Consider the following 57,671-nt stretch of genomic DNA (forward strand, 5'->3'; position numbering starts at 1 on the left):
GACACTCATCTAGCGTTGCTTTTTCAGAGCCTACTAAAGGGTGACCTTTACGAGCAAAAATAACAGGCTTTACCGTGCCGATAAACATGGCGTTAAACCTTGGAGGAATATCTTTAGCAACGTGTATTGCAAAATCCAAGGTGCCAGCTTCGAGGAGTTCAAACGGGTTCGATTTTGCCGTACTTTCTGTCAATTGCACATTTGGTGCTTCTTTGTGTAATAAGTTAAATAAAGGCAAAATAACGTTATGACTAAGCATTGATGGAATAGATATAGAAAAACTTTGTTCACAGGTTGACGGCTCAAACTCTTCACTAGAAAGAATATTGTTCAAGCTCTCTAATGTTTCGGGCAAAATACGTTCAAGTTCTAATGCTTTCGCTGTTGGGCTAATACCTACAGAGGTTCGATAAAATAATTGATCGTCAAATAAATCTCTTAAGCGCTGTAATGTTCTGCTCATTGCAGGTTGGGTTATAAAGAGAATTTCAGCTGCCCTACCAACATGTCGCTCTTTCAACAGCACACTTAACGACACTAATAAGTTTAAATCTATGCGTGATAATTTTTGTTCTAATATTTTCATCTTATGCACCAAAATTATATTACTCATTAACTATACTTCATCATTTTGTATAACGCATGATTTTATTTAGATCAAAATGTAACCTTCCTCTTCGATTTAATCGACAATTCACCCGAAAGGATGAGTGCTTTCAAATATCAATTTCTTTAGCCTGTCTAATCAACATATAAAAATAACAAAATAATTTTAACAACGACAACAGCAAGAGATAAAGAAATGAGCCAATTTGAAAACAAAACAGTAATTATTACCGGGGCTTCTGCCGGTATTGGTAGAGCAACAGCATTAGAGTTTGCAAAACAAGGCGCAAATGTAGCGCTTGCCGATATTAACATGCCTGGCATTGAAGAGACTGCAAAGTTAATTACCGAAAATGGTGGCACAGCCATAGTAATCAATACCAACGTTGCTAGTATGGAAGATTGTCAAAACATGGTTGATAAAACGGTTGCTGAATTTGGTCAACTTGACGTGATTTTCAATAATGCAGGTATTGCCGGTGAGCGTGCAATGGTTGAAGATACCTCAACAGAGATGTGGCAAAAAGTTATCGACATTAACCTGAACGGTGTGTTCTTTTGTACAAAAGCAGCAATTCCAGCCATGCTAGAAAATGGTAGCGGCGTAATTATTAACACCGCTTCAGTAGACGGTTTAGTTGGTATGAGCACAATTTCGCCATATGTTGCTGCCAAGCACGGCGTTGTTGGCTTAACAAAAGCAACGGCTTTAGAGTACAGCAGAAAAGGCATTCGCTCTTTAGCAGTATGTCCAGGTTATGTTGTAACTGAAATGACTGAAGTAGGCTTTGCTCAAGAAGAGCAAGATGCATTCGGTGCCATGACACCATTAGGTCGGGGTGCTACTCCTCAAGAAATAGCTAATTTTGTTACCTTCTTAGCCTCTGATAAAGCGTCATTTTTAAATGGCTCTGCACATCAAATTGATGGCGGCTTATTAGCTGGTATGGGAATTATTGATTAATAACTTCAAAGTAACAAAAAAGTAACTCTTTAAACATAAAAGCTAAGCTGCTGTGCAGTTTAGCTTTTTTGTTTTCAAATCTCACCTCATTCAAAGCTAAAAACTTTAGAGCTACCCATCCAGATATACATATAACCAATTGTTAATAAAGGATTTTAATTAGAGTAATTGCACTCAATTAAAATTCACCCGTTAGGGTGATATTGTCAAAAAAGCTTACGTATTACTGTCAATGCATAGAAAAAAGCACGATAGATGGAATAAATAATATGTTTGAATTTGATGAAGTACCATTACCGAAATTAGGTCTTACTGGCCTAGAAGGTGTAATGAGCGAAGAAGAGTTGGCCATTCAAGGCATGGCTCATCGCTTTGCTGCTGAAGTAATGCGTCCAATCGCTGAAAAGCTGGATAAAATGGACCATGAAGCTGCTGTTGCTGAAGATTCACCTATTTGGGAATTTTTAGAAAAAATTGAAGAGTCTGGGTTATTAGATTTAGCCGCTATTGCTGGCATGAGCAATGAAGAAAAAGCGCGCATTATTCCTATTATATTTGAAGAGCTAGCTTGGGGTGACTCAGGTTTAGCTATGGGTTATTTGGTAAGTAAATTTCCTGCCTTTGCTGCCTACAACACTGGTGATGCTGAAATAATTGAACGTTTTGGCCATTTACGTGGCTGTTGGGCTGCCACACAACCTGACCGTGGTTGCGATCTAGTTGATATTGAAGCAAGCGAATGCCATCCAGGTGAAAGACAAGGTCGAGGAAATTTAGTTGCTCGCATTGAAGGCGATGAAGTTGTTATCAACGGCCAAACCTCGGCGTGGGTTTCAGGCGCTCCAATAGCTCAATCAGCGTTACTATACAGTCAATTCGATGATGGCGACGGTATCTACAACGAAGATGGAAGCCATAAATACGTTGGTATTTTAGTACCTTTTGATATTCCTGGAGTTACTAAAGGTAAGCCGCTCGATAAAATGGGCATGCGTGCTTTATGTCAAGGTGAAATATACTTTGATAATGCTCGTGTACCACTTAAATACATGATTGCAGATGCCGATCAAGGTTACTCATCATTTTTTGGCGCATTAACCTTTGCCAACATGGAAATGGGTATTTCGTTCACAGGAGTTGCCCGTGCTGCGCTTGATCATGCGCTTGCTTATGTTCATGAACGTAAACAAGGCGGTACTGAAATAATCAACCATCAAACTGTACGTGCCCGCTTATTTAAAATGCATCAAAAGGTTGAAGCTTGCCGTGCGATGGCAAAACGTGTGTTTGACTACAACTACGGCCCTAATGGTCCGCATTTGTTAGCATCAGCTACCTCGAAAACTTATGTTACCGATACGTGTGTTGAAGTGTGCTCTGAAGCAATTCAATTATTCGGTGGTAATGGTTTAACCCGTGAATATCCGCTAGAAAAATTATTCCGTGATGCACGTGCCTCGCAAATTGCCGATGGTGAAAACAACATGTTGGGTCTAAAAGCCGCAACTTGGTTAAGCAAAGCTTATAAAGATAAAAACGGTTTATAAATCTAAATAAAGTCACCGTTTTAGTAAACATAGAAACAAAGAATTTAAGGAAACAAAAATGAACAAGAAACCAGTAATCGTATATGGTGCAAGTGGCTATACAGGTCGTTTAATCTGCGAATTTTTACGCGAATATCAAATTCCATTTATTGCGGCGGGTCGTAATAAAGAAAAACTTGAAGATGCCATGGCAAAAGTACCAGGCATTGAAACAGCGAACTATGAAATTGCTGTAGTAGACCACACTGTTGAAGCGTTAACTGAATTCTTTAAAGGCGCTAAAGTTGTATGTAATACAGTTGGTCCATTCGCTCGTTTTGGTACAGCCGTTGTTGAAGCATGTTTAAATGCAGAATGTCATTATCTTGATACTACTGGTGAACAACAGTGGATGATTGATATGCGTGATACATTCTCAGAAGCATACGCTGAGAAAGGTTTATTATTAGCACCATCAGTTGCTTACATGCATGCCGTAGGTAATATTGCCGCAGAGTTCTGTTTAGAAGACTCAACTATCGACTCAATCAACGCAGCCTGTATCCCTACAGGTGTTCCAACAGTTGGTTCGACTCAAACAGTAATGGATATGGCTCGTAATAAGCAATATTGGTTAGAAAACAATGAGCTTGTTGAAATTGTAGAGCCAATGAAGCACGGCCATGAAGTTGTTGTTCCAGGTCACAATGCCACAGTTATGGCCTTACCATGGGGCGGCGGTAGCATCCCTTTATGGTATGCAAATGACGTTCGTGTAAATCACGCGCAATCATTAACAGGTTTTACTAACCGTCCATTAATGCAAGGCGTTATGGCAATGGCAGCTCACTACGAAGATAACTTAAAAGATCTTCCTGTTGCAGAGCAAGAAGCACAATTAGATGCTATGGCTGCAGGTATTACTCCAGGTATGCCTCCTCGTGAAAACCGTACTATTCACCGCTTAGTTGACCGCGTATATGGCGTCGGCCCTAAATCACAAGTGTGTTGTACGATCGTTGGTCACAGCGCTTATATCCAAACAGGTCTAGTACAAGCATTTATTGCCAAGCAACTTATTGCTAATGGTCCAAATAATGTCGGCTTCCAATCTCCTTGTAAAGCTGTAGGTCATCATGAACTGTACGGCGCGTTAGAAGGTTTTGGTTTCTGTGACATGAAATTAGAAAAATTTTAAGCATTAAAATGTAGCTGTTTAATCGTTAGGTTAAACAGCTCTTTACTCGAGGAAAATTACATGCGTGTAATTGATTTTTTTGACCAGGGCGCGGCGTTATATCCAAATAACGTTGCGTTTCATGATCTAGCTGACAGTAGTGAGTCAACATACAGCCAAGCCAGTGCTGTTTCTCATAAAGTTGCCTCGGCACTGCATAAGCGTGGTTATGTTAAAGGCAGTAAAGTTGGCATTTTAGCGCCTAACTCAAACATTGCCTTTGAAGTACTATTAGGTGCGTTTCGAGCAGAATCGGTTTGGCTACCGATCAACCCTAGAAATCCTGTTGATATCAATATCGACCTTTTATCTCGTTTTGATGGTGATTTATTACTTTACCATTCAAATTACGAAAAAGAAGCTCGTGCAATTGCAGCCGGCACACCAAATTTAAAAGAAATTGTTTGCATTAATAACACTGATGTTGAAGGTGAAAATCTTGAGTCGTGGTTGAATGATGCTGAAGATTTTCATCAAATGGGCGATGAGCTAAACGATGATGTTGCCGCCATATTCCCTACGGGTGGTACCACAGGTAAATCAAAAGGTGTGATCATGTCACACAAAGCGATTGAAGCTATGTTCGCTAACTTTTATAGCCACTTCAATTACTACGACAACACTTGTCATTTAGTTGTTGCGCCAATGACTCACTCTGCAGGCCTTATTGGTGCACTGCATTTTGCTCGTGGTGGTAAAAACGTAATGATGGCTGCTGCCGATCCTGAAGGTATTTTAAAAACCATTGAACAGCACAAAATTACTCACTTCTTCTTGCCGCCAACAGTAATGTACATGATGTTAGCCCATGAAAATGTTGGTAAATATGACTACTCATCACTGCAACACTTTTTGGTAGGTGCAGCCCCTACTTCGCTCACTAAGTTAAAAGAAGCAATTAATGTGTTTGGCCCAGTAATGACCGAAGCTTTTGGTCAGTCTGAAGCACCAGCTGCAATTTGCGCGAAAGCACCATGGGATTACATGGATAGCGACGGCAACATCAATGATGCGCGTTTAGCCTCTGTTGGCCGTCCTTGTGTAATGAACCAAGTAGCTATTATGGATGACGACGGTAATAAATTAGCCAAAGGTGAAGCAGGTGAAATTTGCGTTAAAGGTAATTTAGTAAACCCAGGTTACTACAAAAACGAAGAAGCCACTAATGAAGCTCAAATTGATGGTTGGTTACACACAGGTGATGTAGGTGTGATGGACGATGATGGTTATATCACTATCGTTGACCGTAAAAAGGACATGATCATTACCGGTGGTTTTAACGTATTCCCTAATGAAATTGAACAAGTAATTTCTTCGCAACCAGCAGTTCAAGATTGTGCCGTTATTGGTATTCCTGACGAAAAATGGGGCGAAGCGGTTAAAGCTGTAGTGCAATTAAAGCCTGGTCATGAATTAACTGACGTTGAATTAGCCGGCATTGTTAAGCAAGAGCTAGGCAGTGTTAAAACGCCTAAATCAATTGACTTTGTTGCTGATTTACCACGCAGCCCTGTTGGCAAAGTACTTAAAGCCGATATTCGTAAACAATATTGGGGCGATAAAGCCCGCGCAGTTAACTAGGACTAAATGATGACTAGAACAGTAGTAATTTGCGGTGTTGGCATGGTGCCATTTAAAAAACCAGGACAAAGTGACGGTTATGAAGTTATGGGTCGTGATGCTGCGTTTGCCGCCTTACAAGACTCAACTCTGACCTATAACGATATTGACCAAGCATTTGCTTCTTATGTATATGGAGACAGCTGTGCCGGTCAAGCGGCTTTATATGGCGTAGGTATCACCGGGATTCCAATTACTAACGTTAATAATAACTGTGCCAGTGGCTCAACTGCATTCTCTCTTGCAGCGCAAGCCATTAAATACGGTATTAGTGAATGTGTAATGGCACTTGGTTTTGAGCAAATGACACCTGGTGCTATCGAAATGGCTTTCCCGGATAGAACCAGCCCACTGCAGCGCCATACTGATGCATTAGCTGATTTGGTAGGCGCTACTGCAGAAGAACGCCAGATGCCGCCAGCAGTAATGATGTTTGGTTGTCAGGCTGAAATTGTGATGAACGAGTATGGTATTAGCGAAGAAGCAATGGCACAAATTGCCATTAAGTCTCGTGTACATGCCGAGCACAATCCAAATGCAATCTATAGAACACCACTGACTACAGCAGAAATATTAGAGAAGCCACCAATTTATCGTGGTTTACGCAAGCTGTTTGCATGCCCACCAAGTTGTGGCGCAGCGTCAGTAATTGTTTGTAGTGAAGAGTTTGCTAAAAAGCATAATTTAGACATTAAAGTAGTGTTAAAAGGTAGCGGTAATTGCAGTGATAAAGCAGATTATTTTACTTCGCATCCATTAGACATCACGTTTAGAGCATTAAGTAAACAAGCTGCAGATTTAGCTTATGCTGATGCAGGCGTAGGGCCAGAAGATATCGATATTATCGAACTTCATGACTGCTTTACCAGTAACGAAATTCTTACCTATTCTGCCCTCGGTTTGTGCCAGGACGCTGACATAGAGAAGTTTATCATGGACGGTCAAAACACTTATGGCGGCAAATATGTTGTTGGTCCATCAGGTGGTTTATTAGCAAAAGGACATCCATTAGGCGCAACAGGTCTAGCCCAAATAACCGAGTTGGTACAACAACTGCGCGGTCAATCTGGTAATAGACAAGTTGATGGTGCTCGCATCGCTTTGCAACATAACGGTGGTTTAGGTAGTGCAGGATTCGTGAATATTTTCGAACGCCTGTAACGCTAAACCTCAAGGACGTTTTTATTCATTTAAGAACGTCCATTTTTTTACCCTAACGCAGTTACAAATTGAAACAAACGCAACACTTTAAACACATTTTGGCTTTTCGATTAACGTCGCAAAGTAAAAATATTTTTATTTTAAATTAAAACTATAACAACAATAAAAACAACATGTTATTAGTATCTTAGGAGCGCTAAAAATGAAAGTAACTAACACAACACGAATGAACAAAAGTAAATTAGCCATGGCAATTGGTGCATCAATGATGTTATCTGGATATGCAATGGCTGAAGAGCAAGAAACAGACGCACAAGCAGGTAAACTTGAAGTTATTCAAGTTACTGCAACCAAGCGTACAGAAAGTATCCAAGACGTACCTATGTCTATCACTGCGATTAACGGTGATAAAATAGAAAAAGCCGGCATTGAAGATTTATCTGAAATGTCTAATTACATTCCTAATTTAACCATAGCTACTGGTGCAATCAATACTAACGTTTATATGCGTGGTGTTGGCTCTGGTATCAACCGCTCATTTGAACAATCAGTCGGTATGTTCATTGACGGTATATACATGGGTCGTGGTAAGCAATTTCGCGCACCTTTCATGGATCTTGAACGTGCAGAAGTATTACGTGGACCACAAGGTATTTTATTTGGTAAAAATACTATTGCAGGAACGATTAACTTAACAACGGCAAAAGCCGAAGCTGGTGGCGACTTTGAAGGTAAAGTAACCCTAGACGCAGAGCCTGAGTATGGTTCACAAGGCGTAACAGCGGTACTTGCAAGTGGTTTAACAGACGAGCTAGGTGTTCGTTTAGCGGTTAAAAGCTCTAGCACTGATGGCTACATGGAAAACACTAATTTAGACCGTGATGAAATGGAAACTAAAGAGCAAGTTGTTCGCTTATCATTAAATTGGCAACCAAGCGCAGAGTTAGATGTAAATTTAAAACTAGAACAATCAAACTTTGAGTCTACAGGTGGCACAGGACAAATCACTGGATTTGAACCAATTGGTGGTTTAGCTCAATATGTAGCCTTAGGAGTAGTACCTGCCCTTGACCCAGACTTTGATGCCGATGGTAACTTAACAAACTCATACGATATTACATTAGCACCTGAAAGCCGTGATATTGATAATACTAATATTGCCTTAAACATCGATTACAGCTTAGGTGATGGCACCTTAACATTTGTTACGGGCTTATCAGAATATGATTCTGAAGAACATCAAGATGTTGATTTTTTACCTATGCCATTTATCAACACCAGTGACGAGCATGACTTCTCACAAGTAAGCCAAGAAATACGCTATGCCACTTCTGGTAACAATACCTTTGATTTTATCACCGGTGTTTACTATCAAAACTCTGAATTAGAATTCGACGTTTACTCACAAGTTGATGTTACTTACATTGCACCAGTATTAAACATGGCATTTGCAGCGCCTGGCTCTGCTGCACCACTTGGTTTTCCTGATAATTCATTAGCGGACTTAGGCATTGCTCCTGATGGCTTTACTCGCTCTACTAATTACACACAAGATACTGAAACATTTTCTGCGTTCTTCCAAGGTACTTATAATGTATCTAACGATTTTCGCATCATTGCCGGTGGTCGTTACACCGATGAAACCAAAGATGTTATGCGTCAAAGCTTAATTCAAGAGCAAGGTAAATCTTATTATAACCCTGCAGATATGGCTGGTTTAAATGCTTTAGTGACTGCATCAGCATTAAAAGTTGCTGTTGTTTTACCTGAGCATGAAGACAGTCGTTCAGAAGGTCACTTTACTCCTTCAGTTAAATTCCAATACGATGTAAATGATAACTTCATGGTTTACGGTACAGCCGAGCAAGGTTTTAAATCTGGTGGATTCAATTCCAGTGCTGATGCAACCGTTGCTAACCAAGAGTTTGAAGAAGAGTCTGCTGTTGGCGTAGAGCTTGGTTTTAAATCAGATTTGCTAGACGGAGCAGCTCGACTAAATATGGCCGTATTTAGAACTGAATTTGATGATTTACAAGTTACTACTTGGAATGGTTTTGGATTTGAGGTTGGTAACGCTGCAGAATCAGTTACTCAAGGTATCGAGTTAGATGGTGTTGTAATGCTAAATGATAATTGGACCTTAAGCGGTTCAGCATCTTACTTAGATTCTTACTACTCAGATTACGCAACCGGTCCATGTACGGCTGAGCAAATTGCTACAGGTATGGTTGTATGTGATTTAACTGACGAAACCACACCATTTGCACCTGAAGTGTCTGCGTCAATTTTCTTAGATTATATTACCGAAATTGGTGAATCTATGGAGTTTTTCGCACAACTTAACGTTAACTTCAAAGATGACTTTTTCTACGATACAGATTTAGATCCTAACTTAATGCAAGAAGCACACACAAAAGTAAATGCCCGCATTGCGCTAGCATCTATTGAAGAAACATGGGAGTTAGCATTAATTGGTAAAAACTTAACTGACGAAACTACTTTTGCTGCTGGTCTTGATGTACCTCTTGTAGCTGGTGGTTACATGGGTTATACCGACGCACCTCGTACAGTATCAGTACAAGGTACATACCGCTTCTAATGTAAGCATCTAATATAAACCTCTAAAAGGTAAGTTCTAGGAAACTAGACCTTACCTTTTTTTTCAGAATTAAATCATTAAATATATTGTTATAGGCGTTTATACCTTCGAGTTGTAAGAATTCACTTTTTAACAGTTGATTAATTTTCATACTTTTGGGTGATTTTACCAAAATTTAGTCTGTGGATAATTAATGCATACCAAGCAGCAGAGTTAGAAATTCTACAACGCTTTTACCAATCTTATTTAGTTAGTACTGAATATCTACCTCAGGAAGTAATATGTTTAATCAAAAATTTTCACAAAAGCGAGCATTTGTTACTGGTGCTGCAAGTGGCCTAGGTTTAGAAATTTGTCAACAACTCGCCAAACAAAACTGGCGCTTGGCAATTGCCGACATCAATAGCGAACGTTTAGCCACAACAAAACTAGAACTTGAAAGCCTTGGTGCTGCTCAAGTTATCGATATAGAACTGGATGTAACCGACATTGAGGCAATGTTTTCTGCTGCCGAAACGATAGAGAAAGCATGGCAAGGTGTAGACTTACTGTTTAATAACGCTGGCATTGCTGGCGCAGGAAAGATGGAAGAAATAACGGGTACTGACTGGGAACGTGTTATCGACATCGACTTATGGAGTGTTATCTATGGTTGTCGTGCCTTCATTCCTATGATGAAAAAGCGAAAAAGTGGTCACATAATTAACACTGCATCAAGCGCAGGTACACTGTCAGCTGCAGAAATGGCTAATTACAATGTAGCCAAAGCCGGTGTTGTATCGTTATCTGAAACCTTAAAAGTAGAGTTATCACCAAATAATATTGGTGTAACTGTGCTGTGCCCTACCGTATTTAAAACTAACTTAGGTGAATCAGTTAGTGGTAAAACTGCATTTGAGCGAAACCTACAACAACAACTTAAAGAATCTAAAATTACTAGTGCAGATATAGTTCGCAGAACATTTGCGGCGATTAAATCAAATAAACTTTATGTAATGCCGCAAAGTGATGCAACCTGGGGCTGGCGTATTAAACGATTAATGCCAGAAACTTATGCCAAACTAATGGCTTACATGTATAGAAATCGCATTTGGATCTACAAACATTTGGATTGATCAATAAGCTGAAGGCCTAAGATAAAAACCCAGAAAATTTCTGGGTTTTGCAATTTTATAGAGAGTTAAAGTTATTTTAATGTTTATAAGTTTTCAACAATGTTCTGCACATTTTTATACCACCTAGAAATCTCTATGCAATGGCTTGGAACTTGCTCTTTTACCCAGTTTACAAAGTTACATATTACAAACAAATCAATATCTGCCTGACTAAGTTGCTCCCCAACTAAAAATGTCTTGTTTTCCAAAGCTCGGTTCATATCATCCCAAAATGCAGCTAAACGAAGTTTTCCTCTTGGAATTAACTGACTAATTTGTGGAATATTCACTCGCCCAGGAATAGCCCTGTCTTTAAAGGTTTCACCTTGATTACGCAATATTTCTGCGATTGGCATCACCCCTTCAGTATACAATTTATGCATTAACCCTATCACTTGCGCTGTTTCCAAGGCATCGTTTCCAAATAATGGTTTATTTGGATATTGGCGGTCTAAGTAATAACAAATGGCGATGGTATCGGTAAGTACTGTTCCATCTTCTAATGATAATACCGGTAAAGTGCAAGCAGGGTTAAGCGTCTTAAAATCATCAGCAAAGTGCTCTCCCTTAAGGATATCAACTTCAGTAGTTTCAAGAGTAATCCCTTTTAACTTTAATAAAATGGCTACTCGTTGTGGGTTAGGAGCTATTGAACAAGTATAAAAATGCATTGTTATTCCTTTGTTTTAATTATTTAATTACTATATCTAACTATAGGTTCTTTGGCTCGTAATTATGCATAAATTGAGTAGAACATTTAAAAAGCCGCCCTAAAATAGGCGGCCTCCTTACTTAATAATATCCGATAAACAGTAATGTTTAGGGCGCATGAGTTTTATTCTCACTTACCAAAGATACTGCGTGCAATTACTAGGCGTTGTACCTCGTTAGCACCCTCATATATTTCACCAATTTTACAATCTCGGTAGATGGCTTCTAATGGAAATTGTTGACCAGTTGCCGCTAACTCTTTAACAAAACCATAACCACCGCAAACCTGAATTGCATCGCGCACTAAATCGCCTGGTAAAGCACTACCAATAAGTTTAGCCATGGCGCACATTTGTTGCACTCCTGGACGCTTTTTATCTTCTACCATTGCAGCTTTTACATATAAGTTACGGGCATTTTCTAATTGTGTAGCGTACTCTGCAAACTTAAACTGCCAGTATTGAAATTGGCTGATCGGCTTACCAAAAATCTCACGCTTTTTCATATAATCAACGGCAAAATCGAATGCAGATTGCGCCATTCCCACACCACAGGCACCAATACCAACTCGGCCAAGGGTGAGAGAAGTCAGCGCGGATTTTAAACCTTTCCCTTCGATACCAACCAAGTTTTCGCTGGGTACAAACACATCATCAAAATACACATCGGCAGTTAATTGACAATGGTTACCCATTTTCTTATCAGGCTCTCCAACACTTGCCCCATCACTATTCATGTCGATTAAAAACATACTCATAGAGTCGTCCATTTTACACAGTACGAACATTTGCTGGGCTACCGGCGAGTTGGTGATCCAACGCTTACGGCCGGTTATTCGATAACCGCCATCAACCTTGGTTGCGATAGTTTGTAATGCTCTAACGCTTAAGTCGGTACTTGCAGCCGGCTCGCTGGTGGCAAACGCGCCAACAAGTTCACCACTGATAAGTTTTGGGAACAAACGTTGTTGAACCGCTGGTTTAGCATGTTTTAAGGTATGGCCAAATAAAATAAGTGGCACATCAATAATTGCTGCAGCAATGCCTGAACTTACATAGGCTATTTCTTCTAATAACACCATCGTTGCTAATGTTGGGTACTCCAGCCCTGCTCCACCATGTTCTTTCGCAAAAGGAATGGCCAGTAACCCTTCATCGCCCATTTGCTTTACCAGCTGCCAAGGAAACTTGTTTACATCTTCCGTTGTAGTGTTAATGTCATGAGCAATTGGTCGAATTACTCGATCGGCAAATTCACGCACCTTTTGGCGCACGGCAACGGTTTCTTCAGGTAACCAAATGTCGTCAAACATTTGCTCGCTTATTCTTACAGGATAATCACTCATATGAGCCTCTTTACTTCTGATTAATTGAGTTGATGCCACAAATAGCAGTTTGGTATTCTTGTTTTAACTGAGCTGCCAAGTCGCTAATTGAAAGTATGTTGTTAATAGCTGAAACACCTTGTCCAGCAGACCAAATATCCTTCCACGGTTTTTTCTGTGCAGGGTCTTTAACAGCTTCAGCCATTTCTGTGCCTATATCGAACCCTTCAGGTTTAGGTAAGTTATTTAAATCAAATCCAGCAGCTGTAACGCTTTGCTTAATAAAGTTGGCCGGAATTCCCGAAATGGCATTGGTATAAATAATGTCATCGGCTTTAGAATTTACAACTAGTTGTTTGTAAGACTCACTCACCTGACACTCTTTCGTAGCCAAAAATCGTGTGCCCATATAAGCAAGATCTACACCTAAACAACGAGCTGCTGCGACTTCCGCCCCCGTTGAAATACTGCCCGAAAGCAATAATGTTTTATCAAAAAATGTGCGTAGTTCTTGCACTAAAGCAAATGGGTGTAAACTGCCAGCATGACCACCTGCGCCCGTCGTAACAGCGATTAAACCGTCTACGCCTGCACCTTTAGCTTTGCGTCCATGACGAGCATTAACAACATCATGAAACACCACACCACCATAGGAATGAATCGCATCAACAACTGTGCTTATAGCGCCAAGCGAGGTAATAACCAACGGAACTTTATGCTTTACTAGCATGGCTAAGTCTTGTTCCATGCGCGCATTTGATTTATGAACAATTAAATTCACCCCAAATGGCGCAGCCTTTTTACCTGTGGTTTGTTCGAAATCGGCTAATGCTTGTTTGATTTGAACAATCCATTGTTCTAAGCCTTCAATAGTTCTTTGATTTGCAGCAGGAAAAGTACCGATGATCCCCTCGATACAATTAGCGATAACCATTTTAGGGGTTGACGCTAAAAACATTGGTGCACTAACAACTGGCAAAGATAATCTGCCAACAAATGATTCAGGTAACGGCATTACAAACTCTCATTTAAAAATAATGAGGTCATTGTAAATTCCCTCATCTAAAGTTAATATCACTACAAATGACAACTTTGTGGGGATAATAGACAAATGAGAGCGATTAAATGATTAAATTTGCCATTATTGCCTTAGATGGATGCTATGGCTCCAGCCTTCATGGCCTGGTAGATGTTTTAGTTGTTGCTAATGCCCACATTGCAAAAGAATCTGGCGATGACACGCCTTTTTTTAGCTGGCAATTTTTTACCAGTGCTCAGCAGAAAATTAGCACCAGTAACGGTTTAGAAATGAACGAGCCGTTAGTTGAACATTCAGAGCAAGTATTTGATGTGATCTTTATTCCCGGTATTTATTATCAAGGGGTTAAAGCGTTTTCTGAAAAGCTTAAAAGTTATCAAGATCTATATCAATGGCTACAAACACAGCATGAACAAGGGGCAGTAATTTGTGCTAATTGCACCTCTACATTTCTGTTAGCTCAATCCGGTCTATTAAAAGGTAAGCAGTGTACAACGATATGGTGGCTGGAACATTTATTTAAGCAGCGCTATAGCGACACATTACTGAACTTTGATGAACTAATTATTGAGGACTCTAACGTACTAACGGCAGGAGCAGCAACGTCTCACTTTCAGTTAGGTTTACGCTTGTTAAAACGTTTTACCTCAGAGTTAATCGTGCAACAAACGGCGAAAGCGATGTTAATTGATACTCGTACGGTGCATGTATCGCCGGAGCAATTACTTAACCTTGCCCGAGAACACAACAACCCTTTGGTCCAAAAAGCTCAGGAATGGATTAATGATCATTTACATGAACCGTTCACGGTAAAAGAGTTAGCAACACATATTGCCTGTACGGAGCGAACATTGACCCGACAGTTTAAGGACGTTTTAGCGGTGACGCCGGTAAAATATATACAAAACTTGAGAATAAACAGAGCTAAATACTTATTAGAAAATAGCGAGTTTAGCCTAGAGAAAATTATCGATAAAGTAGGCTATAAAGACCGTAGTACTTTTTCAAAGTTATTTAGCAGTCAAACGGGGCTGCCACCGATGAGTTATCGACGACAGTTTTCCAAAGCAGGTATGTCTTAACACATTATCAGCCATTAAAATTGATTCGAGTAAATAGTTTTGTCGCTTGAATTCGATTACTTACACCCAGCTTTTTATAAGCAACTTTTAAGTGTGATTTCACTGTATTTATTGATAAGAATAATTCATCGGCAATTTGCTGATTAGAAAAACCCTGACCCAATAATTCCATGACACTTTGTTCTTTTTTGGTTAGCTGTTCAAAACTGTTAGCATCAAAACTTTGCTCAACGCCCTGCCCTTCAAAAGACTCACAGACTTTAATAATAAATGCTTTTCGAATCACTGACAGTTCATTGTTTGACCAATCTTGTAAATAGCCAATCGCAATACTGTTAATTCGTGCAAAAGGTTGCAATAACTGCTTACTGGCAGCAATAGCGATGGCTTTCTTCAAATTAGCTTTCGCTGCAGCGGTATTTTCACTTAGGACATTCAGGTTAACTAAAGACAACAAACACTTAAGCTGAGGCAACACTCGCCCCGCATCCTCATAATATTTGCATTGTTCGGTAATGACTTGTTTCGCTTGTTCATATTCCCCTGCATCGGTTAATACCAAAGAATCTACAAGCGCTTCATTAACGATAGTGTGACCGGTTTGGTGTTGGTTTTTTATCATGTCTTGTTTGAAGTTTTGATAGAGGTTCAGTGCATCATCTCGGTTTCCATAAGAAAAATAATGCTCGATAACTTCATAAACCAAAGGCACTTTCGATAACGTTAATTGTCGTGGTCTTACCAATTCTCGAAATTGCTCAATCAATATTTCTTTTTGCTCTTGTTCACCTAAATCAGTAAGTAGTTGCAAATGAGCAGCATAATACCAAGACAAAAAGCTAGGCTCAGAAAGGTAGCTTACAATCGCTCCTGATTTACTAAACGCGGCTTTACTGCTTTGTAAATTCCCCTGATAATACGCGATGATACCTCGTAACACGGTTATAATATTATCAACCAAATAGTGGCCATCTTGATTAGCAATAAAATCATCAAGATAATCACACACTTGCAAGGCTTTATCTAAGTTACCAAACGATAACTCCATTACAGTTTGAGAAACACGTATCACTACTGTGCTATAAAACAATTGCCCACCACGGGCAAAAAACTCAGAATCATTAATTAAACTGTTTACTAATTCAAAATCATTGTTATGCATCGCCAGCAAGCAATATTCAGCACGTATTGAGTTTTCTGCATATGGCAGAGGTAATGGGCTTTTGGCCATTTCTGCTTTAAATATTTCTTCGTGTACAAAAACGGTATCATTGAACAACCCCATAGCACCGCTTATTGCAATTAAAGGGCTATGGTAACTTGCAGCAAGCTCTGGGTTGTCTTCAACAATTTTCTTCATTGATAAGACAACATTATGAGCGTTTTTGTTTTGATAATTCAGTGCATAAATCCAACCAAGCAATACCAAAATAAACGGGTTAGTGTTTAATACCGACATTGGGATTTTCTTGATCAATTTTTTAAATCCCGGAAAATTACCGCTGGCAATTATTTCAAGCCCTCTATCTTCAATTATATTCACTGCCGCTTCAAACAGTTCAGCTTTAATGAACTGTTCAGCGGCCTCAACATGAAGGTTTTGCTTTAACATCCAATGAGCTGCATTTTGATGCAGCTTAAAGCTGTTAATTTGAGGACTTTCTTTTAATTGTTTGTTTAAAAATTCCCGCATCAACGGATGAATAGAGAAAGACTGCATATGAGCAGGCAAAGATGGATCATTAAACTGGGTAATGGGAATCACATTTATAATGCGCTTACTAAAATTTTCTCTCCCAATCAGCGCCTTAATTAAATCATCCGACAAGTACTCTGTAATCGATAACGAAATAAGATCTTGCTGCTCTTGTTCACTCAACGCCGATAAAATATCCTGATAAAAATATTCAGCTAGCGTGGTATTGGTATTGGAGAATTCTTTAACCCAATTACGCGACTTAACATGCCAATCGTCACTGTAAATACTCGGCCCAACAATTGCTGGCCAACCATCAGTTCGATTTACAACTAACTCGATTTCATGATCAGTTAAGGTATTGAGTGAGGATAACTCGGATATATGCTTAATTTCATCACTGGAAAATGATAAATCTTGCTGATTTATTTTAATAATTTTTTCAGAAATCACCCCTTTTGCTGTTGCAAAAGGTGGCTCTATGCGACTAGCCACAATCACCTGAATATTTCTTGGTGACTGCAAGCAAAGCTCACTAATAAAATCAATGACACATGGTTCATTGATTAAATGCAGATCATCAAAGAAAAAACAGATGTCTCGCTCTGATGCTTCTAATTGTTCAAACAATCGATGGCTAAAACGCACAAATGATATGTTTTCATCATAAACAAGTGTGTCATCAATAAGCTTTTGCGATCTCAGTTCATTTAAAAAGTATACCGCAAAGTAATCAAAAATATTATCGTCTGCGTTACAACTAAGCCATACAACCGCTTTGTCGCTCTTTTCAAAAAGATGAGCAAACTCAGTCATTAAGTACGTCTTTCCATAACCACCAGGCGCTTTAATAAATACTGATTTAGTATTATTTTCCAGCTTATTGGTAATTTTATTTATTAAGCACTTACGGCTTACTAAATTGCTCGGTTTTATTGGAACTAAATATTTCTGCATCTATAAAATTTAGCATAGATAAATGCATATGTAATTGAAATAAAAGCTATTAGAAACAAATAACAATAAATGTACTTGCATTGAGTAGCTTTTTTTAAATCTTGATTAAAATTAGCTCAGTATGCCTATGCAGTATTCCCATATATTTTTCAGATTAAGCTTTCTTTTAAATAGTTTACTAAAATAAACAACCTAAACGACGATAAATAACAACTATTTTTCTACGTAAAAATCAATTTCTGCATGTGCTTTTTCTAATTCATCAATGCCAAAAGCTCTTACTGCTCCGATAACGCCATACTCATTGATTTCGCCTGCTTTTATTTTACTCGCCATCCAAGCCATGATTTCACCGGTGTAGTAATACATATTATGGCCTTTAAGATTGTATTCTTGTATTAACGCTCCATCTTTATCATAAGCTTGGGCAATAACCAGAGAAGGATCTTCATCCTTTGCGGTAATTTTAGGGCATGTTCTTTGCGGCACTTTAATGGCAGATAGCAATTTTTTTGTAAACTTCAAATAAGTCCTGCTTTTCAATAGTTTATGTTGGAGTTTATTGAAACCTGCGATCATACCGCCAAATTTTCCAAACCAACCAAGATAAACGTTAACATTAGATAAATGCGGGTAAAGAGTCGGTAGTTCATAACCTTCTGTACCAGCTACAGAGATACCTTTAACAATTTTTCCATCAGTCTTTATGGTATGTGATTTTGCACCTAAAAAGTGCTGATAATGCTTGTTATCGTTATAAAACACACCTTTTTCTGTAAGAGCACCGAATAAAGATGAAATGGTGCCTGTTGTCAGATTCGCAAATCTTCCCTGTTGATTGGTATAGAAAATATTGACTGTTGATACTTTTTCATCGAGATCATTGGCTAACTTAGCACCAAGAAACTGGCCTGGTACATAATCAAATCCACTACTCGTCAAAATCAAAGACTGACTATTTTTTAACTGATCTTTATATTCATCATATACATGAGTAATAAAAGTTGGTTCACCATTAGAATCAATATAATGAGCACCCTTTTCAATGGCAACTTTCACAGGTATTCTTCCTAACTCATTAAAAGGTCCAACCGTAGAAATAAGCAGATCCCCTTCATTAACTACCTCCGCTAAATCATCAAAATTTTGTGCGTCAGCGATATGTATAGGTAAACTATCATACTGACTCGAAAGAACAGTAAGCTTTTCCTTACTTCGACCAACGAGTATTGGTTTTATATTTTTTTTCGTTAACTGCTCTAATACAAGCTTTCCCGTTGTGCCAGTTGCACCTAGTAATATAATGTTCATGATTTTCTCATATAAGATTAAGATTGATTTGAGTAGCGCTTATCAATGAATGACGTAATTAAGTTATGAACGTTAACCTTTTACATAACGAACATATTCTAAAAATAATAAAGAATAAACAAGATCTAAAAATACCAAACCTGCCAATCCCATTGGCAATTGGTCTGCGAAAGCAAAGGTACTGAACACACCGAAAAATACCAATTTACCAATTAGGCTCACTGTTGATAGAGCTCTGCTATATTCTGTTTGAATATTTTGGCTGATATACAAATAAACGAAACCAAAAAGCAACACCAATAAAGCCACTAATATTCTAAATGCATCAAACAAAGCAGATGGTTGGATATTTTCACCGCCGATGAATACATAGAACTCAGAAAACATAAACAACAGCGTAGAACCCGCAAAAAAGTTAAATATCGCAGCGGATAGAAACATGTTTCGATAATAATTCAATCGATGACTAGACATAAAGTCTCTTAGCCTGAAAATACAAAAGGATTAACAAATTTAATTAATTTGTCACAAATGAAATACTACCCTTTTGGGTGAATATTTAATAACCAGGTGGGTTTACTTAATTTAAAATTATAGATAAAAATGCCAGTCTAAATAGATTGGCATTCTCATCATTGGGCTTGTTTTAACCTTACGGTATTTACACCTAAAACCAATTGGCCATAACATTTTCGACCACAGGAGAAATTCTAAACGTAAGCATCCAATCTGGCCCAAAGTCTTCACTCTTTTCAACATAATAATCAAGTTCAACACTTAGTTTCCAAGGTCGTTCATTCCACTGTACCGTTCTACCTACATTGAAATTCAATGGCACAGTCCATTGATCATCTTCCCAATCATAGGTAAAAGTTGGTTGAGTGCCATAATTCCAACCACCTCCTGGTAAAGCAACAAGAAATATTTGCGACGTTGACTGACTGACATCAACATCGCCAGCGACATCCCAATGATGAAACGCTAACAGACCTACTGCACTTGTCGGGTTCATTTTTACGTAGTAATACTCTGGCCCTAAAGTGGTTGTTTCACCTTGGCCTATCTTTTCATCTCCAGTAGGTAATGTCATATATGTACCAAATGCGTGGGAGACGCCATCGACAGCTTTTGGTGAATACATTAAATCAATACTCGAATCACCAATGCCACTTTCATCGCTAAAGTCTGTGCCAGTAAACACCGGAGTGTCCAAATAAAAAGGGATAGCCGGTCTAAAAAGTATTTTTGCGCCGTTATCTAAGGGGAAAGGCATAGACGGTTGAAATAAAATTGAATTACTTTGCTGCCCATTAGCGTTTGGTAAGTTACCTTCATACGTACGGGTTTGAAATTTAAAATGTAAGCTCGCTAGCGCCGACGTTGGGTTAGCCAGCTCTTTTGCAACTTCATCGGTAGATTGTTCGTTAGCGGCGAATACGTTCAAGCTCAGCGCACTTAACATTAATGCAAATATTACTTTGGACATTTTATTTATTCCTTTAGCAAATGGCAGGCATACCAAATTTAATTGATATGCCTGACCACATTGTAGTTAACCTAAGCGAAATACTGCTACTTTACTAGGGTAAAATCACTTGGCGCCCAAGTTTTATCAAACCATGGTTGTAATGGCCCGTATAAACGTAACATGGCAAACCATGCCTTACCTGGTGTCGTTTCAGTGAAGTTCGCTGCTGGTTTTCCTTTTGGCAACTGAGGGCCAAAGTATAACGTTACTGAGCCATCTTGGTTATACACTAAATCATCGCGCTTATTGTTCTTACTTGGATACTTAGAGCCTCCAGGTACTTGCAATTCTGAACGTGTTTGTGGGTCATATGCTACCATTGACCAAAAATCTTTTGCCGGTGCATCTGCTGGCAGCGTCACTTGATAGGTTTTTTCACCGTATAAAATTTCACCGTTTTGATCGCCAGTAGTCAAAGCATAATTAGAGCCTACTCCAGGGATTTGTAATGCCATTGCAGGTGTATTTACCGTCGCTAAATAGAAAAACAATGTGCGTGCGTCCATATTACGACCGCCTTCCCCACCATCTTTTAACCATCGATAATCACGACCGATAAAGCCAGTAAACCACTGCTTGCCTTCAAATAAATAAGCTGATTGTTCACGTGTTTTAAAGGCAATACTACGTGCAGTTGCATTACCCACCTCAACCGCATCTTCTAATATCGCTTTCATGCGAGCATCAGGGTTAAAAGGCTTACCTTTTTGTAATCCAATAGCTGCGGCTTGCCCACGTAACTCTGGCTCTAAAAATGAAACAGGTTCTTTTTGCAGTACATGCCATAGCTCTTCATAAAACTTATAGTCATTGGCATGAACAGTATTAAAGAACTTGCCAGAGCCGTTAGTAAATTTCATCTCTTTAGGGTTCTTAGCATCTTTTAGAGGGTATATTTTTAAGCCTGTACGCCACATGTTTGATGCATGGTCAGGTTTACCGTCTTTTAAGAAACCACGTAAGATCAACCAGTTATTGTAACTGGTTGATTGTGCCACCCATACTTTAGTTTCTTTACCACCAACCATCACAGTTGCGCGGGTATCCGTACCTCGATGTTCCATGCCGTTTAAAGTTGGTGTTAAATCGCCTTTATAATCAGGTGGCAAAATTATGTATGTTCCACCTTTCTTCGCGTCAGGACCTGGTGCTCCCATATCTACAACAAAACGGAAAAATGCATCATTAACAGTACCAGGGCCAGCACCTGCTGGTATTTCAACGACAGTAGCGCCATCTCTCTCTAAATCCAGCATTGCCGCAGCATAAACAGTATCGGTATTGCCGGTTAAAAATAATGGTGTCGAGTCCATTAAATCATCAAAAACGAGTACTTCGTTAGAGTCATCAACGCCAACACTTTTCATACCTATACGAATACCTTCAACAGAGGTTGCCGGAATAAAGTTTAAAAACACATCAACACCACGAATAAAATCTAAGTTGTCATAGACTTTTTGTAGTGTTTCGTCGGTAGGAATACCATCATAAAACTTTAAATCACCTATGCGTGTTTCCACCGTGCCAGGCGTCATAATTTCAGTCGGTATAATTTCGTTAAAGCCTTTCGTTGGTTGCTCTTTTGCCATTGATTGAGCAGGTATAAGAAATGATGCAACCAACGCAATTGTAACAGCCAGTGTAGTCAATTTTTTAGAAAATTTAGCCATTTGAGTTTCCTTGATTAAGTAATTGCGATAAATGATATACCTACAATTGCTGTTTGAATAATTGTTTGTTTTCATCAAGAATTATGCATAAAGGTTATAAAATAAAAAGACAAAGATGCAACATATGCATTTTACTAATCATCACTTAATAAACGCCAAAGATGCTTAATATCAGGCTTTAGGTTTATGCAATGTGGGTTAATGCTTAATTTTCTTACGAAACTGTGCAGGTGATATTTGATAGATTTTACTAAATTGAGTAGTGAGATGGCTTTGACTACTAAACCCAAGATTTGTCGCTACCTGACTTATGCTGAAGCTACTATGAATTAACAGCTCCCTCGCCCTATTTAATCGTGTGGTTAAAATAAACTGATGCACAGTTTGGCCCATAACATCATTGAATATTTTACGAAAATAAGATTCACTCACCGATAACTCATTGGCGAGCAATGACACACTTAACCGTTCACTTAAGTGTGAATGTATGTATTCAACACTTTTTCGAACACGGTTTAATTGCAACGAATGAGATTTAAATCTATGGGTGTTTTGTTTTAAAAGTATCCGTTTAGTATGCAATAAAATTGTTTTATAAATGGCATCAATGTACTGCTGTTCTGCTTTACTTTGTTGTTGAGCAATCACTAGCAGCTGCCTAATTAACGCATCAAGGACCGGATCGCCGATCATCACAACTGAAACAAGCATAGTGGCCATTTGGTATAACTGCATTGCTAAAGGACTGGTACTTGGATCAATGACTAACAAAGCAAAATCTACATCGCCTAACATGGCAAAAGCGGTTTCAACACCTGCAGGAAAAATGGTTATGGCACTTGTTGTTGATAAATCTTGCTTACCTTCTGTTGTAAAGGTTTTAATATGAGCACCAGAAAACTGTACGCCAAGAACAAAACTTTGTAGGGGGGGCACGTGACCTTTAACTTCACTGCAAACATATCTTTCTACACCAAAACTCTGATCTTTCCCCATGATAAAACTGGCAACTGGTACAGTTGATAATAACTTTTGTATTGTTTGTTTGGTTCGTTTGATGTTTGAATTTTGCAATTTTTGCCCTTAACCAAATAAAGCGTTTTTTATAAAATACAGCAACTTTTTATAAAAGACCATCATTTATATCTACGTTATTCTGTTGTTAACGACTAGATAATAATATTTTAAGGGATATAAATGGCTTCACATCAGGTTAAATTTCATTTTAGCGACAGTCAGCAAACTGAATTCATTATTAATGAGCAAGAGAATTTATTAGAAAAAGCAGAACAACATGGGGTGTATTTAGCCAACGACTGTCGTGAGGGGTTGTGCGGGGTTTGTGCAGGTAATTGCATTAAGGGTAAATATCATCTCACTGAAGATACCGCTCTTAGCCAACATGAAAAAGACAATGGCATGGTACTACCTTGTACTATGCATGTTAATAGCGATACAGAGCTACATTTTGATTACCCCAAAAGCCTTTGCAAGCCGGGTATTGACATTACCATAACTGCTATCGTTATTGCATATGAAGAAATCTCACAAAACACGGCAAAGCTCGTTCTTAAAGCTGCGACTCCAATTAACCAACTTAATTATCAGCCTGGTCAATTTGTTTCGATGAATATACCTGGCAGTGAAGACTGGCGCAGTTACTCCTTTGCCAATGTCAGCAATAGTGAAAACCAGTGGGAGTTTATCATTCGTTTATTACCCCATGGTGTGATGAGTGATTACTTGCGCGATACCATTAAGGTTGGTGATAACATTGAGTTAAAACAACCTAATGGCAGTTTTTACTTAAGAAAGATAACTCGCCCAACATTATTTTTTGCCGGCGGTACGGGGATTTCTGCCATTATCGTCATGCTAAAACAACTCGCCCAGCAAGCAAACTCCACGAGTCAGCCGATCTCTTTATATTACGGTGTTAACCAAGTGGCTGAGTTTTGCTGTAGTGATGAACTAGCCATATTACAAGCAGCATTACCCAACCTTTCAATTTATTTGATTCCTGTAGAGCCAACAGAAAATTGGCAAGGTCCAACAGGCTTTGTCACCGACATTTTATCAAAAGATGACTGTTTCAATGGGGACGCTGATTGCTATATGTGTGGTCCTCCACCAATGCTAAACGCTATTGAATCATGGTTTAAAGAGCATGAACTAATTAATACCAAGTTTTATTCTGAAAAGTTTGTCGCCACGCAAGCAACCGCGAAATCAAAAGTACCTGCCGAGCAAACGGTGATTAACAAACCTGACTTAGGTAAACAGTATCAACGAGCGGTTGTTATTGGCGGTAGTATCGCCGGCATGGTTGCAGCCAGAGTTTTAAGCGAAACATTTCAACAAGTAATTGTATTAGAGCGCGACAAACATCACCATATTGATGAAGTTAGACATAGCACACCACAGGCACATCATGCCCACCACCTATTACAGCGTGGTCAACGTGAGTTAGATGCCCTATTCCCTAACTTTTTAACCGATTTACAAAACGCGGGAACACAAGCCTATGACTCATCACGAGACTATCGAATTTTTCAACATGGCCACTGGAAACACGTGTTCGAGTCAAACATTCCAATTATGGCAGCGCCACGTCGTATCTTTGAAACTGTATTACGCAGGCAATTAAATAATTACAATAATATTAGTTATCAATATTCATCTGAAGTTGAAGATGTTTTGATGAGTGCAGATAACTCAACGGTGCAAGGTATTGCACTTAAAAGTGGTGAGCACATAAAGGCCGATTTAGTAATTGATGCATCAGGTAAAAACACTAAATTACCTAAGTTGATGACTAATCATGGCTTTGATGCACCAGAGGAAACAGATCAAAACGTAAATATTTACTACACAACCTGTTTATTTGAATTAACACCTGAACAAGTACCAGACTGGGGCATGTTACTTTTATATGGACGCAGACCAACAAATAAAGCGATTGGCTATGCGGCGCTATATGGTCAGGACAAACGTAATTTGTTGATCACCATAGGCGCCTATGATTGCCATGAAGTGATCCGCAGCCATGATGAATTTTTAGTTAGAGCAAAGGGGTTGGTAAGAGATGATATTTATAAGTTTATTAAAGAATTGAAGCCAACAATTGAGCCTAAAACCTTTAAGTATCCAAAAATGTTTCGTCGTCATTATGAAAAGCTAAAGCGAGTGCCTAATGGTTTCATTGCCATTGGTGATGCGTTGGGCAGCGCAGATCCTATTTCTGGTGCCGGTATGACTAAAGCCATATTAGAAGCACAAGGGTTAAAAAAAATCCTTTCTAAAAAGCCTAAGCGAGTGGAGAGTATTGCAAAGCAATATTATAAAAACTCAGCAAAATTATTTGACTACATATGGTTTGTTATTAGTGAGCAAAACCTGCGCTACCCTTGGGTAAATGGTAAACGCCCTTTTTATACGCCATTATTGACTTGGTATGTAAACCAAGTATTAGATTTGGCCAGTAAAGATGCAGATGCATTTCGAGGCTATTTGCATGTGGCGCATTTAAATAAGCACGTGTTAACGCTATTAAAGCCAGGGATGATTTTAAAAGTGATTAAAAATGCATTATTTAGCTCAAAAGCAACGCATGAAGAACAGGTTAAACAGATGAGTGCGAATTAACTAAGAATTAATTTATATAATTCGCATGCTTCTTTTATAAAAAACGCTTATTTAATTTTGTGGTTACTTAAACTGGGGTAGCGTTACTCTATAAGATTATAAATTGAATTAGAGTTAATATTAAATGAAAGACCAGTATTTTAAATTGTGTGCATTGTGCGGACCGATGTTTTGTATAATGTTCATGGTAGGTTTTATTGGCTTTGCTGGATTTATGCCCCCTTTGCCACCATCCGCTACCGCAGTAGAAATTGCCAACATATACATCGTCGATAACGCTAGCATAAAAACTGGATTGATCATTATGATGATAGGGCTGAGCTTTTCGATACCATTTGTGTCAGCAATAGTGACTCGAATGAAGCAAATGAGAAACTCTAGCTCTACCCTGGTTACAACCTTCATCATTGTTAGTGCGGCAGTTGCCGGACTTTTATTTATTTTGATTTGTGCCTGGGCGGTTGCGAGTTATCGCATAGACCGAAGTCCTGAAATTATTCAAGCATTCAATGACTTTGCCTTTATTTTGCTAATTTGGCCAGTGTCACTTATTCCTGTTTCATACATATCACTAGGGTTAGCGGTGTTAAGTGATGATAAAAACACACCAATTTTTCCTCGTTGGTTTGCTTTTCTAAACTTTTGGTTTGCAGTATTAGCTTATGGCGGCTGTTTGTTGATATTTTTTGTAGACGGACCATTTGCTTGGGATGGGCTAATCGCCTTTTGGATCCCTGCCGTTGCTTTCTTTGGATGGTACATTGTAACAAGTGTTGTATTGCTACAATCGAACGATCCAGCTGAACTAGTTTCACAACTCTAAATGATATCTACAAATAAAGCTGAAAGTTTCTCTGTGCAAGTTAAAAGTAATGTTAAGCAAACTTACCTACCAAGTGAGCTTGGTGTGTGGATGTTTGTGTTTGGTGATATGTTAGTGTTCACGTTATTGTTTGGTTCATATGCTTGGGAACGAAGTCAGCAACATAGCTTATTTGTTACCTCACAAGCAGAGCTTAGCCAAACCATCGGTGTTATTAATACATTGTTATTACTCACGGGTTCATTATTTGTGGTGTTGGCGTTACATGCAGCTAGAATCGGTCGATTTGCTTTGGTAAATAAACTGCTATTAGCAGCTATCTTTACTGGCATAACCTTTTTCATTAATAAATTATTTGAATACAGTGACAAAGTAAGTAATGATTTTACTTTACTCACTAATGATTTTTTCATGTTTTACTACATGTTAACCGGTATACACTTATTACATGTAATTGTTGCTACTGGGGTTTTAGTGTTTATATGGAAAAGGTTAAAAGCAAATCAATCCCCATTAAGCAAAGACTCTATTAAGCATTTAGAAAGTGGTGGTATTGTTTGGCATATGGTCGATTTATTATGGATAGCACTTTTTTCTTTACTATATTTGATTAAATAATATGAATTATTCAAACGTTGTGTCCAGCATTACTAAAAACTCTAAAACATTGCTGAATACAGATATTCTGGTGTGGAGTGGTTTAATACTATTTACCTTAATATCTTTCTTTATTGGGGGCGAGAGCCTGTTTCTTCCTAAATTAGCAACAACATTTATTTTACTTGTTAGCTTTATTAAAATTCGTTTAGTTATCCATTATTTTATGGAGGTTAAATACGCACCTTTACCGTTAAAAATAGCACTCGATGTTTGGTGTATCTGCGTATTTGTTATGTTGCTAACGCTGCTTGTATTCCCATTTTAACCAACTTTTAGAACATGATTTACACGATGTAATGAATGCCGCGTTCACATTACGACATGGATGTCGTGTAGTAGAGCTATGCAGGAGCAATTGCCGATGGATGTGATTGAGCGGTCCCTGTTAAGTTGGCATTCCATCGTCCCTGATGTGAGCCAACTTTGATAACATCCCTGTTAAGTTGGCATTCCATCGTCCCTGATGTAAAAAAACACTTCCGGAGAAGTGTTTTAATTAAGATTATTGACTCAGAACTTGAAGTTTATTTCTGTTCAACTAAGTCACTTGGTCGCCAAGTTTGATCAAACCATGACTCTGTTGGTCCGTATATTCTAAATAATAAGTTAAAACCTTTTTCAGGATTGGTTTGTACCCAGTTATTTTCCCAACCTTTTGGTGCTTTAGCTGAGAAGTGAATAGTTGTACTACCATCTTCATTGGTGATCATGCCTTTATTCAAACCATCTACGCCTGAATTCTTCTGATCTGTTTCAAGCATTGAACGCGTTTGATTATCATAAATCATGAATGACCAAAATAGTTTTGCAGGAATGTCTTTAGGTAATGTTACAACATAGTGCTTAGAGCCATCGTATAGTTCACCTTCAGAGTCACGAGTACCTACTAGGTAAGCCGAACCTTTGCCTCTTTCTTTTGGCACCATATCAGGAGTAATACCAGTAGCCATAAAGTGAAATACAGTGCGTTCATCAACTGATATAACGCCATTTTCATCTTTAAACTCATGCCCTTTAATCAGTGGTGTTGACCAATGACGGTTATCATAAACCATCATTTCTTTGCTTGGGTAGAAGTTAGCACTTCGCGCTTCTGCGGTTGCAATATTTGCCGCTTCTTTAAAGATACGTTGCATACGAGCATCTGGTTTGAATGCTTTACCTTTTTCAATACCAAGATCTTTTGCAATGCCTAGCCATTCTTCATCCCAAAGATCAGTCGGCTCATACTGAATAAGCGTATTAATTTCATCGTAAAACTTTTCATTCATTGCGTGCACAGTGTTGTACTTAAGCCCAGTAAGATTGATGAACTCGGTTTTTTGCTCAGGCTTGTCATAAGGGTACAGTTTCATTGTGTCCTTCAATGCTTGAATATTTTTTGGCATTTCATTCAGGTTGCCAACGATACGCAATAATAGCCAATGCTGATAACCCTCTGATTCAACTGGAATATAACCAGTAGGAACTTCTCCTTTGTAAGATGAATGGTAGATGAAATATTTTCCACCTTTACCTTGATCTTGTGGGTGTGTTACGCCAACTCGATCAGTAAATTTAAACGCTGCATTATCAAGCAAACCTAATATAGGTGTACCTACTTCGAGTACAACTGGACCATCTTTTAGGTCTACTTCACTGGTGACATAAGGAGTTGTTGTATTTGCAGTTAACCAAATACTTTCAGCGGTTAAATTACCTTCAGAAATACCGATCGTTTGATTAGGCTTCATACCAACACTTTCATGACCAGCGAGTAACCCTTGGATTGATGCCACTGGAATACCTGATAAAAATAGACGTACTGCGTTTGCTGTATCAACAAAATCACGGGTTTTGTTAAAGGTTTCTTGTGTTGGTGCACCATCAACATAATTCATCTCACCTAAATACTGTGACTTAACATGATTAGGTGTGATGATTTCACTTGGGACATTTGCACTATACTTAGGTGATGTTTCCGCGTGTGCAATACTCGCCAAAGACATAGTTGCAAGGGCAATTACAGAAAGTTTTTTACTAAATGTTTTCATAACGCTGTTCCTTAAATAAAATCTAAAAAGTTGTGTTCCTAAATGATGGGTAAAGTTTATGTTAATAGATAAATTAATACCAATGATGATTGTTAATCACAATTATTACCCTGACGCATATTGCATTATAACTAAATTAGATAATTAACTTACAATTGTCCTTTCCATTTCATCATCCCTGATGTAAACAAAAGACCTTCTAACATGATTTTCACTATGTAATGAATGCCGCGTTCACATGGATGTGATGGAGCGCCCTCTTTTAAGTTGGCATTCCATCATCCCTGATGTAAACAAAAGACCTTCTAACATGATTTTCACTATGTAATGAATGCCGCATTCACATGGATGTGATGGGGCGGCTCCTGTTAAGTTGGCATTCCATCATCCCTGATGTGAACCAACTTTTATAACATCCTTGTTAAGTTGGCATTCCATCATTCCTGATGTAAAAAATAGTATAGGTTTTGGATATAAGCTATTTATTTTATTAAACTATTTGATTTTATTTAAGGTTTAGTCTGTAGCGCCGGTTTGTTTCAAATGGCCCTTTAAAAGTATGTAACACATTTGCACTGTCAATGACTTCAATCTCCTGTACTTGCTCAGCATTTTTAACGCCAAAATGTACAATTGCGGCATCTATCGACAAGAATCCGCCGCTGGCTTTTACCTCCCTAATTTGATGTTTGCTGTTATTTTCACCGTATCGAATAACGACTTTTGCCCCGATACCATTAATATTATTTTTGCTATCACGAAGCTCAATTTGAATATGATTGTTGTTATTTTCATTGTTTATCCATGAATGTAAGTGGCCTTGAATATCAAATCCAATAATGTCCAAGTCACCATCATTATCAACATCGATATATAAATAACTGAGCATATCCTTAAAAAACTCCAGACCAACGTCTGCCGCTTGCTCATTAAATTTATTGCCGTTGATGTTTCTATACCAAGCATTTGAAGTCATTGCCTGTTGTTCACTGTAACCATTAACAACGAACAAATCTTGCCAGCTGTCACCGTCTAAATCGGCAAATTTAGCATTCCAGGCCCAGCCAGTTATATCTATCCCATATTGCTTAGCAACCTCAGTAGCTTGGCTGTTTTGATTGTGTTTATACAACAGATTAACCCTACCTACCTGCTTGATCTGCTTTGCGGGTTTGATAACGTTTCCATCACCGGCACTCTGATCTGTCTGCGTTATTCGCTGCAGCTCATTTGCTTTTCGCTCAGCAATAATCATTAGCTTATGCACACAATGATCTCGTAACTCGGTAGAGTACGAAGCTAATAACTCACACAATTCGGTACGTTCTTCTACTTGAACGGCTTCGTAACTATCACGAATATTTGGCCGTGTAAGCAATAACGCTAAGCATTCAAATTTTGCATCGCCTTCAATACTCAGACAAGAGCCGGCCATTTTGCGACGATTTGCAGACATAGTTTTGACTTGTTGTTCGAGCTCTACACACATTTGAGAGTCGTTTTTATGGCAATGCTTATCAAAGTAATCTTGTTTTTTAATTAATGGTACCCGTAAATCGCCGCTAGTTGGGTTATGGGTGATTTGCGCATGATAAGTTTCAAATGTTAAATCATTATCAATATCTGCTGAGACGATACTCATGGTGCTATGAGGTACAGCGGGCCAATAGTCATTCCAACTTTCAAAATCGTGAGTTAACACTGAGCGATAATGTATATCCGCTTGGTCAAACTCATTACCAATCATTAACTCTCTGTTACCATCACCAGTAACATCGCTAAATAACGCGGTTAACGCTGAACCAGGAGGCCCAGGCAGCCCTTGCTCAATAAACTGGCCATTTTGTTGCATAAGCAATACATTTTGATTTTCTGTATTGTACAACCATTCATTGAAATATTGCCCCCACAAAATATCTAATTGGCCATCATTATTGATATCGTCAAAGGCCACGGCAAAAGCAATGCGCTTGTCTACTGGCAATGAAATAACGTGGTCAAAATCACCTTGTTGGTTATAAGCAACAAAGCCACCAAGCTTGTCACTACTCCATATTAAATCAAGCCAGCCGTCATTATTCATATCTTGAAGTGCAACAGCACCGACAATATTGTCATCAAATTCAAAGGCTTTATTTTGCGACGCTAACTGGAATGTTCCACCTATATTTTCATACAGATAAACACCAGTATAAGTTCCAACAGCAATATCTATCCAACCATCATTATTAAAGTCACCACTAGCCAATGAATTCATTTGAATAAATGGTACAACAAATTGTTCATACAAGGGTTTGGGATGATACTCAAATCCCAGTACTTCCGCTGTTTTATAACTAAAATCCAAGGGGCTATCGGCTAAATCAGTTGAAGAATTTTGGCCGACACGTTTATCAGCTAGGTTTTGATAGTAAATTTGTTCATTACCCGACCAAGCCTGCCAATCAACTGTGTTTTTAATTACCAAAGGAGGCGACAACGTCTTTATTCTGTTTGGCAGCTTTCTGTTTTCTTTTACTGTATTTAACTCTTGTATAGCAGTAAATTCACGAGCTGAAAATTGCTCTTTATTCTCTATTAAGAATTGTTTCTTTGCTTCTAAGATGCGTTGTTTTTTGCTATCTAACTTAGGCTTAACATTGTCTTGTTTTGTATTTACTGATGATTGATTATTCTCACCTTTATCTGGTGATTGCAACAATTGGCGATAAGCATTATTGGTATCACTTTCAACATAATTACGCTGGTAATAATCGCTTGCCATACCAGCAACAACAGCCAAAACAAGAATGCTAAGGGCTAAGCTACTGGCGGTTTTTATGGCGCCGGCTTTTACAAGAACAAACCAAGAATAAATACTAAAGCTGCCTAAGGTAAAAAGTAATATCGCGATATAGACAATAGGAACATCATTCGCGAACAGTACCGCCGCCAAAATAATATCAAAGGTAATTGGAACAGGAAGAATTAATGCAAATAACGCTAACGCCAGTACCGCAACAATGAACATATTGCCATTCGTTGCGGGCAATATAGAAATCACTTGCTGCCATGGCATAAGCGTGATTAACGTAGCGCCGATAACCCCCGCAAGTAACATCAATGGCAGTACATTCTTAAGTAACCATGTTGCCTGCGTAAATAAGGATTTAATTAACCAGACACTTGCCTGCCCCCAACTATACGATTGTGCTATTTCACATTGTTGGTTGGTACTTTGATTTGACGTTTGCAATGAAGAAAAGTTAGGACTCTCACCATCGAATTTTTTTACGATAGCAGGCACAATGAAGAAAATTAACAATAAAGAGCAGCTTATTTTAATGAGTATCAAATAAGCCGGAAAAAGGCTAAATGCCATCATCAACACGATAATGTTGAGTTGTGGTGAACTTAGCATCGTCACCAGCGCCATTTCTGCACGCACATTCTTTTTGTATAAACCATAGGCAATAGGCGCTGCGCAATTTACACAGAGCCCCATAGGAATACCTAACATCAATCCAGATAATATGGCCGAAAATTTGCCTTGTGGTAAGCGGTTCGCAACTAACGGTAACAACACTAATAAAACAATAGACAATGCCAAGCCAAATAACATGCCCCGCTCATTCACATGTATCCAGTTAAGTAAGGTATAACCTATTTTTGCGATTATATTTTTTACACTGCTCAAGTCATAATGTGACTCAAAACTTAACCCTCCGGCAACGCCTAACGTATCAGACATCGCCGCTTTTAAATCTAATGCGGGATACCTGGATAAGGACCAAAAGCTTATCATCAAGATTAATAGTAACAAGCCACTTAACAACACTCGTTTATCAACAACTGCCGATGCACTTGTCTGCATGTTGGCTACATTAGGTGTATTTACAATCATTTAATTCTCTGATCTGGTTAAGTTTATTGTTACAACGTTTAAGGTGAAACTTTACGAGCAAGACGAACAAAGTTTTGTCTTGCCTTTCCATACAATACCGGCTCACCGCGATAAAACTCTATCGTCCAGGCTTCTGCAGCGTCATTACTGTTATGAGTTGAAGACCAAAATGCTGCGATTCCGGTTTTTGGGAATAAGGTTTCATTTACAGCAGGAAACGCACAACTTAAATCAACAGTAGAAAATAATTCTTTGATATTCGGTAAATACCAATCACTGTGTCCGGCAAAGGTTGATGTTTCGCTCATTGCTAGTGCATCATTCCAACTATACGCAACGGCTTCATCTATGCATTGACTGCCATCCCAAGACTCTCCTAGACGGCAACGCATCCATATCAAGCCATTAATTGTGTCGGTTACCGTGCCATCACTATGCACAATATATTGTTCATTATTTTCGATAATTGGTTCGCAAGCTGCGGCAAAACCGTTGCAAGCAACAGTAGTAAAGATTAAAGCCAGGGTTTTATTGATTAATTTCATTATAAATCTCTTATCGCTAGGCGAACTTAGTTTGAGCTACGGCTTCTAATTAAGCGTAAATTTTTCGGAGCTTGTTGCAGCGTTTGTTTCATCGTTGCATCATAAAAATTAAGACTCCAGCCCCATAACGGTGTAGAAAATAATGTCGATGACCAATATTCACTTGCTAAAGTATTAGGAAAATATTCGAATGAAGTTGCTACGCCAAACTGGTTACGGCTGTAATCAATTAAGCCATGTAATTGCCTTATAGTCGGAACTTGCCAGTCATTAGCGCCACACAAGCCCTGTTGGTTTATCGCTTGCACATAACTGGATGTGTCACAATCTGAACCACTACAAACACCTAGATTAGGTTGACCATTTTCAAACCCTTGATCATTTTCAAACCAAGAATAGGTATGCTGATTATCTTGTAGTCCTCCATCGACTGTTTTTACTTCCCAAATAAACCCCGTGACATTATCACGTACACATGACCACTCATTGGCGTCAGTTGATAACTCGCTGCCATCAGCTGATATCTTAGTAAAATCAAATCCGGCATGACCATTGCTGTTGTCATGATGACTTATGTCCCGCCCATGGGTGCCATCTTGTCCTGCAAAAACTTCATTAGAACAATCAAGTTCTGTACTTGATTCATCTGAGCAAGTATCAATGCCCGTATCATTGCTCAACCCTGTAATGTTCAATTCAGGTATATTGGTAACAGCAATAGAAACATCGGCAAGAGTCTGATTATTGTTGTTATCAGACACATTTACTTGGAAGGTTAAATGGCTCAATTGAGTTACGCTTGGCGCTGTAAATGTCATCACTTGCTCTGTTGCATTTACTAACTCAACTGTTTCACCAGAAAGTTGTTGCCATAAAAATGTAAGCTGTTGCTCATCTGCCGAGTTTATTTTAGCCTGTAAAGAAATTTCACCACCTTCAATGACACTTCCTTTGCTGATGATTTCTACAGTTAATGGTTCAATTACCGGGATAACTACAACATTCACACTATCTGAAACTATTGCCTTTTCATTATCTGTAACGGTTATTTCAAACGTCAAAACCTGTTGCTCATCTACGCTTGGTAATTCAATGCTTGCCATTGGGCTTTGAGGGTCAATAATATTTACACTCACCCCTTCAGTTTGTCGCCACTGATAATGACTAATAAAGCCATCTTGATCACTTGCAGAAGCATTGAGGGTCAAGATTGAACTTTCATAGCCATGTACATCTGAACCTGCATCAACCACAGGGAATTGATTAACTGATTTTACTGGCTGTGTATCTTCTTCTGGCTCAGAACTACCTCCACCTCCTCCACAAGAAAATAAACTAAATAAAAGAGCAGTTTTGATAAGCAATTTAATTTTGTTGATTGTGTATTTCATACATCACCTTATTAAAAAGGCTTCTGCATGCAGAAGCCTTTTTCATTATTACCTTTTAGATCTAGAGATTATTTTCTACGACGAGAAAACAACCCTAAACCAGCTAAGATGATGAAGCCAAGACCAGTAGTACCACCACTACTCTTGTTCTCAACATTCACAGATACTGTTTCTGCGAAACTTGCTTTATCGCCATTAGAGCCAATCATTTCAAAGGTCACAACCTCATCATGAGATACTTTAGGAGCATCAAAGCTTACACTTGCACCAGCACCAATCAAGCTAACCGCTGGACCTGAAACTTGTGTCCATTGATACGATATTTCAGGGTTATCAATAACAGCATCAACAACACTTGCTGATAACGTTACTGGCTTACCTTCTTTAACAGTATCAACCGAAGAGTTTACACTGAAGCTTGGACGACCGGCATAAAACACTGGCTCAGATGATTTAGTTTCCATAGCTGAGCTCGTATTTACACCAGCTGTAACAACAGGTGTTGCATCGATTAAGCCTAGTACTTCAGAAGCATCCAACACTAAGTTGAACTCTAATGCATTTGCGCCATCAACTTGTGTGTGCTGCCAAGTTAAGTTGTTGTTTTCTACAGCATAAGTAAATTCATCGGCGTTCATTTGCATTGAAGCACCTTCAACAACATCATCTTTAAGTAAGATATCAACGTTGACACCTTCAGATAACATCATTTGGAAGTCATAATCGCGATTTTCACCACTATTATTTGCTGATACACGCAAAGTTACGACAATTTTATCGCCATTGATAGTTGGCTCACTAATGGTCACATCATCTTCACCACGAACCATATTTACACGTACCGCACCAATATTCTGGTTTAACTCTGGTGTGGTTCCCAACCAGAATACACCATGATAGATATCATCTTGCATCATTGGTTGATCCCATTGAACACGAGTCACAACTTCTTCACGAGGGGCTACCGCAGTTGGTACACTTACACTCATTGATTCATCATCATAAGTCACATTGGTAACAGAGAACTTAACGCTATCCATGATTGGTGCTTCTGCACACTCCATGCCTTCGTCAGCTTCCTCACCTTCAGCACAAACCATTTGATGTTCTTCAAGTTCTGCAGGACCTTCAGCCCAGTTATGTACTAATACCCAGTAAGTATCTTGAATTGGATCAACAATATCGATTAATTCATCTGAGTCTGCTTGCGCACTCATATAACGAATTAACCCCATTTCAATAGCAGTAGAAACGGTGCCGTCCAAATCGGCATCAATACCTACGTAAATATCTACATCTGGTGATGTTGTTTCCATAACATCAACAACTAGACGTTTAGTATCCGCTTGTACGTTTAACGGAATAGCATAGATGGTTTTGTTATCTTCTTCTTGCCAATGCCAAATTTGATTATTTGTAGCATCTCGCATAAGTTCAATTTCATAAACGTCTGCTTTAGCAATACCTGATTTGCTCAGTTGTAATTCGTCAGTACCAATAGTAACAATGCCTTTAACAGGAGCAGAGTCGTTGGTACGTTTTGCCGTTACTTCTGTAATATCAGGAGCAATACCAGCAATGAAGTTAACCGTAATTGGCATTGTTTGTACAGGCATAGAATTATCAGTAGGTGTAAGTACTACACGACCATTTACCCACTCATCAGCTAACCCCTGTAGTGCTTCAGCTGTAAAGTTAATTACCGCTTCTTCACCCGCAGCTAAGCTGATCGTTTCTTGATCCGCCGTTACATTAAAGCCTTCATTATAATATTCAAAACTCACATTCCAGCTACCATCTTTGGTGGCTTTAAACGTACGAGTCCATGAACAATCAATTAAACATTCGCCTTTAGAAAGACTAGGCATGTTCATTTGATGAGGCTGACCATGCCACCCTTCAATGCTGTCAACCATACCAAACTGTTCAGCATATGGATTAGCAGCTAAATAACCTGCACGGGTTTCGTTAAGTACTAAACCAGCTTCAATTGCTAAATTAACACGTGCACTACCTGAACCAGTACGATGCATATCGGCACGATTTTTCACACCATCATAGTCATCATCTTCAGTAACAGCAGTAAAGGCAGTCGTCATTAATGCCGATTGTGCTTCTGCAGGTGTCCAATCAGGTTGTGCTGCTTTCATTAACAAGTACATACCGGCAATATGTGGCGTTGCCATCGATGTACCATCCATGAAACGTGCATCACCATTTATTTGTGCATAAACAGGGTTCGCTGAGCTATGCATACGATTACCAAGACCTGCTGCTAAAATAGCAACCCCCGGAGCACCAATATCAGGAATAAGGTAATCACCGGTAAAGTAATCTGGACCACGTGAAGTAAATGGCGCAGTAATGTCTGCTTTATCTTCATTTAATACCAGTTCAGAGTCTGTAAAGCTAACCTTATGGCCTTCACCTTCGCCTAACCAGGCTAAAAGAGTTTCACCATCAGCTTTATTTAAATGTACTGTTGGAAGTACATGCAAATCGTTAGCAACATTGTCATACTCTTCATCAGAGTTGATGAAAATCATACCAGCTGCGCGAGTTCGAAGAGCTTCAGCACCTTTTGATAAGCGTGATAATGGCTCGCCATCGGCATCAACACCGCCACGACGACAAATTACCACTTTACCTTCAACAGATTCAGCAGTGTAATAAGCAGGTAACGAATACTTACCACAATAACCTACACCACCGGCCGTTTCAGCACCTGAAGACGCTTCAACATCACCAGCATAAACAACATCTAATGGTGTATCTAAGCCAACACCTGATGTTGCGCCCTTACCAATTAAATCAGCAAGCTCTGTTGCGCCACCGCTAAATGTTGCGGTTTTCTCTTCAGTAAAATCACGAGAATGAGTTAATGCAGCTACGGTAGTTACCCAAGGCGAGTTACCCGGTGAACCAACTGTTTTTTCACCATTTCGGCCAGAGTTACCAGCAGCAACAGCAGTATGAATACCAGCTTCACGAGCACTTAAAAATGCTAAAGCATCAGCAGTAAACCAAGGTGAAGATGCGCCGCCACCAACAGAGTAATTTAATACATCTACATTATTGGCAATGGCATGCTCAATTGAAGCAACAGCGGCACTTGGCGCACAGCCATAAACATTACAAGTTTGGTAAGAAACAATGTTAGCGTGTGGGGCAACACCGCTCATTGAAACAGTCATTTCTGAATCATAATATTGATGTTTGTAACTTTGCTCCATGTGTGGATAAACAGTTGGGTATTTCACGTCATGAACTACGTTACCAGCAATCGTTGAAGAAACATGAGTACCGTGACCATGAGTATCTTGGCCTGTATCAAAGCGCATGTCTGAACTTGACATTCCCGCAACCGATCTAAAGCCTCGATATGATACAACACCGATTAGCTTATCGTTACACCAATAAGGAGAATCTACACAATCACCAAAGTAAACACCTTCGCCATTTGGATTGTTGTGATCATAGCCATCACCGCCAATATCAGCAAATGAAGGAGTAAATGGCACGTTATCAAAACCTGCTGCACCTGACCAGCTATAGACTTTCTTTTGGTAAGAAGCGATACCGGTATCCATAACACCAATAACAAGCCCTTCACCTTTAGCGCCTTCAATATCAGGATTATCCCAAATAGCTGGTGCGCCAACATGCTGTGGACCTACATCGGTCAATAACTGTTGCATTTCTTCTTTTTCAACAGCCAATACACCTGGCATTTTTCGAAGTGCTAAGACTTCATGCTCTTCTAAGTCAACAACAAGACCGTTTAATGCAATTTTAAAGCTATCTTGTAGTTGCACATCACGACCAAGCGTTTTACGTATGTTATCTATCGCTTTATTCTGTTGCAATGCCAAGTAGTTTCCGTATACAACGGAAGCTGAACTGGCTAGATTTAATTTACCAGTATTTGTAACATTTACACCTTTTGATGCAGTAACGTTAGTGGCTTTAAAACCTTCAATGCCACCTTGGTATAAAGCAACAGGCTCGTCTTTTAATAATACAAAGTAGCGACCTTCAAAGTGTGCCTTATTCGATTTGTATTGAGCATTTTGCTGAACAGGTGTTAACTCAAATGTTGGGATATCATCTGGATATTGACCAGCGGTGGCTCCTAGAGCCATGATCCCTAGCGGCAATGCTAGAGCTATTTTATTTAATTTAAATTTCAAAATAATTTCCTCTAATGAGAGGCCTTTGGCCTCTCAAAATTAATGTCTGTAATTCTTACTTGTAAGCGCGACGAGCGGCAAAGCCTAGGGCGCTAAATAAAATGAAGAACAAGCCAGTTGAACCACCTGAACTTTGTGTTTCATCTGCTGTAGACGGATTTGAATTACTTGTTGAAGCACTAACTGAGAACGTCATATCAGTTGAAGTTGAATTCACACCATCATGTGCCGTAATTGTTGATGTATATTCACCAGCATTGGTTACCGCCCCAGAAATTTCACCCGATAAGCTGATTTCTAAACCTGCAGGTAAGTTAGTGGCTGTAAATGTAACTCCATCACCTTCCATCTCAGCAAAGTTTGCCGAAACATTGACAGTCATCTGTTCACCTTGAACGATAGTTACACCGGCAATGCTTTCTATAATCACTGGTGCGATATCATTGGTATTAGCAACAACAATTTCAACATCATCTACTGGTGCATCACGGTTTTCGTAATCAGCAGTAATTTTTAAGGTGTAAGACTTTGTCTCTTCGTAATCGATAGCATCTGCATTAGCAACACTGATCACGCCATCAACAGAAACCGCAAAAGGAGTACCTGGCAAAGCATTAACTAAATGAATATCGCCTCTACGTTCGCTATTAATAAAGAACTGCTCAGTAGACATTGCTACTTTGCCGATAACATGGCCATTTTCTACGTTTTCATAAACGCTAAAGCCTTGGCCCGGCTTAACTTTGGCATCAGCGCCATGGGCAACTGTGCTAAAACCAGTATTATCATTACCCATTTCAAACAGCATTACCCCTGGAGGACAATCTTTATGTGTAACAACATTATTTATACTGAATACGAAAGGATTACATTGGAATGTTAAACCAGCTAGAACACGTGCAGAACGACCAGGTTCGATAACAACTTTATTTGACCAATTGCTCCAATCAAATTCTGTTTCTGGATCATAATCTTCTGGTATTAGTGCCACACCAGCAGTAGTCGCCAAGAAGTTTACTTTTTCCTCAATACAATTGTCAGGATTCCAAGATTTTGGCTGACAATTAGTGTCCCACCAGTTTGGATAACCATCTTCACCAGTATGATCAATTACTTCTTCCCAGTAATCACCATGAATAATTGGGTTAAAGCGAATTAAAGGACCATCGATCCCCGCTTGTGCATCACGGTCAGAAGCGAACTGCCAGCCAATTTTTTGATTGAAATCTTCAACTGATTGGATATCGTGATGATATAATTCTTCAAGACAAATATTGGCTACTACAGTATCGTCACCTGCAGATACATCGGTTGCCAATTTTGAAACTTTCTGCCTTGAGATCCAAGGATTAAATTCCATGTTGAAATCAATATAACGTGTTTCTAATGTACCGTCATTATTGGTAATTACATCAATGGCGAAGATTTTATCAGCATCTTCAGCCATTCGTTCAGCATCAAACGGTGAATCATGATAGGCATTGGCATGCTCTTCCGTGTAAGCCTTAAAGTAGCTTAAAACATGACCTGCTTTATCGAAATGCTCTGCCATTGGCACGTCAAATTTATCAAACATTTGAACTACTACAGATAATTTCTTACCTGAGATTTCACACATTTCTTCGTTAACAATATTAGCACCAATATTTTTATACATATGACCTTGACCGCCAACCTTTGACGGGGTGATTACAGGTACGTTATGCATCAATGGCATCGCTATGAAAGTTTTCGCCGCATTTGTGGTATTCGTTAAATCAATGATATTAGATTCAATCCAATTGCCTTCATTGCTGACTAATTGTTTCCACTCATCACTTTCAAGTAAAACTTTTGTAGAACCATAAGAGTTTGATTTTTCTAATGATTTACTTTCTCTAGGGAATACCTGAAAAGGAACTTTCAGTTGCGCTGATTCGTCACTTGTATTGTTAAACACTAAGTAACCATTAACGGCAGCTTCAATCCAATTCTCAATACTTAAATCAGTACCTTGTTTAAACGGCCATTCACCTAAATTGTCTACATCAATGGTTAAAGATACAGCAAATGTTACTGAATGATTTGCCGGTATATTAATTGATGCAGGGTGAATAAAACCAATCGCATCATTGCTGGCTTTATTACCATTAAGTTGACTGCTAACCGCATACGATTGTACTTGGTCAGTTAAGTTTTTAATGGTTAAATCACGTGTAACAGAAACCGAACTTGGCGTTTCAACATAGCCAAAAGCTAAACCAGGTTGATAGGTTCCCGTTTCCCAAACAACAGCATTGGCAGTAACAGCTGTTACCCCATCTACTAGGCCTGTACCCATAAATGATACTTCTGGTACTGTCGTTTTCGAAGCCCCTTCAAACACTTCAGCGGTTGAACCTTGTATACCATCAGCAAGTGCGGTATTGGCAACTAATGCTTTTGCTTCAAGCGGACTTAATTGTGGATATTGCGCTAAAATTCTAGCGGCAGTACCAGCAGCATACGCAGCTGCATAATTATGATGCGGCATAACTTCAGCAAACTGATCACCAGAACCAGCAACAGGACCAACAAATTGTTCTGCAGGTGCTACTACTTCAGGTTTTAAAGTTTGCGTTCCACGGGTAGGACCGGCAGGAGTAAATGGCGATAAAGTAACAGAATCACCATCAACTTTAACTGAACCAACAGTTAATGCTTCTGGAACAGCTGCGCGCCAAGCCAGATTAAAATAAGAATCGTAGCCTGTATAACCAGCACCAACCACCACTAAAGAGCCTGTAGCACTTAAGCGACGTACTAGACCAATATCACGTGTAGGTTGAGAAGGAGATACATCATCTTCAACATAAAATGCTGAGTTACCGAAACTGTTTAAAACGATTACATCTGGGCGATCGCTAATGTCACCATCTTGGTTAGGATCAACGATTACGTCTAATACAGGGTAAAAATAAGCATTAGCCCAGTCGTACGTTTTATAATAGATAATTTTAGCATCAGGGGCTTGTGCTAACACTTGTGCAGCAACAGCTGTACCTGAAGCAAGAGCGCCAGCTTCAACATTAACATCTTCGGCCCATTCAATAGGGTTATAATCTACATAGTGATAACCTTCAGCACCTGCAGAGAAGTCCAGACCACCGATAACAGTGTCTGTTGGGAAACCATCCCAAGCATTACTTCGGTTAGCCGTTGCTTGTTCAAAAGCAGCAACAGTACCTGTACCACCTAAAGCTTTATGAGTGTAATCAATACCATTACCAACAATAGCAACAGTGATATCATCACCAACATCTTTAACGGTTAAGAAAGGGTATTTTTTAAATTCGTTTTCAGCAGTGTAATTTGGCTCTTCGCTCAATAACTGTGCACTTACTACATGCTCATTAGATGCTAGCATGTCTGCAACTGAATGATTCATTTGCACGTAAAGGGCATTCTCAGACATTCGAGATTTACGAGTTAAAACTGCACTTTGATCGGCTGCGCGAATCGCCGCCATTACTAAATCTTGTTGTTTTTCTACATTGACTAAAACACTGCTACGATCATTGCCTAACCCAGCGTGAGCTTTATCTAGACCACTTTTGGCCGTAAGGCGAATGAAATATACACCCATAGTTTCATGTTTTGCTCTAAAAGAACTTTGTCCTTCAGAAGTTAAGTTTGCGCCTGTTGATAATTCTCCAGCAGTAAGCATTTTATTTGCTTGTTCAACTTCGCTAGCGTTAGCGGAGCATGCAAATGCTGCTGAGACAACTAAAGCGACGGTAGATGATTTAAAAATCATTGTTGTCCTCTTGTAAATCTATTAATTGCAAGACATCCAGTTACAACTGTTGTTATTTATAAATGATTATTAACAGCTGAAAATGGCGTTGGGACATTAGTAAATAAAAACTTGGCCTCTAACAATGGCAATAATTACAATTCAATTACAAGTTTACATCAACAAAACATCAATTTCGTTTATAATCATGCATTTATAAAAATAAACGAATTACAATTGATGATTTATAGATAACTAATAAACTGCTTTTATTTAATAAATATTCAGTAAAGTAAGCCTAAAAAGAGAATCGTTTAAAGTTTCAACAAATCTACAGGAATTTAAAAACAAACTCGCAGAGTTTTCGGTGCATTCGATATTTGAAATGAAGTTTAAAAAGATTATTGATATCGACTGAAATTTACTCGGAGAAAATATCGGGAGAACTAGATTTAAATTAGCAAGATTTTAAATACCTCAACAAACCTGCTGGAAGCAAGAAGCAAGAAGCAAGTTTGTTGAGTATTGGTTGAATTCAATATTTGCATTGAAGTTCAGATTTATTATTGATTTGGTTTGAAAATTTACACTGAAAAGATATCAGCACCTCAAGGTGCTAAATAGGCAATATTTTAAATACCTCAACAAACCTGCTGTAAGCTAGAAACAAGTTTGTTGAGTTTTGGTTGCATTCAATATTTGAATTGAAGTTCAGATTTGCTATTGATTTGGTTTGAAAATTTGTACAGAAAAGATATCAGCATCATTAATACTATTTAAAGTAAGTAAATAACTTTCAGTATCTATTGAAGATATACCGAAGTATCGCTTAATTGAATTAGCAGGCAAAGAATCAATAATTGTCGTCTTGCCTGTTATTTCTTTTCTTTTAATAACATCCTCAGTTGTACTACGACTAATATAATAAATCGCTTTATCCTGCCAATAAAATGAACCGTGATCTGTGCTAATTAAATCTTCAACTATTAATTTTTCTTCGTTGGTTTTTGGATTAACTTGCCAAATACCATTTTCCCATTCACGGCTAACATATAAATAACCGTCTTCCCCTTCAACAACTGCCATTTCATTTTTAGCCGTTAATTGAGTTATCTGTGCCGTTAATAAGTCGTATTTGAATACACCACTAGTGTCATTTTTACTAGAAATGAACAAAATTGAACGACCATCAAATGACCATTTAGGATTTTGCGGTTCTAACCCTCCAAGGTCAATTGATTCAAGACTTCCAGTTGTATCGTCTCCAATAAATAGTTGATAGTGATCAGTATCGGTTAGGCGCAGATCAACAATAAACTGATCATTTATAGGTGACCAACTAGGCAATAATGGTAAGCCCATTCCTTTAGTGATATTTTTGGTGCCAAGTTCACTTTTAATCCATAAATCCCACGAACCTGACCTGTTTGAAATAAATGCAACCTTACCATTAACTGCAGAAAGACTACCTAACATATCTCTAGAAGAAGATGAAACTCTTGATAAAATTTTATTGGTTTCAAATGTTTTTTGAACTATATATTCCTGTGAAGAATAGCGCGAAAAAAATAGTTCGCCCGTTGTTTGGCTAATGGTCAAATTTGCAGGTCTAGGTATTTTGTTTACATCTTGCCAAGTTTCTTCTGCAATGTTGTACTTATGAATAATATGTTCTGCATTTTTAAAGAAACTGGTATAAATTTCATTATTACTATGATCCCAAGCTAAACCAATAATAGATGTTTGGTTATCAAGGAGAACTTGCTCTTCACCTTGATTATTAATGTGTATAAGTTGCGTAAATTGATAACGTTCACGTATTAAAGCGATGCTTTTACTATCATTCGCCCAAACGGCAACAACATCTCGTACTTTACTGCTAGGGTAACTTACTTGTGTTGAAAGCTTGGTCTTAAAGTTGTAAGAGAAAATAGCTAAACTATCATTTACTTGCTTAGAATAGAGTAAAGATTCACCATTTGGGGACCAGTCAAGATTAATTCTAATAGGATTAAATACGCAGCCTTGATCAATCAGTTCATCTTGATTAGTGACTAAATGTTTAACTCTAATTTGACAAAAACCTGTTTCATCATAGCGTATATATGCTATTGAAGCGTCGTCAGGAGACCAGGTTGGTGATGCTTCTTCATTAGATGTATTTGTTAACATGCGAAGAGGCAGTTCTTCATTGAGTAAATCTTTAATATAAAGATGGCCTTTCGAAGACTCTCTAACCCAACGAAATACAAGGTACTTGCCGTCATGAGAGACCGCTGGGTGCATTTCTATGCCCTGGTAATTTGTTTGTTTCGAAACCTCTTTTGATAATACAATGTTGGAACCACTGTTAATAAAGTGGTTACTGATCATATAAACGGATAAACAAATTAAGCAAAAACTGGCAACAGCTGCGAAGTATTTGTGTTTATTAATAAAAGATAATTGCTTAGGTTCGTTTTGGTGTAAATCAGACGTTGGAAAAGCAGCTAGACCTAGCGGCTTAACAACCATTACATAACCTACTTTATGTACTGTTTTAATAACTTCATCATTTTCTGCACCTAAATCAGCGAATGTTTTACGCAGGTGCCAAATGGTATTAGGAAAACCTCGTTTACCTACACCCTGGTTACCATTCCAGATAGTTTCTATTGCGTCATTTGCTGCGACAGAATGATCACTACTTAAGATGAATAATTTTAATAATTCAAAAACTTTTACCGGTAATTTGATTGAATCTTTGCCATTATCTACGGTTAATTCTTTACAGTTAACATTAAAGCGACCGATCTGATAATAAACAAAAGCTAATTCAACCATAGAGTATTTTTCCAATATTAAAAGTTAACAAGATACTAACAAAGTAAAATTTAAAAATATAATGCATAAATAATATAAAAATTATGCATATTGGTTATAAAGGTAAAGAAATGTACACTTTTAGACTATTTTTAACAACACCCTTAAGGGTGATTTTTAGGACGGATATTATTTGAGCTGTAATTTAAAGCATAAAATATTCCCCAAAACAATTATAAATATTATAGGAATTCGCTTAAAGAAAAAAGGCTTCTGCATGCAGAAACCTTTGTTTTATTTGCCTAATTTAGATTTTACTTTAATTTCTACGACGAGAAAACAAACCTAAACCTGCTAAGATTATGAAACCAAGACCAGTAGTACCACCACTACTCTTATTCTCAACATTCACAGATACTGTTTCTGCGAAACTTGCTTTATCGCCATTAGAGCCAATCATTTCAAAGGTCACAACCTCATCATGAGATACTTTAGGAGCATCAAAGCTTACACTTGCACCAGCACCAGTCAAGCTAACCGCTGGACCTGAAACTTGTGTCCATTGATACGATATTTCAGGGTTATCAATAACAGCATCAACAACACTTGCTGATAACGTTACTGGCTTGCCTTCTTTAACAGTATCAACCGAAGAGCTTACACTGAAGCTTGGACGACCAGCATAAAACAATGGCTCTGATGATTTAGATTCCATCGCAGAGCTAGTATTTACCGCCGCATCAACAACAGGCGTTGCATCAATTAAACCTAGAACATCAGAAGCATCCAGCACTAAGTTGAATTCTAACGCATTAGCGCCATCTACTTGTGTGTGCTGCCATGTTAAGTTGTTGTCTTCCAATGCGTAAGTAAATCCATCCGTGTTCATTTGCATTGCTGCACCTTCAACAACGTCATCTTTAAGTAAGATATCAACGTTAATACCTTCAGGTAACATCATCTCAAAATCATAATCGCGATTTTCACCACTATTATTTCCTGATACACGCACTGCTACGACAATTTTATCGCCATTGATAATAGGCTCACTAATTGATACATCGTCTTCACCACGGGTCATATTGACGCGAACAGAACCAATGTTTCGGTTCAGTTCAGGCGTAGTGCCTAACCAAAATACACCGTGATAGATATCGCCTTCGTTCATGGCTTGTTGCCATTGAATACGAGTATCAACAACTTCTCTAGGTGCAACTGAGGTTGGCACAGCAATAGACATACTATCGTCATCATAAGTTACGTTAGTAACCGATATTTTAACGTTATCCATGACTGGCGCATCTGCACACTCCATGCCTTCGTCTGCTTCTTCACCATCACTACATACCATTTGATGCTCTTCAAGTGCTGCCGGACCTTCAGCCCAGTTATGCACTAATAGCCAGTAAGTATCTTGAATTGGGTCAAGAATATCAATTAATTCATTTGAATCAGCATTAGCACTCATATAACGAATTAATTGCATTTCCCAAAAGCTTATCTTTCCATCTAAGTCGGAATCAATACCAACATAGATATCAACATCAGGAGATGTTGTTTCCAATACATCGATAACTAAACGCTTTGTATCTGCTTGAACGTTTAACGGTATGGCATGATATGTTTGGTTATCTTCATCTTCCCAGTTAAAAATTTCATTGTTAGTAGCATCTCGCATTAGTTCAAATTCATGAACTTCAGCTTTGGCAATACCCGATTTGCTTAGTTGCAACTCGTCAGTACCAATAGTAACAATGTCCTTAACAGGTGCAGAATCATTAGTACGTTTTGCCGTTACTTCGGTAATTTCAGGAGCAATACCAGCAATGAAGTTAACCGTTATTGGCATTGTTTGTACTGGAATAGCATTATTGTCAGGTGTTAATATCACCCTTCCGTTAACCCATTCATCAGCTAAACCTTGCAGCGCTTCTGCAGTAAAATTAATTACCGCTTCTTCACCTTCAGCTAGAGTAAATGATGATTGATCGGCAACTAGGCTGAAGCCTTCATTGTAATATTCGAAACTAACGCTCCAGCTACCAGCTTTGGTTGCTTTAAACGTACGAGTCCATGAACAATCAATTAAACATTCGCCTTTTGATAGGCTCGGCATATTCATTTGATGAGGTTGACCATGCCATCCTTCGATGCTTTCAGCCATGCCATACTCTTCAGCATACGGGTCTGCCGCCAAATAACCTGCTCGAGTTTCGTTAAGCACTAAACCGGCTTCTATTGCTAAATTAACACGCGCACTACCAGAGCCTGTTCTATGCATATCGGCACGGTTTTTCACGCCGTCATAATCATCATCTTCTGTAACAGCAGTAAACGCGGTTGTCATTATTGCTGATTGTGCTTCAGCTGGCGTCCAGTTAGGACGAGCGGCTTTCATCAACAAGTACATACCGGCAATATGTGGTGTTGCCATTGATGTACCACTCATGAAACGTGCATTACCGTTTATTTGTCCAGAAGCGGCTAAAGCTCCACTATGCATTGAGGTACCTAAGCCACTCGCTAAAATGTCAACACCAGGTGCACCAACATCTGGAACTAAGTAATCACCAGTAAAGTAATCTGGACCGCGAGAAGTAAATGGCGCAGTAATATCGGCTTTATCATTATTAAGCACTAATTCTGAGCCAGTAAAGCTTACTTGATGACCTTCACCTTCGGCTAACCAATCAAGAAGAGCTTCACCATCGACCTTATTTAAATGTATTGTTGGTAATACATGTGGGTCATTAACAACATTATTAAACTCATCGTCTGAGTTGATAAAAATCATCCCTGCTGCACGAGTTCTTAATGCTTCAGCACCTTTTGATAAACGCGATAATGGCGTTCCATCTGCAGAATCAACTCCACCACGACGACAAATAACTACTTTGCCTTCAATGGAATCAGCACTGTAATATGCTGGTAATGAATATTTACCACAGTAACCAACACCACCAGAAAGTTCGGCATAAGTTAAACTTTCAACATCGCCCGCATAAACCACGTCTAAAGGTACATCAAGACCAACGCCTGAAGTCGCACCTTTACCAATTAACTCAGCAAGTTCCGTAGAGCCTCCGGTAAATGTCGCAGTTTTTTCTTCGGTAAAATCGCGAGAATGCGATAAAGCAGCAACCGTCGTTACCCACGGAGAGTTACCCGGTGAGCCTATTGTTTTCTCACCAGCGTGGCCATCGTTACCTGCAGCAACAGCAATATGAATACCAGCTTCGCGTGCACTAAGAAATGCTAATGCATCGGATGTCATCCAAGGTGAACGAGCGCTACCACCAACCGAATAATTTAGCACATCAACATTATTCGCAATGGCATGCTCAACTGAGGCGATTGCTGCACTTGGCGCACAACCATATACATTACAGGTCTGATAAGACACAATGTTCGCGTGAGGTGCTACGCCACTCATTGATACTTTAATGTCAGAAGTGTAATACTTATGCTTGTATGAACGCTCCATGTCTGGATGAACAGTTGGGTAGCTTACATCATGCACCAGATTACCTGCAATAGTGGATGCAACATGAGTACCATGCCCATGTACATCTTGCCCGGTATTGTAGCGCATATCATAAGTGCTAACTCCAGAGATGGATTTAAGTCCCTCATATGAAACAACGCCAATAACCTTATCGTTACACCAATAAGGTGAATCGATACAATCACCAAAATATACACCGCTACCATTTGGGTTAATATGGTCATATCCGTCAGCACCAATATCCGCAAAAGACGAATTAAAGTCAATGTTGTTAAACCCTGCTGCGCCAGCAAAAGTGTAAACCTTTTTATGATAAGAGGCGATACCAGTGTCCATAACACCAACGATTAAGCCTTCGCCTTTTGCTCCTTCAACATTTGGATTATCCCAAATTTCAGGAGCGCCAACGTGTTGCGGGCCTACATCAGTCAATAATTGCTGCATTTCTTCTTTTTCAACAGCCAAAACACCAGGCATTTTGCGTAACGCCAGAACCTCATTTGGTTCTAAATCAACTAGCAAACCATTCAATGCAATTTTAAAACTATCTTTTATCGTTACAGTACGACCTAATGCTTTATTAATTTTTAACGATGCACTATTTTGTTTTAATGCTAGGTAATCACCATAAACAATTGATGCAGAACTGGCTAAATCAAGTTTTCCTTGAGCGTTAGAATTAGATCCGCTTGAAGCAGCAATGTTAGTCGCTTTAAAACCTTTTATACCACCTTGATATAAGGCTACGGGTTCATCTTCAAGCAAAACAAAATAACGATTTTGTATTTTAGCGTTATTCGCTTTTATGGTCGCATTTTGCTCGGCTTTCGATATTTTAATGGTTGGAATATCGTCCGGAGACTTTCCGGCTACGGCGCCTAAGGCCATAATGCTCATTGGCAATGCCAAAGCAAGCTTATTTAATTTAAATTTCACAATAAATTCCTCGATGAGAGACTACCGCCTCTCAATATTAATTTGTTATTTACGTACACGACGATTAATGAATGTTAAAGCCGCTAATAAAATAAATAGCGAGTTTGTAGAGCCACCACCGGTTGACGATGCTTCAGAATCAGACTCTGGTGCAGCTTGTTCCGGCGCAGATGTTGACTCTGCGGACGCTGTTGCAGCGGCAGTTACATTAAAGTTCAATGTTGAAGATGTCGTATTAACGCCATCATGAGCAGCAACAGTTGCTTGATAGGTCCCTACTTGATTGAGCGTGCCAGAGATCACACCAGCTTTTGAGATAACTAGGCCTTGTGGTAAATCTGTGCTGGTAAAGGTGATACCATCACCTTCAGCATCAACAAATGAAGCTGACAACGATATTTCCACTGACTCACCTTGTGCACCGGCTACTACAGATAAAGCTTCAACTACGGTAGGTGCAATATCATTACGATTATTTATATTAATAACCACATCAACTACTTTCGAGTCCCGGTTAACGTAATCAGCGTGCAGTTTTATCACGTATGATTTAGTATTTTCATAGTCTAATGCATCACTATTGGCAACAGTAATCGTGCCATCAGTAGCCACTAAAAAAGGTGTTCCTGGAAGTGAATTGACTTGATATATAGGGCCAGGGCTGCCTGTCCAAAAGAAATAGTTGCTAGCTATACCAACTTTGCCAATTACTGTACCTGCTGCAGCGTTTTCATAAACATTAAAGCTTTGATTAGCTTTTACTGAAGGATCAACTGATGATTGCTTGCCTGTGAAATAATTATTTTCATTGCCTATTTCAAAAATCATCACTCCAGGATAACAATCTTCATGTACAATCCAATTACCAACAGATACAACATTTGGATCACATTGATAAGTAGTACCCGCTGAAATTCTTGCTGATTGGCCAGGCTCTATTATTTGCTTGATACCCCACTCTATTGGAGTTTGATCTTCTTCTGATAGTAAAGTAACAGCTGCCGAACTAGCTAAATAGGTAACCTTTTCTTCAATACAATAATCTTCATTCCATGATTTAGGCTGACAGTTATAATCCCACCAATATGGATAACCATCTTCACCGGTGTGATCGATAACCTCTTCATAATAATCGCCATTAATGACTGGGTTATAACGGAGCACTTTGCTATCAAACGTAGATTGAGCATCGCGATCTGTTGCAAATTGCCAGCCTACCTTTTGATTCCACGCATCAACGCTTTGAAAGTCATGATGATAAAGTTTGTCTAAACAGATGTTCGCTACAGCAGTGTCATCGCCCGGCGAAACGTCTGCCGGTAACTCTGAATATCTAACCCTACCTGTTGGATTCCAATATTCATAAGGAATGCTAAGATCGAGATATTTAGTTACCGGTTGTGAGTCATTATTTAAAAGGATCTCAAAATAACCTAATTTATCCGCGTCTGTTGAGTTTACTTCTAGACCATGGGGATCGGCGTTATATTTATCAGCAATCGCTTCTGCATAAGCTGTAAAATAGACTAAAACATGACCAGCTTTATCAAAGTGCTCAGCCATAGGTACATCGAATTTATCAAACATTTGTACTGCAACTGACAATTTTTGCCCCGACTCACAAAGTGCTTCAGGATTAATGGTTGCCCCTATGTTTTTAATTAAATTACCTTGTCCACTTGCTTTGGTTGTGTCTTTAACTGGTACTGTATGCATTAACGGCATGGTATATACTGTTTTTGCTAAATTACCTTCATTTTTAACATCAATTACCGTACTTTCAAGCCAGCCGCCAGAATTTCTAACTAGCTGTGAAATTATTGGTGCATCATAGGGCAGTATTGTAGTTGTAGTGGCCATAGTTGGCTTTGCCACTTCTTTATTGCTTTTGGGAAACACTTGCCAAGGCATTTTAAGTTGTGCTGACTGACCGTCTTGATTATTAAACACCAAATAGCCGTTAACAGAGGTTTTTGACCAATTTTCAATCGTATAATCAGTCGTTGTAGTTAACGTTCCATCTGTAAGTTTCTCAGCATCTACGCTTAATGTAACGGTAAAGATTACAGAACGATTTGCCGGCACATTAATGGTTTCAGGATAAATAAAGCTGACCGCCTCATTATTCGCTTTATCGCCATTAAGTGTTGTACCTACGGTATAAGTTTGAACTTGGTCGGTTAAATTTTTAATGGTGATGTCACGGGTTACTGATGTTTGCGTACTTGCTTCAACAAAACCAAAAGCAAGGCTTGGTTGATAGGAACTAGATTCCCAAACAACTGCTTTTGAAGTTATTGCTGTTGCTCCATCAACTAAACCGCTGCCCATAAATGGTACTTCAGCGATTTTATGAGTGCTCATTTCATACTCTTCAAAATAGTGGCTACCACCAACTATGTTGTCGGCCAGTGCACTATTGGTAACCAAAGCCTTTGCCTCAATTGGACTTAAATGAGGAAATTGCGCCAAAATTCGAGCAGCAGTACCCGCAGCATATGCTGCAGCGTAAGTATGGTGTGCTTCAAAAACCCCTTGCTCAGTACCCGTTCCAGCTAGTGGAGCAACAACATTTTCAGCTGGGCCAACAACTTCAGGTTTAAGTAACTGAACACCACGAGTAGGTCCTGCAGGCGTGAAACTAGATAAAGAAATATCTTCTTCGTTAATACTTACCGAGCCTACCGTTAATGCTTCAGGTACGGCAGCACGCCATGCTAAATTAAAATAGTTATCCATAGCAGTTTTACCTGCGCCAATAACAAGCAAAGAGCCGGCAGCGCTTACTCGACGAATTAACCCAATTTCACGGGTAGGATGTGATCCAGAGGTATCATCTTCGACATAAAACGCAGCATTACCGTATGAATTCATCACGATAACATCTGGTCTGTCACTAATATCGCCGTCTTGGTTCGGATCAACAATTGCATCTAAAACTGGGTAAAAATACCTATAATCCCAATCCCAAGTTTTATAAAATAATATTTTAGCATCTGGAGCTTCAGCCAAAACCTGCGCAGCAACAGCTGTGCCAGATGGAATAGCGCCAGAATCAACGTTATCATCTTGCTCTGCTTCAATCGGGTTATAATCTAAAGAGTGGTAACCTTCGCCAGCCGCTGAAAAATCTAAACCACCAATAATAGTTTCGGTTGGAAATCCATCCCAGGCATTACTTCTATTTGCCCAAGCTTGATCATAAGCTTCACGAGTACCGGCGCCGCCTAAAGATTTATGAGTGTAATCAATACCATTACCGACAATAGCAACGGTAACCGCATCACCTGGGTCTTTAACTGTTAAGAAAGGATATTTTTTAAATTCATCGTTGCTAGTATAAGATGGCTCTTCATTTAACAGCTCTGCATAAATAACATGTTCATTGGTTGAAATGTCTTTAACCGCTTGGTGACTCATTTGCACGTAGAGAATATTTTCAGTCAGTCGAGCCTTATGAGTAATAATAGCGCTAGGATCTAATTCTCGTATTGCTGCTATTACTTGTTCTTGTTGTTTTTCAACTAGGTTTATAATGGAACTACGATCAGCTCCTAAACCGTCATAAGACGGATCAAGTGCGCTTTTTTCCGCTAAACCAATTAAATATACGCCGATGTTTTCATCTTTCTTTTCAAAAGAAGATGTTATCTCGTTTTGTGGTGTTGTGCTTATGGTTAATTGTCCTGTAGATAGCTTATTGCTAGCTTCTTGAACATCAACTGCGTTTGCTTTAGCTGCAAAGGCGGCTGTAACCATTAATGCGACAGTAGATGATTTAAAAATCATTTCAGTCCTCTTGTTACTTTATAAATTGCAAGACATCCAAATTTCATACGAGTAATTTTTGTTATGAGTATAAAAAGTGGCATTGCATGCATTAGTAAACAAGTTCGAAAGTCAAGCAAGGTTATGAAGGTCGTTTATAGATTAATAAAGCGTCATATAAACGATTACAAAAGGTTTATAGTCATACATATCAACAACTTAAAGTAACAAAAAACAAAGAGGAAATGACAGTTATAACTGTATGAACAGTTTCTTCATAGTCAACTTTTAATAAAATACGCTAATTTAATAAGTGAAAAATCAAGAGCTGTAGCAATAAACCAATACAGGAAGTGCTGGTAGGAAGTGCTATTTGGCTTTAAGTATTAATAGATGCAGATAGAGAGTTCCCTTTGGAAATATTCAAGCTCTAGCTAAAAGTATTAGCTAGAGCTCGTTCATTGATAAAAAGCTATATATTTTGAATATTTGCACTGGCTGCCTAAAGACTAAGCTAAGCACTAATCAATCAAGGTTTATCAACCATAGTGCTAATTGGCAATGCAAAAATATCGGAGTCATTAATGCTGTTTAGCGTTAGCATTATACTTTGCTTACCTGCTGGGGCTATACCAAAATACTTTCGCACTGTTCCAGATGGGTAAGTACTGACAATCTGTTCGGTGCTAGACATAGTTTTACGTTTTATCAGGTCATGATTTTTATTTCTTGAGACGTAGTAAATACTATCGTTTTGCCAAAAAAAGCTCGCAAAATCAGTGGTTGCCAAATCTTTAGCCAGTAGTTGACTCTCCTTGGTGTTTTGGTTAAATTGCCAGATGCCACTTTCACCTTTTCTACTTACATATAAATGGCCATCAGTGCCTTCAACAGCAAAAATTTCATCATTAAACGTGAGTTGAACTATTTCTTTAGTATTGAGATTAAACTTGAAAATACCTGACTTTCCACTTTTTTCAGATGCAAAATAAATTGTATTATCACTTATAGACCAATTAATACTTCTAGCTGCATAATTTCCAAGTAGCTCTAACTCTCCACCAGGAAGTGTACCTAGATACCAGTCCGGATGCTCATCATTGCTATTTTTAATGGTTACCAGAAACTGTTTTCCATTTGGTGAAATTCTGTGCGAAAATGCGGTGCCCAAATCCTTGGTCAGGTTTTTATATTCGTTCGCAGCTTTCAGCCATATGTCCCACTTATCTGCGCGATTAGAAATAAATAATATGCCATCATTAGCAACATATTGACCATATAGATCTCGAGAAGAAGAAGATGCTCGCTGAATTTCTGTTCCGTCTTTTAATGAGCGTTGGCTGATAAACTCTTGACTCAAATGACGAGAAAAATACAGTTCTGAAGTGTCGTAATTAAAGCTAAGGTTATTTGGAGTAATTAACCGATGTATTATTTTTTCAGATTTGGTTTGTGGGTTTATCGCTAGCGTTAAGTATTTGCCATCCTGCTGAACATTAGTATAAATGTTATTTTGGTTATGCTCCCAAACCAAGCCAACAATAGATAGTTTATTGGCCAGTAAAACACTTTCTTGAGCATTTTTATCTATTAAAATAAGTTCAGCACTACTTATATTTTCGCGAATAAAGGCAACTTGTTTTGAGTCGGCAGAGTATACTGCCTTATAATCTTTGACATCCTTGTTAGGAAAACTAATTTGTTTACTCGACGATTCATTCAAATTAAACTCGAATAAAGCTACACCATTTTTTGTTTTTTTCGAAAACACAATGTATTTGCCATTGGGCGACCAATCAATCCCGCTCAGGTAAGAAGTATAAGTGCAGCCAGAGTCAATTAAACTATCTTGGTTGGTAATAATTTGACGAATACGCAACTGACATTGACCATCAACGCTAATACGCATATAAGCAATACTTTCATTATCTGGTGACCAACTAGGTGAAACCTCCTCTTCATCTACCATTGTTAATAGTCGTAATGGTACGGTTTCATCCTTTAAATCTTTTATATACAGTTGTCCTGGTTGCTGCTTGCGCACCCATTCAAAAGCCATATAACGTCCATCTGAAGAAATAGCAGGGTGTTCTTCAATACCTTCAAAGTTAGTTATTTTAGTTGGATTTAATGGTACTGATTCGATTTTATTTTGGCTAACATAATATGTATCAACAAATACACTGACAAAAAGCAATATAAGTAATGCAGAAAAGGTCAGATAACCCCCTTTAAACTTCACTTTGTCGATAAAAGCCTTAATCCAAACATAAATATTGTCAATAGAGGAAGGTAAGGCTGTTGATTTAGATGGGGAAGCAATATCAGAAGTTACAATAGGCTCGGGTAAAGCAACAAGTTTATAGCCAACTTTTGGCAAAGTTTTAAAATATTCATCGCTGTTGACGCCCAAGTCGTCAAATACCTTGCGAATATGCCACATAGCATTGATATAACCGCGTTTACCAACAGGGTAATTACCTTGCCATAGTAGCTCAATGGCTAGTGCTCTATCGACTATTTGATTCTCATTCTTAAGAAACAGCTTTAAAAACTCAAAAACTTTAACAGGCAGTTTAATCGACTGTTCATCGTTGGCAACTGTCATTTCATTACAGTTGACAATTAGTTTTTCCACACGATATTCATTGTGAGGTAATTCAATCATTAAATACCACCGTTGCAAGCATCAATTTCGGTTAGTAACTAAACAAAATAGATAACAAAATAAAAGGGCTCCAATTGTTTATATTAAAACAAAAGTAATTTCCGACATATTCTTATTTTATTGAACATCACAATATTCAAATTATAAGTCGGTATATACTACCCTAAAGGGTGAAAAATTGATTTAACTATAAGCATCAATAAAACATCAAGAATTTAATAATTTTCAATCAATTCATCGAGATAAAGTATTAAAAGCCAATATCAATAAAAATAGCATTAATAAACTAGTGCCTGTATATCGAAGGGAATAGTTGCGTATGGCTTGATCACAGTATGGCAGGATGTTATGCATTTGACTAATGCTAGAGCAATTACCAAGGATGTATGGAAAGACGTTGCATTCCTTTTTTTACATGACGTAATATATGCCATTTTCACATGGATGTGTTCAAAATGGTCATCCCTGAAGTAAAAAATCAACATAAATAATTATGTTGATTTTTAATGTTATTTATTCAGTGTAGTGAGGTAACTCTATAACATGTATGTTAAGTTTAGTTCCTTCTTCCCTGAAGTACAGGATTTAAACTATCCATGGCAATCCTAAGTTAATTCATCACCGAATTAAAAACTAACTAGTCACTGATCTTAACCATATCGTTTAACATCCAATTCTTGAAAAACGTTTTAGACGTTGGACGGTATAAGCGGAATAATAAGAAATAGTCTTCACCGCCTGTTGGTACCCAGTTTGCCTCTTGGCCTTTTGGTGCTTCTGGACCAAAATACAGATCATAAGAGCCATCAGAGTTTTTAATCATTTCATCGGCATTACGTGAAGACAAACCTACGCGCTCTACATTTTTAACGAAATTTTTAGT

The 57,671-nt window shown here is 38.6% G+C and carries 33 protein-coding genes (2 of these 33 cut by a window edge); 12 read left to right on the forward strand and 21 right to left on the reverse strand.

The features are described 5' to 3' along the window. Positions 1-613: the 5' portion of a LysR family transcriptional regulator gene (locus RI845_RS11165; protein ID WP_348386247.1), read on the reverse strand. The gene continues 353 nt to the left of window position 1, outside the view; 613 of the gene's 966 nt are visible here — the first part of the coding sequence; its start codon is at positions 611-613; the stop codon falls past the left edge of the window. A gap of 189 nt (positions 614-802) precedes the next feature. On the opposite strand from RI845_RS11165, the gene RI845_RS11170 reads away from it, so the two are divergent. From RI845_RS11170 to RI845_RS11200, 7 genes are all read left to right on the forward strand, one after another. Further along, complete coding sequence (locus RI845_RS11170) at positions 803-1,570, forward strand: SDR family NAD(P)-dependent oxidoreductase (protein ID WP_348386248.1); 768 nt, start codon at positions 803-805, stop codon at positions 1,568-1,570. 269 nt (positions 1,571-1,839) lie between these two features. Then, complete coding sequence (locus RI845_RS11175; RefSeq protein ID WP_348386249.1) at positions 1,840-3,117, forward strand: acyl-CoA dehydrogenase family protein; 1,278 nt, start codon at positions 1,840-1,842, stop codon at positions 3,115-3,117. Between the two features lie 58 nt (positions 3,118-3,175). Then, positions 3,176-4,294 (forward strand): saccharopine dehydrogenase family protein, encoded by a 1,119-nt coding sequence (locus RI845_RS11180; protein ID WP_348386250.1) that lies wholly within the window; start codon positions 3,176-3,178, stop codon positions 4,292-4,294. A 60-nt stretch (positions 4,295-4,354) separates the two neighbouring features. Continuing rightward, entirely contained in the window at positions 4,355-5,914 is a 1,560-nt protein-coding gene (locus tag RI845_RS11185; protein ID WP_348386251.1) for a class I adenylate-forming enzyme family protein, read from the forward strand. A gap of 6 nt (positions 5,915-5,920) precedes the next feature. Further along, positions 5,921-7,114, forward strand: coding sequence for a thiolase C-terminal domain-containing protein (locus RI845_RS11190; protein WP_348386252.1), 1,194 nt, complete (start codon positions 5,921-5,923; stop codon positions 7,112-7,114). 202 nt (positions 7,115-7,316) lie between these two features. Continuing rightward, positions 7,317-9,713, forward strand: coding sequence for a TonB-dependent receptor (locus RI845_RS11195; protein WP_348386253.1), 2,397 nt, complete (start codon positions 7,317-7,319; stop codon positions 9,711-9,713). 281 nt (positions 9,714-9,994) lie between these two features. Further along, a complete protein-coding gene (locus tag RI845_RS11200; protein WP_348386254.1) occupies positions 9,995-10,828 on the forward strand; it encodes an SDR family NAD(P)-dependent oxidoreductase in 834 nt (277 codons plus the stop codon). 83 nt (positions 10,829-10,911) lie between these two features. On the opposite strand, the gene RI845_RS11205 is transcribed toward RI845_RS11200, so the two are convergent. From RI845_RS11205 to RI845_RS11215, 3 genes are all read right to left on the reverse strand, one after another. Further along, positions 10,912-11,538 carry a glutathione S-transferase family protein gene (locus RI845_RS11205; RefSeq protein ID WP_348386255.1) on the reverse strand — a complete coding sequence of 209 codons (627 nt, stop codon included), beginning with the start codon at positions 11,536-11,538 and terminating at the stop codon, positions 10,912-10,914. Positions 11,539-11,708: 170 nt separating this feature from the next. Continuing rightward, the gene (locus tag RI845_RS11210) at positions 11,709-12,923 is read right to left on the reverse strand and encodes an acyl-CoA dehydrogenase family protein (protein ID WP_348386256.1); all 1,215 of its coding nucleotides are present in this window, start codon (positions 12,921-12,923) and stop codon (positions 11,709-11,711) included. A gap of 10 nt (positions 12,924-12,933) precedes the next feature. Then, positions 12,934-13,917: an NAD(P)H-dependent flavin oxidoreductase gene (locus tag RI845_RS11215; protein WP_348386257.1), complete on the reverse strand. Its 984-nt coding sequence runs from the start codon at positions 13,915-13,917 to the stop codon at positions 12,934-12,936. Positions 13,918-14,027: 110 nt separating this feature from the next. On the opposite strand from RI845_RS11215, the gene RI845_RS11220 reads away from it, so the two are divergent. Beyond that, the gene (locus RI845_RS11220; protein ID WP_348386258.1) at positions 14,028-15,023 is read left to right on the forward strand and encodes a GlxA family transcriptional regulator; all 996 of its coding nucleotides are present in this window, start codon (positions 14,028-14,030) and stop codon (positions 15,021-15,023) included. Between the two features lie 7 nt (positions 15,024-15,030). Here RI845_RS11220 and RI845_RS11225 read toward each other — a convergent pair whose 3' ends face one another. The 6 genes from RI845_RS11225 to RI845_RS11250 form a co-directional block, all read right to left on the reverse strand. Beyond that, positions 15,031-17,676: a LuxR C-terminal-related transcriptional regulator gene (locus RI845_RS11225; RefSeq protein WP_348386259.1), complete on the reverse strand. Its 2,646-nt coding sequence runs from the start codon at positions 17,674-17,676 to the stop codon at positions 15,031-15,033. Between the two features lie 213 nt (positions 17,677-17,889). Next, a complete protein-coding gene (locus tag RI845_RS11230; RefSeq protein ID WP_348386260.1) occupies positions 17,890-18,987 on the reverse strand; it encodes a saccharopine dehydrogenase NADP-binding domain-containing protein in 1,098 nt (365 codons plus the stop codon). 72 nt (positions 18,988-19,059) lie between these two features. Next, on the reverse strand, positions 19,060-19,461 hold the full coding sequence (locus RI845_RS11235; RefSeq protein WP_348386261.1) for a hypothetical protein: 402 nt from the start codon (positions 19,459-19,461) through the stop codon (positions 19,060-19,062). Between the two features lie 193 nt (positions 19,462-19,654). Then, on the reverse strand, positions 19,655-20,473 hold the full coding sequence (locus RI845_RS11240) for a hypothetical protein (RefSeq protein ID WP_348386262.1): 819 nt from the start codon (positions 20,471-20,473) through the stop codon (positions 19,655-19,657). 86 nt (positions 20,474-20,559) lie between these two features. Then, positions 20,560-22,185 carry a DUF1254 domain-containing protein gene (locus RI845_RS11245; RefSeq protein WP_348386263.1) on the reverse strand — a complete coding sequence of 542 codons (1,626 nt, stop codon included), beginning with the start codon at positions 22,183-22,185 and terminating at the stop codon, positions 20,560-20,562. Between the two features lie 198 nt (positions 22,186-22,383). Beyond that, positions 22,384-23,259 (reverse strand): helix-turn-helix transcriptional regulator, encoded by an 876-nt coding sequence (locus RI845_RS11250; protein ID WP_348386264.1) that lies wholly within the window; start codon positions 23,257-23,259, stop codon positions 22,384-22,386. A 123-nt stretch (positions 23,260-23,382) separates the two neighbouring features. Here RI845_RS11250 and RI845_RS11255 point away from each other — a divergent pair, with 123 nt between their 5' ends. From RI845_RS11255 to RI845_RS18815, 4 genes are all read left to right on the forward strand, one after another. Continuing rightward, positions 23,383-25,830 (forward strand): FAD-binding oxidoreductase, encoded by a 2,448-nt coding sequence (locus RI845_RS11255; protein WP_348386265.1) that lies wholly within the window; start codon positions 23,383-23,385, stop codon positions 25,828-25,830. A gap of 124 nt (positions 25,831-25,954) precedes the next feature. Then, complete coding sequence (locus RI845_RS11260) at positions 25,955-26,653, forward strand: hypothetical protein (protein WP_348386266.1); 699 nt, start codon at positions 25,955-25,957, stop codon at positions 26,651-26,653. Beyond that, positions 26,654-27,271, forward strand: a complete 618-nt coding sequence (locus RI845_RS11265) for a cytochrome c oxidase subunit 3 (RefSeq protein WP_348386267.1) — start codon at positions 26,654-26,656, stop codon at positions 27,269-27,271. A 1-nt stretch (position 27,272) separates the two neighbouring features. Continuing rightward, a complete protein-coding gene (locus RI845_RS18815) occupies positions 27,273-27,578 on the forward strand; it encodes a cytochrome C oxidase subunit IV family protein (RefSeq protein WP_405054010.1) in 306 nt (101 codons plus the stop codon). Positions 27,579-27,837: 259 nt separating this feature from the next. Here the strand turns inward: RI845_RS18815 and RI845_RS11270 are convergent, their stop codons facing one another. The 11 genes from RI845_RS11270 to RI845_RS11320 form a co-directional block, all read right to left on the reverse strand. Continuing rightward, positions 27,838-29,346, reverse strand: coding sequence for a DUF1254 domain-containing protein (locus RI845_RS11270; protein ID WP_348386268.1), 1,509 nt, complete (start codon positions 29,344-29,346; stop codon positions 27,838-27,840). Positions 29,347-29,851: 505 nt separating this feature from the next. Beyond that, the gene (locus RI845_RS11275; RefSeq protein WP_348386269.1) at positions 29,852-33,229 is read right to left on the reverse strand and encodes an FG-GAP-like repeat-containing protein; all 3,378 of its coding nucleotides are present in this window, start codon (positions 33,227-33,229) and stop codon (positions 29,852-29,854) included. 38 nt (positions 33,230-33,267) lie between these two features. Then, complete coding sequence (locus tag RI845_RS11280; protein ID WP_348386270.1) at positions 33,268-33,774, reverse strand: Lcl C-terminal domain-containing protein; 507 nt, start codon at positions 33,772-33,774, stop codon at positions 33,268-33,270. 26 nt (positions 33,775-33,800) lie between these two features. Further along, positions 33,801-35,165 carry an Lcl C-terminal domain-containing protein gene (locus RI845_RS11285; RefSeq protein WP_348386271.1) on the reverse strand — a complete coding sequence of 455 codons (1,365 nt, stop codon included), beginning with the start codon at positions 35,163-35,165 and terminating at the stop codon, positions 33,801-33,803. 68 nt (positions 35,166-35,233) lie between these two features. Then, positions 35,234-39,355: a S8 family serine peptidase gene (locus RI845_RS11290; protein WP_348386272.1), complete on the reverse strand. Its 4,122-nt coding sequence runs from the start codon at positions 39,353-39,355 to the stop codon at positions 35,234-35,236. Positions 39,356-39,410: 55 nt separating this feature from the next. Beyond that, positions 39,411-43,130: a S8 family serine peptidase gene (locus RI845_RS11295; RefSeq protein WP_348386273.1), complete on the reverse strand. Its 3,720-nt coding sequence runs from the start codon at positions 43,128-43,130 to the stop codon at positions 39,411-39,413. A gap of 699 nt (positions 43,131-43,829) precedes the next feature. Beyond that, positions 43,830-45,932, reverse strand: coding sequence for a winged helix-turn-helix domain-containing protein (locus RI845_RS11300; protein ID WP_348386274.1), 2,103 nt, complete (start codon positions 45,930-45,932; stop codon positions 43,830-43,832). A gap of 298 nt (positions 45,933-46,230) precedes the next feature. Then, a complete protein-coding gene (locus RI845_RS11305) occupies positions 46,231-50,352 on the reverse strand; it encodes a S8 family serine peptidase (protein WP_348386275.1) in 4,122 nt (1,373 codons plus the stop codon). Positions 50,353-50,397: 45 nt separating this feature from the next. Then, positions 50,398-54,141: a S8 family serine peptidase gene (locus RI845_RS11310; RefSeq protein ID WP_348386276.1), complete on the reverse strand. Its 3,744-nt coding sequence runs from the start codon at positions 54,139-54,141 to the stop codon at positions 50,398-50,400. Between the two features lie 508 nt (positions 54,142-54,649). After that, positions 54,650-56,788, reverse strand: coding sequence for a winged helix-turn-helix domain-containing protein (locus tag RI845_RS11315; protein WP_348386277.1), 2,139 nt, complete (start codon positions 56,786-56,788; stop codon positions 54,650-54,652). Between the two features lie 637 nt (positions 56,789-57,425). Further along, positions 57,426-57,671, reverse strand: the 3' portion of a protein-coding gene (locus RI845_RS11320) for a DUF1214 domain-containing protein (protein WP_348386278.1). Its footprint extends 1,242 nt past the window's final position; only the last 246 of its 1,488 coding nucleotides appear in the window; its start codon lies beyond the right edge, outside the window; it ends in the stop codon at positions 57,426-57,428.

It is taken from the genome of Thalassotalea nanhaiensis, assembly GCF_031583575.1.
GTDB lineage: Bacteria > Pseudomonadota > Gammaproteobacteria > Enterobacterales > Alteromonadaceae > Thalassotalea_A > Thalassotalea_A nanhaiensis.

Excerpts from the sequence above, each read along its gene's own strand:
- RI845_RS11195 (WP_348386253.1), top strand. The coding sequence starts at position 7,317 with ATGAAAGTAACTAACACAACACGAATGAACAAAAGTAAATTAGCCATG.
- RI845_RS11230 (WP_348386260.1), bottom strand. The coding sequence starts at position 18,987 with ATGAACATTATATTACTAGGTGCAACTGGCACAACGGGAAAGCTTGTA.
- RI845_RS11270 (WP_348386268.1), bottom strand. The coding sequence starts at position 29,346 with ATGAAAACATTTAGTAAAAAACTTTCTGTAATTGCCCTTGCAACTATG.
- RI845_RS11170 (WP_348386248.1), top strand. The coding sequence starts at position 803 with ATGAGCCAATTTGAAAACAAAACAGTAATTATTACCGGGGCTTCTGCC.
- RI845_RS11200 (WP_348386254.1), top strand. The coding sequence starts at position 9,995 with ATGTTTAATCAAAAATTTTCACAAAAGCGAGCATTTGTTACTGGTGCT.
- RI845_RS11215 (WP_348386257.1), bottom strand. The coding sequence starts at position 13,917 with ATGCCGTTACCTGAATCATTTGTTGGCAGATTATCTTTGCCAGTTGTT.
- RI845_RS11210 (WP_348386256.1), bottom strand. The coding sequence starts at position 12,923 with ATGAGTGATTATCCTGTAAGAATAAGCGAGCAAATGTTTGACGACATT.
- RI845_RS11235 (WP_348386261.1), bottom strand. The coding sequence starts at position 19,461 with ATGTCTAGTCATCGATTGAATTATTATCGAAACATGTTTCTATCCGCT.
- RI845_RS11260 (WP_348386266.1), top strand. The coding sequence starts at position 25,955 with ATGAAAGACCAGTATTTTAAATTGTGTGCATTGTGCGGACCGATGTTT.
- RI845_RS11265 (WP_348386267.1), top strand. The coding sequence starts at position 26,654 with ATGATATCTACAAATAAAGCTGAAAGTTTCTCTGTGCAAGTTAAAAGT.
- RI845_RS11280 (WP_348386270.1), bottom strand. The coding sequence starts at position 33,774 with ATGAAATTAATCAATAAAACCCTGGCTTTAATCTTTACTACTGTTGCT.
- RI845_RS11295 (WP_348386273.1), bottom strand. The coding sequence starts at position 43,130 with ATGATTTTTAAATCATCTACCGTCGCTTTAGTTGTCTCAGCAGCATTT.
- RI845_RS11300 (WP_348386274.1), bottom strand. The coding sequence starts at position 45,932 with ATGGTTGAATTAGCTTTTGTTTATTATCAGATCGGTCGCTTTAATGTT.
- RI845_RS11205 (WP_348386255.1), bottom strand. The coding sequence starts at position 11,538 with ATGCATTTTTATACTTGTTCAATAGCTCCTAACCCACAACGAGTAGCC.
- RI845_RS11310 (WP_348386276.1), bottom strand. The coding sequence starts at position 54,141 with ATGATTTTTAAATCATCTACTGTCGCATTAATGGTTACAGCCGCCTTT.
- RI845_RS11255 (WP_348386265.1), top strand. The coding sequence starts at position 23,383 with ATGGCTTCACATCAGGTTAAATTTCATTTTAGCGACAGTCAGCAAACT.
- RI845_RS11220 (WP_348386258.1), top strand. The coding sequence starts at position 14,028 with ATGATTAAATTTGCCATTATTGCCTTAGATGGATGCTATGGCTCCAGC.
- RI845_RS11275 (WP_348386269.1), bottom strand. The coding sequence starts at position 33,229 with ATGATTGTAAATACACCTAATGTAGCCAACATGCAGACAAGTGCATCG.
- RI845_RS11225 (WP_348386259.1), bottom strand. The coding sequence starts at position 17,676 with ATGCAGAAATATTTAGTTCCAATAAAACCGAGCAATTTAGTAAGCCGT.
- RI845_RS11190 (WP_348386252.1), top strand. The coding sequence starts at position 5,921 with ATGATGACTAGAACAGTAGTAATTTGCGGTGTTGGCATGGTGCCATTT.
- RI845_RS11245 (WP_348386263.1), bottom strand. The coding sequence starts at position 22,185 with ATGGCTAAATTTTCTAAAAAATTGACTACACTGGCTGTTACAATTGCG.
- RI845_RS11285 (WP_348386271.1), bottom strand. The coding sequence starts at position 35,165 with ATGAAATACACAATCAACAAAATTAAATTGCTTATCAAAACTGCTCTT.
- RI845_RS11180 (WP_348386250.1), top strand. The coding sequence starts at position 3,176 with ATGAACAAGAAACCAGTAATCGTATATGGTGCAAGTGGCTATACAGGT.
- RI845_RS11185 (WP_348386251.1), top strand. The coding sequence starts at position 4,355 with ATGCGTGTAATTGATTTTTTTGACCAGGGCGCGGCGTTATATCCAAAT.
- RI845_RS11175 (WP_348386249.1), top strand. The coding sequence starts at position 1,840 with ATGTTTGAATTTGATGAAGTACCATTACCGAAATTAGGTCTTACTGGC.
- RI845_RS11315 (WP_348386277.1), bottom strand. The coding sequence starts at position 56,788 with ATGATTGAATTACCTCACAATGAATATCGTGTGGAAAAACTAATTGTC.
- RI845_RS18815 (WP_405054010.1), top strand. The coding sequence starts at position 27,273 with ATGAATTATTCAAACGTTGTGTCCAGCATTACTAAAAACTCTAAAACA.
- RI845_RS11240 (WP_348386262.1), bottom strand. The coding sequence starts at position 20,473 with ATGTCCAAAGTAATATTTGCATTAATGTTAAGTGCGCTGAGCTTGAAC.